This window comes from Herbidospora sakaeratensis (genome assembly GCF_001570525.1).
GTDB lineage: Bacteria > Actinomycetota > Actinomycetes > Streptosporangiales > Streptosporangiaceae > Herbidospora > Herbidospora sakaeratensis.
Genome location: NZ_BBXC01000011.1, coordinates 408454 through 463800, shown reverse-complemented (window position 1 = coordinate 463800; position 55347 = coordinate 408454). Strand labels below are relative to the sequence as shown.

57 protein-coding genes (2 of these 57 cut by a window edge) are annotated in these 55347 nt (G+C 71.8%); 31 read left to right on the top strand and 26 right to left on the bottom strand.

Annotation, left to right across the window (positions count from 1 at the left end):
• Together AW271_RS18225 and AW271_RS18220 are read left to right on the top strand one after the other, a co-directional pair.
• Positions 1-564: the 3' portion of a LacI family DNA-binding transcriptional regulator gene (locus AW271_RS18225; protein ID WP_245653086.1), read on the top strand. The gene continues 417 nt to the left of window position 1, outside the view; only the last 564 of its 981 coding nucleotides appear in the window; its start codon lies beyond the left edge, outside the window; it ends in the stop codon at positions 562-564.
• Between the two features lie 169 nt (positions 565-733).
• Entirely contained in the window at positions 734-1126 is a 393-nt protein-coding gene (locus tag AW271_RS18220) for a hypothetical protein (RefSeq protein ID WP_062338307.1), read from the top strand.
• Here AW271_RS18220 and AW271_RS18215 read toward each other — a convergent pair.
• Positions 1115-1528, bottom strand: a complete 414-nt coding sequence (locus AW271_RS18215) for a CoA-binding protein (RefSeq protein WP_062338306.1) — start codon at positions 1526-1528, stop codon at positions 1115-1117. The genes AW271_RS18220 and AW271_RS18215 overlap by 12 nt on opposite strands.
• Before the next feature lie 160 nt (positions 1529-1688).
• On the opposite strand from AW271_RS18215, the gene lanKC reads away from it, so the two are divergent.
• The 5 genes from lanKC (at position 1689) to AW271_RS18195 (ending at position 9690) form a co-directional block, all read left to right on the top strand.
• A complete protein-coding gene (gene lanKC / locus AW271_RS18210) occupies positions 1689-4199 on the top strand; it encodes a class III lanthionine synthetase LanKC (RefSeq protein WP_062338305.1) in 2511 nt (836 codons plus the stop codon).
• A gap of 64 nt (positions 4200-4263) precedes the next feature.
• Positions 4264-4413, top strand: a complete 150-nt coding sequence (locus AW271_RS39780) for a SapB/AmfS family lanthipeptide (RefSeq protein ID WP_137248581.1) — start codon at positions 4264-4266, stop codon at positions 4411-4413.
• Positions 4414-4500: 87 nt separating this feature from the next.
• On the top strand, positions 4501-6102 hold the full coding sequence (locus tag AW271_RS18205; RefSeq protein ID WP_062338304.1) for an ABC transporter transmembrane domain-containing protein: 1602 nt from the start codon (positions 4501-4503) through the stop codon (positions 6100-6102).
• Between the two features lie 55 nt (positions 6103-6157).
• Positions 6158-7801 carry an ATP-binding cassette domain-containing protein gene (locus AW271_RS18200; RefSeq protein ID WP_062338302.1) on the top strand — a complete coding sequence of 548 codons (1644 nt, stop codon included), beginning with the start codon at positions 6158-6160 and terminating at the stop codon, positions 7799-7801.
• On the top strand, positions 7798-9690 hold the full coding sequence (locus tag AW271_RS18195; RefSeq protein ID WP_062338301.1) for a prolyl oligopeptidase family serine peptidase: 1893 nt from the start codon (positions 7798-7800) through the stop codon (positions 9688-9690). The genes AW271_RS18200 and AW271_RS18195 overlap by 4 nt, the downstream gene beginning before the upstream one ends.
• Positions 9691-9694: 4 nt before the next feature.
• Here the strand turns inward: AW271_RS18195 and AW271_RS18190 are convergent, their stop codons facing one another.
• On the bottom strand, positions 9695-10159 hold the full coding sequence (locus tag AW271_RS18190; RefSeq protein WP_062338299.1) for an ATP-binding protein: 465 nt from the start codon (positions 10157-10159) through the stop codon (positions 9695-9697).
• A 113-nt stretch (positions 10160-10272) separates the two neighbouring features.
• On the opposite strand from AW271_RS18190, the gene AW271_RS18185 reads away from it, so the two are divergent.
• Positions 10273-11076, top strand: a complete 804-nt coding sequence (locus AW271_RS18185) for a PIG-L family deacetylase (RefSeq protein WP_062338297.1) — start codon at positions 10273-10275, stop codon at positions 11074-11076.
• A complete protein-coding gene (locus AW271_RS18180; RefSeq protein ID WP_062338295.1) occupies positions 11073-12257 on the top strand; it encodes an epoxide hydrolase family protein in 1185 nt (394 codons plus the stop codon). The genes AW271_RS18185 and AW271_RS18180 overlap by 4 nt, the downstream gene beginning before the upstream one ends.
• On the opposite strand, the gene AW271_RS18175 is transcribed toward AW271_RS18180, so the two are convergent.
• Positions 12238-13434, bottom strand: a complete 1197-nt coding sequence (locus AW271_RS18175) for an RNA polymerase sigma factor (RefSeq protein ID WP_062338293.1) — start codon at positions 13432-13434, stop codon at positions 12238-12240. The two genes, AW271_RS18180 and AW271_RS18175, sit on opposite strands and share 20 nt — an antisense overlap.
• A 4-nt stretch (positions 13435-13438) precedes the next feature.
• A complete protein-coding gene (locus AW271_RS18170; protein ID WP_062338291.1) occupies positions 13439-13786 on the bottom strand; it encodes a YciI family protein in 348 nt (115 codons plus the stop codon).
• Between the two features lie 110 nt (positions 13787-13896).
• On the opposite strand from AW271_RS18170, the gene AW271_RS18165 reads away from it, so the two are divergent.
• Entirely contained in the window at positions 13897-17106 is a 3210-nt protein-coding gene (locus AW271_RS18165) for an nSTAND1 domain-containing NTPase (protein ID WP_062338289.1), read from the top strand.
• On the opposite strand, the gene AW271_RS18160 is transcribed toward AW271_RS18165, so the two are convergent.
• The 3 genes from AW271_RS18160 to AW271_RS18150 form a co-directional block, all read right to left on the bottom strand.
• Positions 17048-18157, bottom strand: coding sequence for an FUSC family protein (locus tag AW271_RS18160; RefSeq protein WP_062338287.1), 1110 nt, complete (start codon positions 18155-18157; stop codon positions 17048-17050). The two genes, AW271_RS18165 and AW271_RS18160, sit on opposite strands and share 59 nt — an antisense overlap.
• A gap of 123 nt (positions 18158-18280) precedes the next feature.
• The gene (locus tag AW271_RS18155) at positions 18281-20782 is read right to left on the bottom strand and encodes an ATP-dependent Clp protease ATP-binding subunit (RefSeq protein ID WP_062338285.1); all 2502 of its coding nucleotides are present in this window, start codon (positions 20780-20782) and stop codon (positions 18281-18283) included.
• Between the two features lie 91 nt (positions 20783-20873).
• On the bottom strand, positions 20874-22049 hold the full coding sequence (locus AW271_RS18150) for an alpha/beta hydrolase (RefSeq protein ID WP_157554329.1): 1176 nt from the start codon (positions 22047-22049) through the stop codon (positions 20874-20876).
• A gap of 24 nt (positions 22050-22073) precedes the next feature.
• On the opposite strand from AW271_RS18150, the gene AW271_RS18145 reads away from it, so the two are divergent.
• Positions 22074-22895, top strand: a complete 822-nt coding sequence (locus AW271_RS18145) for a class I SAM-dependent methyltransferase (RefSeq protein WP_062338281.1) — start codon at positions 22074-22076, stop codon at positions 22893-22895.
• Here the strand turns inward: AW271_RS18145 and AW271_RS18140 are convergent.
• Complete coding sequence (locus AW271_RS18140; protein ID WP_062338279.1) at positions 22880-23239, bottom strand: hypothetical protein; 360 nt, start codon at positions 23237-23239, stop codon at positions 22880-22882. The genes AW271_RS18145 and AW271_RS18140 overlap by 16 nt on opposite strands.
• 167 nt (positions 23240-23406) lie before the next feature.
• Here AW271_RS18140 and AW271_RS18135 point away from each other — a divergent pair, with 167 nt between their 5' ends.
• The 3 genes from AW271_RS18135 to AW271_RS18125 are packed head-to-tail and all read left to right on the top strand — an operon-like array spanning position 23407 to position 25724.
• Positions 23407-24351 (top strand): alpha/beta hydrolase, encoded by a 945-nt coding sequence (locus AW271_RS18135; RefSeq protein WP_062338277.1) that lies wholly within the window; start codon positions 23407-23409, stop codon positions 24349-24351.
• Between the two features lie 22 nt (positions 24352-24373).
• On the top strand, positions 24374-25327 hold the full coding sequence (locus AW271_RS18130; protein ID WP_062338275.1) for a helix-turn-helix domain-containing protein: 954 nt from the start codon (positions 24374-24376) through the stop codon (positions 25325-25327).
• 10 nt (positions 25328-25337) lie between these two features.
• Positions 25338-25724 (top strand): TOBE domain-containing protein, encoded by a 387-nt coding sequence (locus AW271_RS18125; protein WP_062338273.1) that lies wholly within the window; start codon positions 25338-25340, stop codon positions 25722-25724.
• Here the strand turns inward: AW271_RS18125 and AW271_RS18120 are convergent.
• Positions 25721-26092, bottom strand: a complete 372-nt coding sequence (locus tag AW271_RS18120; protein WP_062338271.1) for an STAS domain-containing protein — start codon at positions 26090-26092, stop codon at positions 25721-25723. The two genes, AW271_RS18125 and AW271_RS18120, sit on opposite strands and share 4 nt — an antisense overlap.
• Before the next feature lie 113 nt (positions 26093-26205).
• On the opposite strand from AW271_RS18120, the gene AW271_RS18115 reads away from it, so the two are divergent.
• Complete coding sequence (locus AW271_RS18115; protein WP_062338269.1) at positions 26206-26700, top strand: NUDIX hydrolase; 495 nt, start codon at positions 26206-26208, stop codon at positions 26698-26700.
• Here AW271_RS18115 and AW271_RS18110 read toward each other — a convergent pair.
• On the bottom strand, positions 26697-27548 hold the full coding sequence (locus tag AW271_RS18110; RefSeq protein ID WP_062338267.1) for an LLM class F420-dependent oxidoreductase: 852 nt from the start codon (positions 27546-27548) through the stop codon (positions 26697-26699). The genes AW271_RS18115 and AW271_RS18110 overlap by 4 nt on opposite strands.
• A gap of 287 nt (positions 27549-27835) precedes the next feature.
• On the opposite strand from AW271_RS18110, the gene AW271_RS18105 reads away from it, so the two are divergent.
• The 5 genes from AW271_RS18105 to AW271_RS18085 all read left to right on the top strand — a co-directional run bounded on the left by AW271_RS18105 (position 27836) and on the right by AW271_RS18085 (position 32471).
• Entirely contained in the window at positions 27836-28498 is a 663-nt protein-coding gene (locus AW271_RS18105; RefSeq protein ID WP_062338265.1) for a TetR/AcrR family transcriptional regulator, read from the top strand.
• Positions 28499-28535: 37 nt separating this feature from the next.
• Positions 28536-30839: a transketolase-like TK C-terminal-containing protein gene (locus AW271_RS18100; protein ID WP_245653085.1), complete on the top strand. Its 2304-nt coding sequence runs from the start codon at positions 28536-28538 to the stop codon at positions 30837-30839.
• A gap of 48 nt (positions 30840-30887) precedes the next feature.
• A complete protein-coding gene (locus tag AW271_RS18095) occupies positions 30888-31661 on the top strand; it encodes a neutral zinc metallopeptidase (RefSeq protein ID WP_157554327.1) in 774 nt (257 codons plus the stop codon).
• Positions 31662-31724: 63 nt separating this feature from the next.
• Positions 31725-32027, top strand: coding sequence for a hypothetical protein (locus AW271_RS18090; RefSeq protein ID WP_062338260.1), 303 nt, complete (start codon positions 31725-31727; stop codon positions 32025-32027).
• A 6-nt stretch (positions 32028-32033) separates the two neighbouring features.
• Positions 32034-32471: an alpha/beta hydrolase family protein gene (locus AW271_RS18085; RefSeq protein ID WP_304608194.1), complete on the top strand. Its 438-nt coding sequence runs from the start codon at positions 32034-32036 to the stop codon at positions 32469-32471.
• Here the strand turns inward: AW271_RS18085 and AW271_RS18080 are convergent, their stop codons facing one another.
• Complete coding sequence (locus AW271_RS18080) at positions 32472-33188, bottom strand: alpha/beta hydrolase family protein (protein WP_062338255.1); 717 nt, start codon at positions 33186-33188, stop codon at positions 32472-32474.
• Between the two features lie 72 nt (positions 33189-33260).
• Between AW271_RS18080 and AW271_RS18075 the strand changes: the two genes are divergently transcribed.
• Both AW271_RS18075 and katG read left to right on the top strand, forming a co-directional pair.
• Positions 33261-33695 carry a Fur family transcriptional regulator gene (locus AW271_RS18075; RefSeq protein ID WP_062338600.1) on the top strand — a complete coding sequence of 145 codons (435 nt, stop codon included), beginning with the start codon at positions 33261-33263 and terminating at the stop codon, positions 33693-33695.
• Positions 33696-33715: 20 nt separating this feature from the next.
• Positions 33716-35923 (top strand): catalase/peroxidase HPI, encoded by a 2208-nt coding sequence (gene katG, locus AW271_RS18070; protein ID WP_062338253.1) that lies wholly within the window; start codon positions 33716-33718, stop codon positions 35921-35923.
• Positions 35924-35981: 58 nt separating this feature from the next.
• On the opposite strand, the gene AW271_RS18065 is transcribed toward katG, so the two are convergent.
• Genes AW271_RS18065 through AW271_RS18055 form a run of 3 tightly spaced genes read right to left on the bottom strand, consistent with a single transcriptional unit; the run spans position 35982 to position 37016 of the window.
• Positions 35982-36236 carry a Txe/YoeB family addiction module toxin gene (locus AW271_RS18065; RefSeq protein ID WP_062338251.1) on the bottom strand — a complete coding sequence of 85 codons (255 nt, stop codon included), beginning with the start codon at positions 36234-36236 and terminating at the stop codon, positions 35982-35984.
• The gene (locus AW271_RS18060; protein WP_232320095.1) at positions 36233-36439 is read right to left on the bottom strand and encodes a type II toxin-antitoxin system Phd/YefM family antitoxin; all 207 of its coding nucleotides are present in this window, start codon (positions 36437-36439) and stop codon (positions 36233-36235) included. The genes AW271_RS18065 and AW271_RS18060 overlap by 4 nt, the downstream gene beginning before the upstream one ends.
• 34 nt (positions 36440-36473) lie before the next feature.
• Positions 36474-37016 (bottom strand): winged helix-turn-helix transcriptional regulator, encoded by a 543-nt coding sequence (locus AW271_RS18055; RefSeq protein WP_062338247.1) that lies wholly within the window; start codon positions 37014-37016, stop codon positions 36474-36476.
• 68 nt (positions 37017-37084) lie between these two features.
• On the opposite strand from AW271_RS18055, the gene AW271_RS18050 reads away from it, so the two are divergent.
• Complete coding sequence (locus AW271_RS18050; protein ID WP_062338245.1) at positions 37085-37858, top strand: oxidoreductase; 774 nt, start codon at positions 37085-37087, stop codon at positions 37856-37858.
• A gap of 12 nt (positions 37859-37870) precedes the next feature.
• On the top strand, positions 37871-38185 hold the full coding sequence (locus AW271_RS18045; protein WP_062338242.1) for a nuclear transport factor 2 family protein: 315 nt from the start codon (positions 37871-37873) through the stop codon (positions 38183-38185).
• Here the strand turns inward: AW271_RS18045 and AW271_RS18040 are convergent.
• The 3 genes from AW271_RS18040 to AW271_RS18030 form a co-directional block, all read right to left on the bottom strand.
• Positions 38182-38919, bottom strand: coding sequence for a FadR/GntR family transcriptional regulator (locus AW271_RS18040; RefSeq protein WP_062338240.1), 738 nt, complete (start codon positions 38917-38919; stop codon positions 38182-38184). The two genes, AW271_RS18045 and AW271_RS18040, sit on opposite strands and share 4 nt — an antisense overlap.
• A 122-nt stretch (positions 38920-39041) precedes the next feature.
• Entirely contained in the window at positions 39042-40409 is a 1368-nt protein-coding gene (wsfD, locus tag AW271_RS18035) for a glycan biosynthesis hexose transferase WsfD (RefSeq protein WP_062338238.1), read from the bottom strand.
• A gap of 260 nt (positions 40410-40669) precedes the next feature.
• Complete coding sequence (locus AW271_RS18030; RefSeq protein ID WP_062338235.1) at positions 40670-41386, bottom strand: septum formation family protein; 717 nt, start codon at positions 41384-41386, stop codon at positions 40670-40672.
• A 170-nt stretch (positions 41387-41556) separates the two neighbouring features.
• Here AW271_RS18030 and AW271_RS18025 point away from each other — a divergent pair, with 170 nt between their 5' ends.
• Complete coding sequence (locus tag AW271_RS18025; RefSeq protein WP_063818016.1) at positions 41557-42060, top strand: hypothetical protein; 504 nt, start codon at positions 41557-41559, stop codon at positions 42058-42060.
• The gene (locus AW271_RS18020; RefSeq protein WP_062338231.1) at positions 42060-43427 is read left to right on the top strand and encodes an XrtP-associated glycosyltransferase; all 1368 of its coding nucleotides are present in this window, start codon (positions 42060-42062) and stop codon (positions 43425-43427) included. The genes AW271_RS18025 and AW271_RS18020 overlap by 1 nt, the downstream gene beginning before the upstream one ends.
• Positions 43428-43448: 21 nt before the next feature.
• Here the strand turns inward: AW271_RS18020 and AW271_RS39775 are convergent, their stop codons facing one another.
• From AW271_RS39775 to AW271_RS18010, 3 genes are read right to left on the bottom strand one after another with little or no spacing between them, the layout of a single operon-like run.
• A complete protein-coding gene (locus AW271_RS39775; protein ID WP_157554325.1) occupies positions 43449-43604 on the bottom strand; it encodes a hypothetical protein in 156 nt (51 codons plus the stop codon).
• A gap of 9 nt (positions 43605-43613) precedes the next feature.
• The gene (wecB, locus tag AW271_RS18015) at positions 43614-44690 is read right to left on the bottom strand and encodes a non-hydrolyzing UDP-N-acetylglucosamine 2-epimerase (RefSeq protein WP_062338229.1); all 1077 of its coding nucleotides are present in this window, start codon (positions 44688-44690) and stop codon (positions 43614-43616) included.
• Positions 44687-45343, bottom strand: coding sequence for a LuxR C-terminal-related transcriptional regulator (locus AW271_RS18010; RefSeq protein ID WP_083976796.1), 657 nt, complete (start codon positions 45341-45343; stop codon positions 44687-44689). The genes wecB and AW271_RS18010 overlap by 4 nt, the downstream gene beginning before the upstream one ends.
• A gap of 169 nt (positions 45344-45512) precedes the next feature.
• Here AW271_RS18010 and AW271_RS18005 point away from each other — a divergent pair, with 169 nt between their 5' ends.
• Positions 45513-46229: a choice-of-anchor protein CoaP gene (locus AW271_RS18005; protein WP_157554321.1), complete on the top strand. Its 717-nt coding sequence runs from the start codon at positions 45513-45515 to the stop codon at positions 46227-46229.
• Between the two features lie 18 nt (positions 46230-46247).
• Here AW271_RS18005 and AW271_RS18000 read toward each other — a convergent pair whose 3' ends face one another.
• The gene (locus AW271_RS18000; protein WP_062338216.1) at positions 46248-47555 is read right to left on the bottom strand and encodes a glycosyltransferase family 39 protein; all 1308 of its coding nucleotides are present in this window, start codon (positions 47553-47555) and stop codon (positions 46248-46250) included.
• Between the two features lie 55 nt (positions 47556-47610).
• Between AW271_RS18000 and AW271_RS17995 the strand changes: the two genes are divergently transcribed.
• From AW271_RS17995 to AW271_RS17980, 4 genes are read left to right on the top strand one after another with little or no spacing between them, the layout of a single operon-like run.
• Positions 47611-48390 (top strand): class I SAM-dependent methyltransferase, encoded by a 780-nt coding sequence (locus AW271_RS17995; RefSeq protein ID WP_062338597.1) that lies wholly within the window; start codon positions 47611-47613, stop codon positions 48388-48390.
• Positions 48390-48983: a TetR/AcrR family transcriptional regulator gene (locus AW271_RS17990; RefSeq protein ID WP_062338215.1), complete on the top strand. Its 594-nt coding sequence runs from the start codon at positions 48390-48392 to the stop codon at positions 48981-48983. Before AW271_RS17995 ends, AW271_RS17990 begins: the two co-directional genes overlap by 1 nt.
• A 50-nt stretch (positions 48984-49033) precedes the next feature.
• Complete coding sequence (locus AW271_RS17985; RefSeq protein ID WP_062338213.1) at positions 49034-49807, top strand: anti-sigma factor antagonist; 774 nt, start codon at positions 49034-49036, stop codon at positions 49805-49807.
• Positions 49804-51069 carry a PP2C family protein-serine/threonine phosphatase gene (locus AW271_RS17980; protein WP_062338211.1) on the top strand — a complete coding sequence of 422 codons (1266 nt, stop codon included), beginning with the start codon at positions 49804-49806 and terminating at the stop codon, positions 51067-51069. Before AW271_RS17985 ends, AW271_RS17980 begins: the two co-directional genes overlap by 4 nt.
• On the opposite strand, the gene AW271_RS17975 is transcribed toward AW271_RS17980, so the two are convergent.
• From AW271_RS17975 to AW271_RS17955, 5 genes are all read right to left on the bottom strand, one after another.
• Entirely contained in the window at positions 51056-52171 is a 1116-nt protein-coding gene (locus tag AW271_RS17975; RefSeq protein WP_062338209.1) for a Gfo/Idh/MocA family protein, read from the bottom strand. The two genes, AW271_RS17980 and AW271_RS17975, sit on opposite strands and share 14 nt — an antisense overlap.
• Positions 52172-52187: 16 nt before the next feature.
• Positions 52188-53003, bottom strand: a complete 816-nt coding sequence (locus tag AW271_RS17970) for a carbohydrate ABC transporter permease (protein ID WP_062338207.1) — start codon at positions 53001-53003, stop codon at positions 52188-52190.
• Positions 53000-53932: a carbohydrate ABC transporter permease gene (locus AW271_RS17965; RefSeq protein WP_062338205.1), complete on the bottom strand. Its 933-nt coding sequence runs from the start codon at positions 53930-53932 to the stop codon at positions 53000-53002. The genes AW271_RS17970 and AW271_RS17965 overlap by 4 nt, the downstream gene beginning before the upstream one ends.
• On the bottom strand, positions 53929-55236 hold the full coding sequence (locus AW271_RS17960) for an extracellular solute-binding protein (protein ID WP_062338203.1): 1308 nt from the start codon (positions 55234-55236) through the stop codon (positions 53929-53931). Before AW271_RS17960 ends, AW271_RS17965 begins: the two co-directional genes overlap by 4 nt.
• A gap of 83 nt (positions 55237-55319) precedes the next feature.
• A protein-coding gene (locus AW271_RS17955; protein WP_157554315.1) for a xylulokinase crosses the window boundary here: on the bottom strand, positions 55320-55347 show its final stretch. The gene runs 1283 nt beyond the window's last position; only the last 28 of its 1311 coding nucleotides appear in the window; the start codon falls outside the window, past its right edge; its stop codon occupies positions 55320-55322.

The following is a 55347-nucleotide window of genomic DNA, read 5'->3' as shown; positions in this document are numbered from 1 at the left end:
GGCCTGCCGATGGCGTCGTTCGGCAAGCCCGTCTCGGCCCCATCGGTGCCCTACGTCGACAACGACAACCTCGGGGGAGCCCGCCAGGCGGTCGAGCACCTGCTGAGCCGGGGCCGGCGGCGGATCGCCACCATCTCGGGCCCGCTCGACATGATCGCCTCGCAGGACCGCCTGACCGGCTACCGGGAGACGCTGCGCGACACCGGCCGCCGGTCGATCATCGCGGTCGGCGACTTCACCCGGGTCTCCGGCGACCAGGCCATGTGCCAGCTCCTCGAAGACGACCCGGGCCTCGACGCCGTCTTCGCCGCCAACGACCTGATGGCGATCGGCGCCCTCCACGCCCTGCGCCGGGCCGGCCGCCGGGTCCCCGACGACGTGGCCGTGGTCGGGTTCGACGACATAGAGGCCGCCCTCTACACCGACCCGCCGCTCACGACGGTACGCAGCCCCATGGCCGACCAGGCCCTGGCGGTGGTCAGCCTGCTGCTGGGACTGTTCGAAGACGGGCGCACCGACCCGGTCATACTGCCGACGGAACTGGTGGTCCGGGAGTCGAGCTGAGCCGGGTCTCGCGTCGTGTCTCGAGGCGGGACCAGGATCGCGGTCGGTCCAGGCACCGCCTCTCGACGCGGGTCGTCATGTCCCGCCCAGGTCGGGACCGTCGCCTCACGACAGCCGCACGTCCCGGCGTGGATCCTCGGAGGGTCGCCACCCCGCACGAGGAAGCACCATGTCATCCAAGACCATCGTCGTCACCATCGGCACCCTGCTCGTCATGGATCTGGTCGGCGCCGTCATGTCAGTGTCCGCCGGGCTCAGCAACACGTTCTTCGAGGCGCTCGGCCCGACGGCCCGGTTGTCGGCCCCGCTCCCGATGATGGCCGCCCAGGCGGTGCTCGCCTTCGCGGTCACCAGGGAACGGCGGGCCGTCGCGGTCCCGGCCGCCGCGCTGCTGGCCGTCGCCGGGGTGCTGGCGTTCGTCTCCGGGTTCTTCGACGGCGGCTACGCGGCCGACCTGACCCCGGGCCAGCGGGCGTTCCAGATCGCCCTGATCACGGGGCATCTGATTCTGAGCGCGCTGGCCGGGCTCCGGCTCGTGCGGCTGCTGCGGTCAGCGGCGTAGCGCCCACTCGACCGCCGGGCAGCGGTTCATGACGACGTCGAGCCCGGCCGCCAGCGCCCGGTCGCCGGCCTCCTCGTCGTAGACGTCGAGGGGCAACCACACCGCGCCCGCGCCCACGGCGATCGCCTCGTCGATCACGCCGCCCGCGAAGGCGGTGCGCCGGTAGACCGCCACCACGTCGATCGGGACCGGCACCTCGGCGAGGGTCCGGTAGGTCGTCTCGCCCAGGACGGGGCCGCCGCCGGGGTGCACCGGGATGATGCGCTTGCCGCGCTGTTTCAGCAGTTTCGCCTGGTTGAAGACGGTCCGGCCGGGGTCGCCGGAAAGGCCGACGAAGGCCCAGGTCGTCGTGTCGTTCAGCAGGCGTCTGATGACCGTCAGGTCGGCGAAACGATCTCCCATGTCTTGGTGCAACAAGCCGATCACCGGGTCTCTTCCGGCACAGGTCAGGGCCGCTTTCACGACGGCACCCGTGACGTTTGCCCACAACGGATTGATTGAACTTGTAACTAGAAGCTCTTGGGGTTATCCGGAAGTCTTCCTGTTAGCAGAAAGCAGGGAGATGGCAGTGAATGACCAGTATGAGCTTTATTGCCTCGCGGACCGGCTTTTCTATGACACCGCCGACCGGCGCGGAACCGAGATTCCGGATTTCGCCATGGCCGGCCGTGAGGTCCCGCGTGGCTGGTCCCACCAGCCGTCCGACACCTGGTTCCACTACGCCCCGACCGGCCACGACGTTCCGCCGCAGGGTTGGAAGATCCACGTGTCGGCCGGGCTCGCCGACGCGGCGCGGGTGCTGGAAATCGTCTGGGACTATTGCGTCGAACGTGATATCCCATTCAAATTCCTGCGCAGCCGTTCGGTTGTCACGATGCTCAACTCGAAAGGGGCGCAGCGGGGCGCGAGCGGCAAACTGGTCACCATCTACCCCCGCCACGACTGCCTGGAGCTGACGCTCAAGGAGCTCGACGGTCTGCTGACGGGGGTGCGCGGCCCCTACATCCTGAGTGATCTCCGCTACGGCGACGGGCCCCTGTTCGTCCGTTACGGCGGGTTCACGGCCCGGCGCTGCGTCGCCGCCAACGGCGACCTCGTCCCGGCGATGGAGAACGACCGCGGCGAACTGGTGCCCGATGTCAGAGGGCCGTCGTTCACGGTGCCCGACTGGGTCGAGCTGCCCGACTTCCTGAGGCCCCACCTGGAGGCCAGGAACGCGGTCACCACGACCGAGCTGCCCTACACGGTCGACTCCGTCATGCACTTCTCCAACGGCGGCGGCGTCTACCTCGCCACCGACCGGCGGACCGGCGAGCGGGTCGTGCTGAAGGAGGCCCGGCCGATGGCGGGCCTCGACGCCGCCGAGCGCGACGCGGTGGCGCGGCTCCAGCACGAACGCGAGGTGCTGCGGCGGCTCGACGGGCTCGACTGCGCCCCCGGCTACCGCGACTACTTCGTGCTCGGCGACCACCACTTCCTGGTGATGGAGTTCGTCGACGCCACCCCGCTCCAGCGCACGCTGGTCCGCACCTTCCCGCTGACGAAGGCCGACGCGAGCGCCGAGTCGATCGCCGCCTACACCGTCTGGGCGCTCGACACGCTGCCCAAGGTGCGGGCCGCGATCGAGGCCCTGCACGAACGCGGGGTCGTCTTCTGCGACCTCCACCCCAACAACATCCTGATCACGCCAGAAGGACGGCTCGTCCTCATCGACTTCGAGGTCGCCACCTTCATCGAAGACCGCGGACGGTCGGCGCTGGCCCACCCGGCCTTCCAGGCGCCGGCCGACCGCCGGGGCGCCGACGTCGACCACTACGCCCTCGCCTGTCTCACGCTGGGCCTGTTCGCCCCGCAGCTCACGATCACCGTGCCGCTGGCGCGGGCCAAGGCGGGCCAGCTCGGGCGCCTGATCGTCGACACCTTCCCGGTGCCGCCCGAGCTGATCAAGCGGGCCGTCCACACGATCAGCGGGCCCATCGGGGGCGGCCCGACGGCGAGCGTGACCCTGGGCGATCCGATGGCGGCGATGGCGCGGGCGATCCTGGCCAGCGCCACGCCCGAGCGGGCCGACCGGCTGTTCCCCGGCGACATCGCCCAGTTCCGGCCCGGCGGCGGCGTCAACCTGGCCCACGGCGCGGCCGGGGTGCTGTTCGCGCTCGACGCGGCCGGGGCCGGGCGCTTCCCCGACCTCGAAGAATGGCTGCTCCGGCAGCGGCCCGACGCGCCGCCCGGTTTCTACGACGGGCTCCACGGCGTCGCCTACGTGCTCGACCGGTTCGGCCACGTCGACCGGGCGCTCGACCTCGTCGACCGGGCGATGGCGGGCCCGTGGCGCGATCTCGACCTCGGGTTGTGGTCGGGGCTGGCCGGCATCGGGCTCAACCTGCTCCACCTGGGGCTCGACGCCCGCCCGCTGGTCGAGCTGTGCGCCGATCGGCTGCCCGACGACGTGCCCGCGACCTCGGGCGGCGCGAACCCCAGAGCCGGTCTCCTCTACGGCCTGAGCGGCCCCGCCCTGCTGTTCCTGCGCGCCTACGACCACACCCGCGACCCGGCGCTGCTCGACCTGGCCGAGCGGGCGCTGCGCCTCGACCTGAAGCGCTGCGTCACCACGTCCGACGGATCGCTGCAGGTCGACCAGGGCTGGCGCACCCTGCCCTACCTCGACGAGGGCTCGGTCGGCATCGCGATCGTGCTGGCCGACCTGCTGCGCCAGCGGCCCGGTTCGCCGCTGGCCGCCGCCCTGCCCGACCTGCTCGAAGTGGGCCGCTGCCGGTTCTTCGTGCAGCCCGGCCTGTTCTCGGGGCGGGCCGGGATGGTGCTGGCCGACCGGACCCTGATCCCCGGCCTCGACTGGCACGTCCTGCCCTACCGCGACGGGATCGCCTTCCCCGGCGACCAGCTGCTCCGGCTGTCGATGGACTTCGCGACCGGCACCGCCGGCGTCCTCTACGCCCTCAGCGGCACCCCGTTGCCCTTCACACATCCACTTGGCGCGGAGCCCTACGCCGCGCCCGGTGGTGTCCCCCTTCGCCCGCCGGCCAAGGAGGTGATCGGGGCCCCGAACAGCTAGCTCCACCTTTCTAAAGATCTCGAATGTCCTCCCGATAGAGAAACTTTCACAAAGGAGCATGACCATGGTTCTTCTCGACCTTCAGGCGATGGAGCTTCCCGGCGGCGGCAGCGGTCACGGCGGCGGCGGCCACGGTGGCGGCGGCAGCACGCTGACCCTGCTCGGCTGCGCGTCCCAGACGCCCAGCAACCTGAGCCTGCTGCTCTGCCACTAGGCACCCGATCGGGGCCCTGGGCTCGCGGGAGCCCAGGGCCCTCCCGGTTTTCGAAGTCTCCGCCCACGTGAAGAGAGGGACTCGGCGTTGCGGACGGCCGACCGGCTGACAACCGAGGCGATCAGGCGTAGCGGGCCCGCGGCGGGCGTGCTCGCCGCTGTCGCGCTGGTCGGCGCCGGCCTTGAGCTGGCACTGCCGTTCGTGCTCGGCCGCGCCGTCGACACCTTCTCGCTGACGTGGGTGGTCTGCGCCGGGGCCGTCGTGGTGCTCCTCGTCGCCTGCGACGGTCTCGGTGTCCTCATGAGCGCCACAGGCGGCGCGCGGGCGGCGGCCTGGTTGCGCCACCGGGCGCTCTCCCATCTGCTCGGCGCCGGTCCCGGAGTGACCCGGCGCATTCCCGAGGGCGACCTGGTGACCCGGCTCGGCCTCAACGCCGAAGAGGCCGGGCGCGCGGCCGACGCCGTCGTCGCGTCGGTGGCGCTGGTGGTGCCGTCGGCCGGGGCGCTGGTGCTGCTCGTGCTCATCGATCCGTGGCTGGCGCTGACCCTGGCGGGCGGGCTGGTCGCCATCGCCTTCGTGCTGAAGCGGTTCCTGAAGGTCTCCACGGTGATCGCGGGGGGCTACCAGGAGGCGCAGGCCGACATCGCCGCGCGCCTGGTCGAGGCGGTCGGCGGCGCCCGCACCATCGCGGCGGCCGGCACCGCCGAACAGGAGACCCGGCGGGTGCTGACCGCCCTCCCGGTGGTGCGCGGCCACGCGATGGCGCTCTGGAAGGCCAACGCCGACGCCGGGGTGCGGGCCGCGATCGTGGTGCCGCTGCTGGAGGTGCTGGTGCTGGCCGTGGGCGGCTGGCGGCTGGCCGCCGGTGAGTTGTCGGTCGGCGAGCTCTACGCCGCCGCCCGCTACGTGGTCATCGGCGCGGGTCTGGGGCCCGCGATCGGATCACTGGGCCGGCTGGCCCGCGCCCGCTCGGCCGGCGCCCGGCTGGCCGACGTCCTCGACGAGTGCCCGAGGGTCCACGGGGTGCGCGTGCTGCCGCCCGGCCCCGGAACCCTCAGCTTCCGCGACGTGCCGGGCCTCGCGCTGGAGATCCAGGGCGGCGCCTCGGTGGCCGTGGTCGGCGCCGGGGCCTCCCGGTTCGCGCGTCTCGCGGCGCGTCTCGACGACCCCGAGACCGGTGAGGTGCTGCTCGACGGCGTGCCGCTGCGGTCGCTGACCCGGGAGTCGCTCAGAACCGCCATCGGCTACGCCGTCGCGCGGCCCCACCTGGTCGGCGACACCGTCGCCGACGCGACCGGCGGCTCCTGCCCCGCGGCCGTGGCCGCCGGGGCCGACGACTTCATCCGCCGCCTGCCCCACGGTTACCAGACCCCGCTCGCCGAGGCCCCCATGTCGGGCGGCGAACGCCAGCGGCTCGGCCTGGCCAGGGCCTTCGCGAAGGGAAACCGCCTGCTGGTGCTCGACGACGCCACCTCCAGCCTCGACACCATCACCGAACGCCAGGTCTCCACGGCCCTGTCCGCCGACCCGCGCACCCGCGTCATGGTGACCCACCGGGCCGCCGTCGCCGCCCGGGCCGACCGGGTGGTCTGGCTGCACGACGGGCGGCTGCGCGGCTACGACCGCCACCTCGCCCTCTGGCACGACCCCGCCTACCGGGCGGTCTTCCAGGGCGGGGAGGCGCGATGACACGCGCTTCGATCTCCGGCTTTCCCGCGCGGCCGAGCCTGGGCGGAGGAACGTCGTGATCTCCTTCGGGCACCGGACCCGCGTCGGGGTGTTCCTCTGGCGCGCCTTCCAGGCACAGCCCGGCCAGGTGCGGCGGTTCGTGCTCTGGTCGCTGGTCGAGGCGGCGCCGGCGTTCGTCATCGGGCTGGCCGTCGCACGGGCGGTCGACGCGTTCGCCGCCCGCCAGGCCGTCGCGGGGCTCTCATGGACGTTCCTGCTCGGGGTCTCCTGGGTCTTCGCCGCCGTGGGGGCGCGGCAGGTGGTCGTCACGCTGGCGGGCATCGTCGAGCCCGTCCGCGAGGAGCTGCTGACCGCGACGGTCCGGGGCGCGCTGGAGGCCGGAGAAGACGACCCCGCCGCCGTCACCCGGGCCAACCTGCAGGTCGAGGTGGCGCGCGACGCGTTCACCGGGGTGATCGGGTCGGTGAAGGCGTTCGTGTTCGCCTTCCTCGGGGTCGTCGCGGGGGTGGCCGCGCTGATGCCCGAACTGCTCCTGCTGGTGCTGCCGCCGCTGCTGCTCGGCCTGGGGGCCTTCCTCTTCTCGCTGCCCGCGCTCGCCAGGCGGCAGCACGCCTACCTGCTCGCCGACGAGGCCACCGCCGAGAGCCTGGTCACGGTCACCGCCGCGCTGGGCGACATCGCCGCGTCCGGCGACGAAGACCACGCCGCCCGATACGCCGGGGCCCGCTTCGACGGCCAGCGCCACGCGGCCCGAAGGCTGGCGACGGTCACCACGCTCCGCACCGTCGTGCTGGGAGCGGGGGCGTGGGCGCCGATCCTGCTGGTGCTCGCCTACGCGCCCCGGCTGGGGGCCACCCCGGGGGTGGTGCTCGGCACCCTCGCCTACGTGATGCAGTCGCTCACGCCCGCGCTGTTCAACCTGGCCAGTGGGCTGGGGGAGAGCGGGGTGCGGCTCTGGGTCACGCTGTCGCGCCTGCGGGCCGCGCTGCCGCCGGCCCGGCCGGAGACCCGCCGGGCCGAGGGGGTGCACACCGAGCTGCAGGGCGTCACCTTCGCCTACGGGCCCCGGGCGCTGCCGGTCGTCGACCGCCTCGACCTGGTCATCCCCGAAGGGGAGCACCTCGCCGTCGTCGGGCCGAGCGGGATCGGGAAGTCCACCCTCGCCGCGCTGATCGCCGGGCTGATCGTGCCCGGTCAGGGGCGGGTGACCGTCGGCGGGGTGCCGGCCGCCCGGCTCGACCGGGGGCAGCGGGCGCTGATCCCGCAGGAGGCGTACGTCTTCCGGGGCACCGTCGCCGAGAACCTGGGCGACCACGACCCCCGGCGCATGCGGCAGGCGCTCGACGCCATCGGGGCCGGCCACGTGCAGCTCCAGGCCACCGAGCTCGGCCCGGCCGACCGGCAGCTCGTCGCGCTGGCCAGGGCATATCTCGCCGACGCCCCGCTGGTCATCCTCGACGAGGCGACCTCCCGTCTCGACCCGGCGGCCGAGGCCCGTGTCGAGCAGGCCTTCGCCGGGCGCGGCGGCACCCTCATCGTGGTCGCCCACCGCATCAGTTCGGCCCTGCGAGCCCGGAAGGTGCTGGTCATGGACGGCACCCGGGTCGTCGCCGGCACCCACCAGGAACTCCTCGCCGCCTCCCCCCTGTACGCGGATCTGGCCGGGCATTGGGACCCCCGACTCAGGCAGGTGTCATGATCGAGATCATCCACGGGCACGTCGTCTCCGACCCCTACCGCTGGCTGGAAGACCCCGGCTCAGACGAGACGCGGGCCTGGCAGGCGCAGCAGGAGGTCGTCTGGCGCAGCCAGCTCCTCCCCGGCCGCGACCGGTTCTGGGCCCGGATCGAGGAGCTGAGCGACACCGGCGTCGTGGGCGCCCCGGTCTGGCGGGCGGGCACCGCCTTCCGCGTCCGCCGCGATCCGGGCCGCCGCCTGCCGGTCCTCTACGCCGGCGACCGGGTCGTGCTCGACCCCGAGGCGATCGACCCCGGCGCGACCACGCTGCTCGACGCCTGGCACCCCTCGCCCGACGGGCGGCTCGTCGCCTGCCAGTTGTCGCGGGGCGGCGACGAACGGTCGGAGCTCTACGTCCTCGACGCCGAGACCGGCGGGCTCGTCGACGGGCCGATCGGGGGCCTGCGCCACTCGCCGGTGGCCTGGTTGCCCGACGGCGACGGCTTCTACTACGTCCGCGACCGCCGGGCCCGCATCCACCGCCTCGGCGGCGACGACCTCGACGTGGCCGCCGCCGACGGCATCGCCCTCAGCGCCGACGGCCGCTGGCTGACCCTCTCGGTCAACCGGGGGCCGGGCAACGACGTGTGGTTGTGCGACCTGGTGAGCCCGGCCCGGCGGGTGGTCCAGCACGACGTCGCGGCCCGGTCGGCGATGGCGGTGGGGGGCGACGGGAGAGCGTACATGATCACGACCCTCGACGCCCCCCGGGGGCGGCTGCTCGTCGCCGACCCGGCCACGCCCGACGACCTGCGCGAGCTGGTGGCCGAGGACCCCGAGGCCGTGATCGCCGACTTCGCCCTGCTCGACGGGGTTCTCCTGGTGGCGTGGGTGCGCCACGCGATCGGGGAGATCTCCGTCCACGATCCCGAGACCGGGGAGCGTCAAGGAGCGGTCCCGCTCCCCGGTCTCGGCTCCATCGGGCGCATGTCGGCCCGCGACCACGAGGTCTGGTTCACCTACTCCGACTACGTGACCCCCGAGAGCGTCTACCGCTACGACGCCCGCACCGGCGAGACCTCCCTCTGGGAGGCGGCCCCGGGCCGGGCCGAACTGCCCGAGATCGAGTCGCACCAGGTCGTCTACCAGTCGGCCGACGGCACGCCGGTCCGGATGGTCGTGCTCGGCAGGGGGCTGCCGGGCCCCCGGCCGTGCGTCCTCTACGGCTACGGCGGGTTCGGGGTGCCGCTCACGCCCTCCTACTCCTCCTACGTGCTGCCGTGGCTGGAGGCGGGCGGCGTCTTCGCGTTCGCCCAGGTCAGAGGGGGTGGCGAAGAAGGGGAGGGGTGGCATCGGGCGGGCATGCGGGGGCGCAAGCAGAACTCGTTCGACGACTTCGCCGCCGCCGCGGAAACCCTGATCGCGGCGGGCTGGACCACCCCCGACCTGCTGGGGGTCACCGGCGAGTCGGGCGGCGGGCTGCTCGTCGGGGCGCTGGTCACCCAGCGGCCCGAGCTGGTGTCGGCCGCCGTGTGCTCGGCGCCGGTGCTCGACATGATCAGGTTCGGGAAGTCGGGGCTCGGGAGCTCGTGGGTGCCGGAATACGGGTCGGTCGACGACCCCGAGCAGTTCGCCTGGCTGCTGGCCTATTCGCCCTACCACCACGTCAAGGAGGGCGTCGACTACCCCGCGACCCTCTTCACGGTCTTCGACGGCGACAGCCGCGTCGACCCCCTCCACGCCCGCAAGATGTGCGCGGCCCTGCAGGGGGCGACCTCGGGGGTGCGCCCGATCCTGTTCCGGCACGAGACCGGGGTCGGCCACGCGGGCCGTTCGGCCGACCGGGCGGCCGGCCTGGCCGCCGACATGCTCGCCTTCCTGGCCCGGGAGCTCGGCGGCCTCGACGACTAGGGGCTCAGGCCGATCGGGGCAGCGGGAGGGCGAGGGCCGTCGGCGGGGTGGTGGTCAGCGAGATCTCGAACCAGACCTTGTTGCGGCCGCCCTCCCTGACGATCCCCCAGCGGTCGGCCAGGGCGTCGAGCAGCGGGAGGCCGCGGCCGTTCGTCGCGGTGGCGGTCGCGTGGCGGGCGCAGGGGGGGTCGGGCGAACCCTCGTCCTGGACGCACACCCGCACCTCGTCGGCCGAGAACCAGACCGTCACGGTGAACACGCCGCCGTCGCCCGATCTGGAGTGCACGACCGCGTTCGTGGCGATCTCGCTGGTGAGCAGCACGGAGTCGTCGTGCAGCGGGTGGTCGCGGCCGATCGTGGCCGAGACCAGCCGGCGGGCCAAGACGACCTGGTCGCGGCCGCCCGCGAGCCGGGCGACCCTAGTCGTGTCGATGGAGTCGAGTGTGGTGACGTTCCCCGAACCGTTCATGCGTCCTCCTCGATGACTGCGCAAAGAAGACGCGCCGGTACGTGATCCGAGATGTCACGCGAAGGTGCGACTGTGCTTCCCTGGGGGAACCGGCCCTGCCGTAGCGTTGAGCCATGCTGACGCTGATGGCGGTGCACGCCCACCCTGACGACGAGGTCATGGGCACCGGGGGGAGCTTCGCGAAATACGCCGCCGAAGGGGTGCGCACGGTCCTGGTGACCTGCACGAACGGGGAGCAGGGCGACGGGCCCGGCGGGGTGAAGCCGGGGGAGCCGGGGCACTCCGAAGACGAGGTGGCCAAGCAGCGGCTCGCCGAGCTGGCCGAGTCGGTGGGCCACCTGACCATCACCCACCTCGAACTGCTCGGATACCACGATTCGGGCATGGACGGCTGGGCCGGAAACCACCGCCCCGAGGCGTTCGCCAACGCCGACTTCGACCAGGCCGTGGCCAAGGTGGCGGCGCTGATGGAGCACTACCGGCCACAGGTCGTGGTGACCTACGACGCGAACGGCAACTACGGCCACCCCGACCACATCCAGGCCCACCGGGTCGCGGTGGCGGCGGCCGAGGCGACCGGGATCCCGGCGAAGTTCTACTACACGGCCGTGCCGCGGCGGATCATCCAGGCGTCGTACGCCGCCATGAAAGAGCAGGGCATGGACCCGGGCTGGGACCTGCCCGACGACTTCGGCACCCCCGACGAGCTGATCACCACGGTGGTCGACACCCACGAGCAGGCCGACGTGAAGCTGGCCGCGCTGCGGGCGCACGGCAGCCAGGGCGACAGCATCTCGCTGCTCTCGATGCCGCCCGAGACCCAGCGGCTGGCCATGTCGGCCGAACACTTCATCCGGGTGTTCAGCAAGGTGGCGGCCCCCGACCACGAGGACGACCTGTTCGCGGGGCTGCGATGAAGATCCACGTGCCCGACGAGGTGCTCGGCGACCTGCGGCGGCGGCTCGAACTGACCCGGCTGCCCGCCGACGAGGGCAACGACGACGGGTTCTACGGGGTGCCCGTCGCCCGGGTGCGGGAGCTGGTCGGCTACTGGCTCGACGGCTACGACTGGCGTAAGGCCGAGGCGGCCATCAACGCCTACGACCACGAGCAGGTCGAGGTCGACGGCGTGCCCGTCCACTACATGCGCCGCCCCGGCGTCGGGCCCGACCCGACGCCGCTGATCCTCACCCACGGCTGGCCGTGGACGTTCTGGCACTGGTCGAAGGTGGTCGACGCGCTCGCCGACCCGGCCGCGCACGGCGGCGACCCGGCCGACGCGTTCGACGTCATCGTGCCGTCGCTGCCCGGCTTCGGCTTCCCCGGGCCGCTGCACGACCGGCCCGACCTGAACTTCTGGATGGTCGCCGACCTCTGGCACACCCTGATGACCGAGGTGCTCGGCCACGAGCGCTACGCCGCGGCCGGTTGCGACATCGGCGCGTTGATCAGCGGGCAACTCGGCCACAAGTACGCCGGCAGCCTCTACGGCATCCACATCGGCTCGGGCCAGAAGCTCACCCTGTTCAACGGCGACCGGGGGTGGGACCTGGCCCAGGGCCAGGTGCTGCCCGACGACCTGCCGCCGGAGATCAGAGACCGGATCGTCGCGCTCGACCGGCGGTTCGCCTCCCACCTGGCCGTGCACGTGCTCGACTCCTCGACGCTGGCCCACGCCCTGTCGGACTCCCCGGCGGGCCTGCTGGCCTGGCTGCTCAAACGGTGGGACGGCTGGAGCGACGGCGACGCCTTCACCCCCGACGACCTGCTCACCCACACGATGATCTACTGGGTGAACAATTCGATCGGCACGTCGATGCGCTACTACGCCAACGCCAACCGCCACCCCTGGACCCCCTCCCACGACCGCGTGCCGCAGGTCGAGGCCCCGACGGGCATCACGTTCGTCGGCTACGAGAACCCGCCCGGCGTCACCACCGGCCGGCGGGTGGCCGCCTTCGCGGCCGGTGACCGGGGCGGCTGGTACAACCACGTGAACCTGACCGCCCACGACCGGGGCGGCCACTTCATCCCGTGGGAGATCCCCGACGAATGGGTCGACGACCTGCGGCGGACGTTCAGGAAGATCCGGGGTTAGCGCGGCGCTCGTAGAGGGCCTTCTCGCGGGCGTTGCGGGTGAGCCCGGCCGCCTCGCGGAAGGCCGCCCTGGCCTCCTCCGCCCGGCCGGCGCGTTCGAGCAGGTCGCCGCGTACGGCCGCGAGGTGCGGGTTGCCGGTGAGGGGCAGGCCGTCGAGGATCGCCAGCCCGGCCTCGGGCCCTTCGGCCATGCCGACGGCCACGGCGCGGTTGAGTTCGACGATCGGCGAGGGGGCCACGTGGGCGAGCAGCCGGTAGAGGTCGGCCATCCGGGCCCAGTCGGTGTCGGCGAAGGTCAGGGCCCGGGCGTGGACGGCGGCGATGGCGGCCTGGAGGCCGTACGGGCCGAGGACCCCGGTCGACTCGGCGCGGGCCAGCGCCTCGAGACCCCGGCGGATCAGCAGCCGGTCCCATCTTGAGCGGTCCTGGTCGGCGAGCAGGACCGGTTCCCCGCCGGGGCCGACGCGGGCCGCCAGGCGGGACGACTGGATCTCCAGCAGCGCCTGCAGCCCCGCCGCCTCGGAGGACGCGGGCATCAGCGCGGCCAGCACCCGGGCCAGCCGCAGCGCCTCGAAGCACAGGTCGGTGCGGGTCCACGACTCGCCCGAGGTCGCCGCGTAACCCTCGTTGAAGATCAGATAGATCACTTCGAGGACGGAGGCAAGGCGGGCCGGCAGCTCCTCGGCGGGTGGCAGCTCGATCGGGACCTTCCGGAGCGCCGTCTTGGCCCGGTAGACGCGCTGCCCGACCGTCGGTTCGGGCACCAGGAACGCGCGGGCGATCTCGGCCGTGGTGAGCCCGCCGAGCAGCCGCAGCGTCAGGGCCAGCCGCCCTTCGACGGCCACCTCGGGATGGCAGGCCGTGAAGATCAGCGTCAGCAGTTCGGGCTCGGGGCCGGGCGGCGGCCGCAGGGCGAGTTCGCGGAGTTTCTCCTCGTAGACGCCCTGCCGCCGCAGCTGGTCGATCGCCTTCCGCTTGGCCGTCGTGGTCAGCCAGCCGCCCGGGTTCGCCGGCACGCCCTCGGCCGGCCACGACTCCAGGGCCAGCACGAAGGCGTCCTGAGCCGACTCCTCGGCCAGGCCGAGGTCGCCGGTCATCCGGGCCACGGTCGCGATGACCTTGGCCGACTCGATGCGCCAGACGGCCTCTACGGTGCGGATCGGATCGACGCTGCCCACGCCCTCAGAATGTCATCAGCGGATAGACGCGGGACACGCCCTCCCAGCCGGGCCACATCTCCCGGTGCAGCTTCATGAACCGGTTGGCCCACTCGACCGCCTCGGCCTCGTCGCGGACCTCGTAGACCGCGTAGCTGATCAGCTCCTTGGCCTCGGCGAACGGGCCGTCGGAGACGGTCAGCTTGCCGCCGACGACCTCGACCTCGGCGGCCAGCCCGCGCAGGCCGCTCTGGTCGACGAGGGCGCCGGCCTCGGTGGCCTCCTGGCCCAGCCGCATGATCGCCGACATGAGCTCGGCGGGCGGCGGGGTCTCGGGCTGGGCGGTGCGGGTCAGTGTGATCAGGTAGCGCATGGGTGTTCTCCGTTCGTTCTCGTGCGAACCTACGACCCCTCCACGAACGGCCGGCGGGTGTTTCGACAGCCGCCGGTTACTTTTTTCGGATTTCCGGCCATGCTTGTCAGGTGACCAGCAGGCCTCCCTATCCGGGGCTGGCGGCGTTCGACGCTGCGGACGCCGCCGTGTTCTTCGGCCGCGACGACCTCCTTGCCGACCTGCGGCGGCGTACCGGGAGCGAGAAGCTGGTCGTCGTCACGGGGGCCTCGGGGGCCGGGAAGACCTCCCTGGTCGACGTCGGGCTCGGCGGGCTGCGCCTGCGGCCGGGTGGTGATCCGGTCGGCGCGCTGCTGGCCGCCTTCGGGGCCACGATGGACCACGACCGGCTGGCCGCCGCGCCCCACCACCTCGACGAGCTCGGCGACCCGGGGCTGATCGTGGTCGACCGGTTTGAGGAGGTCTTCGCGGCCTGCCGCGACCTCGATGCGCGGCAGACCTTCATCGGGGCGCTGGCCGCCACGCGGGCCCGGGTGGTGCTGGTGCTGCGGGCCGACTTCACCGGCGACGCCGCCGCCTTCCCCGAGCTGGTCGCGGCCCTCTCCCGGCCGCTGCTGGTCTCTCCTCTTTCTCCGGACGACCTCCGCACGGCCGTCGAAAGGCCCGCCCTGACCCGCGGGGTGACCTTCGAGGAGGGCCTGGTCGACGAGATGCTCGCCGACCACAACGGCGACCTGCCGCTGCTGGCCCACACGCTGCGGGTGATGTGGGACCGGCGCGCGGGCGGCCCGATGACGTTCGAGGGCTACCGGGCCACCGGCCGGGTGACCGGCGCGATCCCGCGCAGCGCCGAGCGGGCGCTGGTGGGCAACGACGCCAGGGCGGCGCTGTCGGCGCTGGCCGGCCCCCACGGCACGCTGCGGCCGGGCCCGATGACGCCCGAGCTCGAACCGTTCGCGGTGGCCGGGCTGGTCCGGGCCGACGGCGAGACGGCCGAGCTGGCCCACGAGGCGGTGATCCGGGCCTGGCCCCGGTTCACGGCGTGGACGGAGGCCGATCGGGCGGCCGGTCAGGTGCGGCGGGAGTTCGCCGCCGACGCCGACCGGTGGGTGCTCAGCGGGTTCGCCGCGCCCCACCTCTACACCGGCGCCCGGCTCGCGGCGGCGCGGGCGGCGGTGCGGCGCATCCGGCGCGAGCTGACCCCGGCCGAGGTGGCGTTCCTGGAGGCGAGCGCGGCCCAGGAGTTCGCGGGGCGGCGGGCCGACGACAAACGCACCTTCGTGCGGGGCCTGGTCTCGATCGCGGCCGTGGCGCTGCTCGTGCTCAGCTTCGGGGCCACCGGCGCGCTGGCGCTGCTGGTCAGCGGGGCCACCCGCGACCGCGACGAGGCGGTCGACCGCGGCACGGTCGCCGTGGCCCGCCATCTGCTCGCCCAGGGTGACGCGCTGGCCGCCGACCAGCCGGTGCTGGCCCGGCTGCTGCGGCTGGCCGGGGCCGAGATCGCGCCCGGGTTGCCCGAGTCGGCGGCGGGGCTGCGGGCGTCGGCGGCGCATCCCGCGCTCGACGTGCTGCGCCCGCCGGGCGTGGAGACCATGGTCGTCAGCGCCACCGGCATGCCGGCCACCACCTCGGGCGGTGACGTCACGCTCTGGCAGGGCGGCGTCCGGCTCGCGGTCGTGCACGCCCACGACGACCCGATCAGCGCGCTGGCCTTCACCCGCGACGGCCGCCGGTTCGCCACCGCGGCCTCCGACGGCTCGGTGCGGATCTGGGACACCGCCGCCCGCGACCTGCTGGCGGCCGTCGACGACGGCGGCCTCGGGCGCAAGGCCGTCGCGTTCGGCCCCGGCGGGCGGACCATCGCCGTCGCCGCGGCCGGACGGCCCGTCACCATCTGGAACACCACCACGGCCCAGCCGGTGGCGCGGTTCCCGGCGGCGGGTGCGCGTCCGCTGGTGCTGTTCAGCAACGACGGCGACACCTTCTACACCACGACCGCCCGCGGCCTGGAGGTCTTCGACCTGCCGAGCGGGAAACGGCTGCGCCTGCTGCCCTCCGAGGGGGTCACCTCGGCCGCGCTCACCCCCAACACGCGCACCCTCGCCGTCGGCAGGGCCGACGGCGTCGTCGAGATCTGGGGCGTGGGGGAGCGCGAGTTCGTGCTGCGGGGCCACGTGGCCGCCCACGACCGCGCGGTCGAGGCCGTCGCGTTCAGCCCCGACGGCGGCACCTTCGCCACCGGGGGCGGCGACGAGGCGGTGCGGATCTGGGAGACCGCGGGCCGCCGCCGCGTCGGCGACACGATCACCGGCCACACCGGCACGGTCGTCGCGGTCGCCTTCACGCCCGACGGGCACACCCTGCTCACCGCGGCCACCGACCGGACCGTCCGGGTCTGGAACATGGCGGCGTACGACTCCGTGCTCGACCTGACCATCCGGGTCGCCGACCCGAAGAACGGCCGGTTCGCCACGGTCGACGCCATCGCCTTCAGCCAGGACGGCTCGATCTTCGCCACCGGCGACGCCGCCGGCACGGTGCGCCTCTGGCGGACCGCCTCACGGACCCCGCTCGGGGTGCCGATCAAGACGGGCGCCTCCGGGGTGCACTCGATGGTGTTCGACCCCACGACCGGCGGCCTGGTCGTGCTGGGCGCCGACAACGTGATCAGCCTGCTCGACGTCGACAGCCGCACCAGCCAGCCCCTGTGGGCCAACCCGCCGCAGGAGGTCACCAACCACGGCGTGCTCGGCCCCGACGGCCGCACGCTCGCGCTGGCCTACGGGCCGGGCGTGGAGTTGTGGGACAACCAGACCCGGCGGCTGACCGGGCGGCTCGGCGGCCACGACGGCGACGTGCGCGCGGTGGCGTTCAGCCCCGACGGGCGGCTGCTGGCCACCGGGGGCGCCGACCGGGTGATCCGGTTGTGGGACCCGGTCAAGGCCGTCGCCGCCGGTCCGGCCCTGCTGGGGCACACCGGCGACGTGCTCTCGGTCGCGTTCAGCCCCGACGGCAGCGTGCTGGCCAGCGGCGACGTCAGCGGGGTGGTCCGCTTCTGGGACATCGCGACCGGCCGGCCCCTCGGCGCCTACCACGGCCGCACCCCGGCCGACGGCGCCCCGGCGTTCGCGGCGAGCGCGCTGGCGTTCAGCCCCGACGGGGGCACCCTCGTGGGCGGCGGCCGGTTCACCGCGCCGGGCCAGCCGGCCCTGGAGATCTGGGACTCGACGCTCTACGGCGTGGACGCCCGCGACCTCGTCTGCGACCAGGCCGGTCGCACCCTCACACCCGAAGAGTGGCGCGCGCACGTACCCGGTCAGCCCTACCGGCGGCTCTGCTGACCATCGGGCGGGTGCGGCGGTAGGCCACCGGGCCCTGGCCGTCGCGCAGGCCGTCGAGCAGGCGGTCGAGGTGGACGAGCAGCTCGCCGTGCAGGTGCCAGTGGCCGGGGTCGTTCCGGAGCACCGCGCCGAGTTCGCCGCGCAGGCGGCGGCCCTCGGCCAGTGAGCGGTCGAGCTCGCCGGTGAGGCGCTCGGCCTCCTCGGGGCAGCAGGTGGTGGCCGCCTCGGCGTAGTCGCGGGTGGTCTGGGCCAGGTCGTGCAGCACCCCGGCCAGGCGCTCCCGGACCTCGGGCTCCCACATCCGCAGGCCGGTGCGGTCGCTGATGCTCCGGGCCAGGCCGCGTACGGTCGGGATCGCGCGTTCCAGGGTGTCGAGGGCCTCCCGCAGGGCGCGGCTGTGGCCGGAGCCGGCGCCTCCGCGCAGCCGGGCGGTCTCGTCGGCGGTGTCGACGGCCGCCTCGACCCGGTGGATCTCCGCGGTGAGCCTCCTGGCCTGGTCGGTCCAGCGGGCGACGGCCTCCGGGCCGGGTTCGGCGGCCAGCCCGGCGGCCATGTCGTCGAGGAGCCCGGCCACCCGGCCGCCGAAGTCGGCGATGGCCCGCTCGGCCGGGCGCAGCCGCGCCGGGGTGGCCACGAAGACGGTGACCAGCCCGACGGCCGCGCCGATCAGGGTCTCCACGATCCGGTCGGCGGCGGCCGGGCCGGTGCCGAACTGGAGGATCAGCATCGCGCTGATCGGCACCTCCAGCAGGTGCTCCCGCAGTTTCAGCAGGTGGCCGAGGCTCAGGGCGACGGCGACGGACAACCCGAGGCTCCACCAGCTGAGCCCGAACAGCCCGCTCATCACCACCGACACCAGGACTCCGGCCGCGACGCTGACGATCCGCCCTCCGGCGTGCTTCAGCGTCCGGAAGAACGAGACCTGGACGACGAGCATCGCGGTCAGCGGGGCCAGCGTGGGCGCCCTGGTGTCGAGCAGCACGAGCGCGATCACGTACGCGGCCATGGCCGTGACGACCAGGCGGGCGATCGACGTCAGACGTTCCGGCATGCGGGTATCCACCTCCCCCGAATAAGACATTTCTTGACAAACGGCATGCCTGGGGGTGGATATTTCCTGGGTCCGGCAAAACCGAAGGGCCGGGTGGATCACCCGGCCCTTGGTCTTCCGCTGTTACGGCTTCGCGGTGAACGCCGACGGCACGTACATCTCGGTCTCCGGCTTGGCCTCGCCGACGAAGGTGAACCTGGCGGCTTCGCCCTCACCCTCGACGTCGACCTTGACGACCTGGCCGGGACGCAGCTCCCCGTAGAGGATCTTCTCCGACAACGAGTCCTCCAGCTCACGCTGGATGGTCCGGCGCAGCGGCCGGGCGCCCAGGACGGGGTCGTAGCCTCGGTCGGCCAGCACCTGCTTGGCGGCCGGGGTCACCTCCAGAGCCATGTCGCGGTCCTTCAGGCGGGCGTCCACCTGGGCGAGCATGAGGTCGACGATCTGGATGATCTCGGTCATGCGCAGCTGGTGGAAGACGACGGTGTCGTCGACACGGTTGAGGAACTCGGGCCGGAAGTGCTGCTTGAGCTCCTCCTGGACCTTGGCCTTCATCCGGTCGTAGTTGCCCTCGACGTCGTTGTTCTTGGCGAACCCGACCCCGATGCCCTTGCTGATGTCACGGGTGCCGAGGTTGGTGGTCATGATGATGACCGTGTTCTTGAAGTCGACCACCCGGCCCTGGGCGTCGGTCAGGCGACCGTCCTCCAGGATCTGCAGCAGGCTGTTGAAGATGTCGGGGTGGGCCTTCTCGATCTCGTCGAACAGCACCACCGAGAACGGCTTGCGCCGCACCTTCTCGGTCAGCTGACCGCCCTCTTCGTAACCGACGTAACCGGGAGGCGAGCCGAACAGCCGGGAGACGGTGTGCTTCTCCATGAACTCCGACATGTCCAGCATGATCAGCGCGTCCTCGTCCCCGAACAGGAACTCGGCGAGCGCCTTGGACAGCTCGGTCTTACCGACACCCGAGGGGCCGGCGAAGATGAACGAGCCGCCGGGCCTTCTGGGGTCCTTCAGGCCCGCCCGGGTACGCCGGATCGAGCGGCTCAGGCCCTTGATCGCGTCGTCCTGGCCGATGATGCGCTTGTGCAGCTCGTCTTCCATCCGGAGGAGACGCTGCGACTCCTCTTCGGTGAGCTTGAAGACGGGGATGCCGGTGGCGGTGGCCAGCACCTCGGCGATGAGCTCCTCGGTGACCTCGGCCACGACGTCCATGTCGCCGGCCTTCCACTCGCGCTCGCGGCGTTCCCGCTTGAGCGAGAGCTGCTTCTCGTTGTCGCGGAGGGCGGCGGCCTTCTCGAAGTCCTGCGCGTCGATCGCCGATTCCTTGTCGCGGCGCACGTTGGCGATCTTCTCGTCGAAGTCGCGCAGGTCGGGCGGGGCGGTCATGCGGCGGATGCGCATGCGCGAGCCGGCCTCGTCGATCAGGTCGATCGCCTTGTCGGGCAGGAACCGGTCGGAGATGTAGCGGTCGGCGAGGGTCGCGGCGGCCACCAGAGCGCCGTCGGTGATCGACACGCGGTGGTGGGCCTCGTAGCGGTCGCGCAGACCCTTGAGGATCTCGATCGTGTGCGACAACGAGGGCTCGGCGACCTGGATCGGCTGGAAACGACGCTCCAGAGCGGCGTCCTTCTCCAGGTGCTTGCGGTACTCGTCGAGCGTGGTCGCGCCGATCGTCTGGAGTTCGCCACGGGCCAGCATCGGCTTGAGGATGCTGGCGGCGTCGATCGCGCCCTCGGCCGCGCCCGCACCCACCAGGGTGTGCAGCTCGTCGATGAACAGGATGATGTCGCCGCGGGTGCGGATCTCCTTGAGCACCTTCTTCAGGCGCTCCTCGAAGTCGCCGCGGTAGCGGCTGCCGGCGACGAGCGCGCCCAGGTCGAGGGTGTAGAGGTGCTTGTCCTTCAGCGTCTCGGGCACCTCGCCCTTGACGATCTTCTGGGACAGGCCCTCGACGACGGCGGTCTTGCCGACGCCGGGCTCGCCGACGAGCACCGGGTTGTTCTTGGTGCGGCGGGACAGCACCTGCATGACCCGCTCGATCTCCTTCTCGCGCCCGATCACCGGGTCGAGCTTGCCCTCGCGGGCGGCCTGGGTCAGGTTGCGGCCGAACTGGTCGAGCACCAGCGAGGTCGAGGGGGCGCTCTCCTGCGGCCCGCCGGAGGCCGCGGCCTCCTTGCCGCCCTGGTAGCCGTGCAGCAGCTGGATGACCTGCTGGCGGACCCGGTTGAGGTCGGCGCCCAGCTTCACGAGGACCTGGGCGGCCACGCCCTCGCCCTCGCGGATGAGCCCGAGCAGGATGTGCTCGGTGCCGATGTAGTTGTGGCCGAGCTGCAGCGCCTCGCGTAGCGACAGCTCGAGAACCTTCTTGGCACGCGGGGTGAAGGGGATGTGGCCGGAGGGGGCCGACTGGCCCTGGCCGATGATCTCCTCGACCTGCTGGCGGACGCCTTCGAGGCTGATGCCGAGGCTCTCGAGGGCCTTGGCGGCGACGCCTTCGCCTTCGTGGATGAGGCCAAGCAGGATGTGCTCGGTGCCGATGTAGTTGTGGTTGAGCATCCGGGCCTCTTCTTGGGCCAGGACGACCACCCGCCGCGCTCGGTCGGTGAACCTTTCGAACATCTCTCGCCGCTCCATGGAGTCCGGGGGGCCCTGTTACTCCATAGAACGCGGTAATTGGAGTGATGGGTACCGAATACGCGATAGGCGAACTTCACTCAGGGCGTACGGTCAGCCAGGTTAGAGCGGGCGGGAAGTGCTGCGACCACCAGTAGATGTCGTGGCCGCCGGCCCACTCGACGTGGCGGACCTTCGCGCCGGCGGCGGTCAGCTTCACGGCCCAGTCGTCGGCCGCCCACCGGAAACCCGATTCGAGGGTGCCGCCGCCGACGTAGTTCCGGGTCAGGGCGTGCAGCTCGGTCTCCGGGGGGATGCCGGGGCTGAGCCCGAGCGCGCCGGAGAAGACGTCGGGCCGCCGCTGGGCCGCGTTCAGCGCCCAGACCGCGCCGCTCGACGCCCCGGCGGTCAGCCAGACGCCCGAGGCGGGGAACCGCTCGTCGGCCCACGGGATCACCTCGTCGGTGACGAAGGCGAGGTGGGCGGCGAAGCGCTCGGGGTCGTGGGCGGGGAGGTACTCGTGCGACCTCGGGTCGCCGTCGCCCGACTCGGCGCAGAAGACGCCCGCCACGGCCACCGGCGGGCAGGTGCCGGCCAGCATCGCCGCCTCGATCACCGGGGCGAACGCGGCCAGCATCTGGCCGTCGGCCAGGCAGACCGCCGGCACCAGGCCCTGAATTCCGGGCGGTACGTAAAGGGCGATCGTGCGGGGTTCGCCGAGGAAGTCGAGCCGGTGCTCCTCCAGGGTGCCGCGGAGCTCGGCGACCTCGGGCAGCGCCGGAGGCGCCAGCTTCCCGCGCCACTCGCGCTCGGCCACCATCGTGGGGGCGTCGGGGCAGACGTACACGCTGATCACCGACTCGTCGAGGCGGCGGATGCGCAGCGACGCCTCCCAGAGGTCGTCGGCGCCGTCGACCGGCCACATGAGGAACTGGACGCCGCCGGAGATCCGGGGATGGTCGCACGACCCGCGCCAGACGATGTGCAGCACGTCGTCCTCCGACCAGACGGCCAGGTCGTCGTCGTCGAGGCGGGCACGCAGGGCGGCGGGGTCACGCGGGGTCCAGACCCGCCTGATCTCGGCGTCGGGCGGCAACTTCTCGGTCCAGTTCTCGGCCGCTCTGAGCTTGTTGGCGGTGACGAGCGACCGCAGATGCTGGGCGACGGTCTCACGACCTGCGGCGGCGCGCTCATCGTCAGTGACGGCATGGTCGTAGGCGGCCTCTAATTCGCCATCTATTTCATATGTCCATACATCCAGACGATCTGCCACGTTGCGAACGTACACAATGGAGTAATGGACCGCGAGAAAATCTCACTCGCCGGCGCCCAGGAGACGATGCTCGCCACCCTGTGGAGCCGAGCTCTCGACAGTCGCTCCCCCCGCTCGATCCTGAAGGACGAGACCGCGCAGCAGGCCGTCGAGCGGATCGACTACGACTTCGCGAAGACCGGCATCACCCCCATGACCGCGGCCGGGGTCGCCCTGCGGGCCCTGCGCATCGACGAGTGGACCCGGGACTTCCTCCGGCGGCACCCTGCCGCGACCGTGTTACACCTCGCCTGCGGGCTCGACACCCGGGCCCAGCGCATCGACCCCGGTCCGCTCGTGCGCTGGATCGACCTCGACTATCCCGAGGTGCTGGAGCTGCGTGACCGGGTGATCGACCGGCCCGACGGCGACTATCACAACATCGCCTCGTCGGTCACGAGCGAGAAGTGGCTGACCGCGGTGCCCGACGACCGGCCGACGGCGGTCGTGTTCGAGGGCCTGTCGATGTACCTGCGCGAGGACGACGGCCGCCGCCTGATCGAGCGGCTGACCGCCAGGTTCGCGACGGGCGAGCTCATCTTCGACTGCCAGAACTCGACCGGGATCCGGCTCCAGAAGTTCAACCGGCCGGTCCGGCAGGCCGGCGCGACCCTCTACTGGGCGATCGACGATCCGCGCGTGCTGGAGTCGTGGCATCCCGGGCTGACGCTGCGGGAGGCCCAGCGGGTGGTCGACATGCCGGGCGTCGAGGACTATCCGCCGGCCGGCCGCGCGGCGATGTGGATCATGGCGCACCTGCCCGGGTTCCGGAACATCGGCCAGATCCTGCGCTACTCCTGGGGCTGACGCCGGAACCGTCCGGAGAGCCACGCCGCGAAGGCGAAGCAGAGGGCGGCGGCCACGACGTAGACCACGAAACTGCTCTGTGGGGTGACGCCCGTGATCGTGAGGAAGAGCACGGCCGTCGCCGCCGAGCCGCCGAGGGCCACCCTCCCGGCGGGCCGGACCCCCAGCAGCGCGAGGGCGACCCAGGCGAGCGCCGTCGCGACCGCGTAGGCGGTGCCGACCAACGGGAGGATGCACTCCAGGCCGCCTGAGCAGATGGCGTCGCCGATCCCGGTCTCGGACATGAAGCGGCCGAGGAGGGCGGCGACGGGAAGGAGAGCGGCGCCGACGGCGACGGCTTTCACGAGCTCAGAGGTTTTCGGCAATTCGACACCCATGTCGCCAATATCCCGATATTCGAAGTCGGAGGAATGAGTACGCCTACTCAATATGGGCCGTTCCCGCCACTCGTCGGGAATCGCCCACCGCTTGGCGCTTGGGACTCACGTAAGCCCTGATCAGGATGTGAGACATGACAGCCGTACCGTTCGACCCCGAGCTCGCCGCCGCGCTCACGGTCATCTCGCAGAACATGCCGTCGTCGCTCACTCCCGAAATGATCCCACTGCTCCGCCAGGGGATGTCCGGCCTCGCGCCCGCCGAGGACCTCACCCTCGGCGGCATCGTCGACCTCACCGACGTCGACCTCGGCGACGGGGTGTCGGTGGTCGTCTGCCGTCCGGTCGCCGCGCCGACGCCCGCGCCGGTCGTGTACTGGATCCACGGCGGCGGCATGATCATGGGCGACCACCGGGTCGGCCTGGCCGACCCGCTGGCGTGGGCGGTGGAACTCGGGCTGGTCGTCGTCAGCGTCGACTACCGCCTCGCCCCCGAGCACCCCGACCCGGCGCCCGTCGAAGACTGCTACCGGGGCCTGGTCTGGCTCGCCGAGAACGCCGCCGAGCTGGGCGTCGACCCGGCCAGGATCGTCGTCGCGGGCGGCAGCGCCGGCGGCGGCCTGGCGGCGGGCACCGCCCTGCTGGCCCGCGACCGGGGCGGCCCCGGCCTGCTCGGCCAGCTGCTCATCTACCCGATGCTCGATGAGCGCAACGACACCGTCTCCAGCCACCAGATGTCCGGGCTCGGCATCTGGGACCACACCTCCAACGAGACCGGCTGGTCGGCCCTCCTCGGCGACCGCCGCGGCGGCCCCGACGTGTCGATCTACGCCTCGCCCTCACGGGCCGCCGACCTGTCGGGCCTGCCGCCCGCGTTCGTGGACGTCGGCTCGGCCGAGACGTTCCGCGACGAGGACGTCGCCTACGCGACCGCGATCTGGCAGGCGGGCGGGCAGGCCGAACTCCACGTGTGGCCGGGCGGCTTCCACGGCTTCGACGTGATGGTCCCGCAGGCGGCGTTGTCGCAGCGGGCCAAGCAGGCCCGGCTCGACTGGCTGCGCCGCCTGTTGGGCCACTGATCCTCTGAGGGAGACTGGGGAGATGCGGGAGCTCGTCGGACGATTGGCCGCGCTCGACCCTGACGCCAGCGCCGCCGTGCAGGTCATCGCCTACTTCGACCGGCTCGCCGAAGGGCGGGCGGGGCTGGAGGCGACCGTGCGCGGGGCCGCGGTGCTGGCCGGGTGCGCCGCCCGGCTGGTCGACGAGGAACGCGCCGTCTTCCTGCGGGTGCTGGCCGACGGCCACCGCGACGACCACCCCTCCGACGACGACCCCGGCTGGCCGAGGGTGCGGTCGGGGGAGGTCGAACTGGTCCTGGAGAAGCCCGGCCCGCCCTCTCCCGTCGATCTGATGGTGCTCGAACGCGGCGTGGCGCTGGCCCGCGACGTGCTCGACCGGACCCGGGGCCGGGCCCCCGACCCCGCGCTGGTGGAGCTGGTCGTCGACGCCTCGGCGGGCGAGACCGCCCGGCTCCACGCCGCCAAGCGGCTGCGCCTGGGAGAACGGGCCCGCGCCATCGCCCTGCCCGACGGGGTCGTGCTGGTCGAGCCCGACGGGCCGGCCCGCCACCCGCTGGGCGGGGTCCGCGCCGGGGTGGGGCCGGTCGTGCCGGTGGGACGGCTGCCGAAGTCGTACGCCGACGCGAGGGTCGCGCTCAGGTTCGCCGACGACGTGCTCGGGCCAACGGTGGTGCGGTTCGACGACCTGGGCGGCCTGGCCGCCGTCGCGGCGGCGATCGGCCCGGCGACCGCCCCCGCGCCCGACGTGGTCACGCTCGGCGGGCTGCCCGCGTGGGCGCTGGAGACGCTGCACGCGGTCGTCACGTCGACCAGCCTGCGGACCGCCGCGACCCACCTCACCCTCCACCATTCCACGCTCGTCGACCGCCTCGGGCGGGCCGAACAGCTGCTCGGATGGGAGGTGCGCGGGCCCGAGGGGCGGTTCCGGCTCCAGTTGGCGTTCGCGCTGCGGCGGCTGCACGCCCACCCGCAATAGGCTGTCGCGCGTGGCCACGTTCAGGATCAGTGAGGCAGCGGCGATCCTCGGCGTGAGCGCCGACACCGTACGCCGCTGGGTCGACTCGGGGCGGCTCGCCGCCAGCCGTGACGAGCACGGCAGACGGCTGATCGACGGGCCCGACCTGGCCGCCTTCGCCCGCACCCAGATCGCCGGCGAGCCGGGCGGGGCCACCTCGTCGGCCCGCAACCGGTTCAGGGGGATCGTCACCGAGGTCGTGCGCGACACCGTGATGGCCCAGGTGGAGATCGCCGCCGGGCCGTTCAGGGTGGTGTCGCTGATGAGCCGTCAGGCCGCCGACGAACTCGGGCTGGAGCCGGGGGCGGTCGCGGTGGCGGTGGTGAAGTCGACCAACGTGGTGGTCGAGCTCTCCTAGGCGCGGTGGGTGCGATGGGGGCGGCGCGCGTGACGTACGCCGAGGGCCTCGGAGACCGAGCCGCAGACCCGCAGCCCCTCGGCGGCGAGCAGCCCGTTGATGCGCAGGACCTGCCGGGCCGGGGCGGCCAGGGTGAGGCTCCCGCCGCGGCCGCGTAACTCCTCGTCGGCGCGGCGGAGGGTGAGCATGCCGCCCAGATCGCTGAAGGTCAGGCCGGCCGCGGCGACGACGACGCGGGTGACCTTCCGTGCGTGCAGGCCGATCAGAGTGGCCTCGACGACCGGCTGGGTGAACATGTCGAGTTCGCCCACCAGTGACATGATCACGGTGCCGTGGCCGATGTCGGTGATGTCGACCGCCAGGTGCATGTGCGCCCCCTTCGCTCGGTAGTCACCGTCTCAGCCCATAGTCACCTTTGCGCGACACTCTGACCACTAAGGTGGGATCCCAGTCATCCGGGGTGCCGGATATGTTGACGACTGTGATCCTTCACGAGAATCCCTGGGTCTCGCTCATGGACGTCGGCGGCTACGTGTACTCACACGAGACCCGCTGCCAGGGACGCATCGTGGCGGTGCTGCCCTATCGGGAGACGCCCGGCGGACGGGAGTTCCTGGTCCGGTCGGAGATCACGCCCTGCTGGGGGCCCGATCCCGTCCTGTCGGCGGTGACGGGCGGCTACGAGGGCGGCGACATCGCCGACGACGCGGTCAGGGAACTGGAAGAGGAGACCGGTTATCTCGTCAGGACGGCCGACCTCGTTCCGCTGGGGGAGTCCTACGCGTCGAAGTCGGCCGACACCGTCTACACGCTCTACGCGGTCGACGTCAGCGGGCTGACGCCGGGTGAGGCGCTCGGCGACGGTTCGGCGCACGAGAGCTCGGCCACGACGCGCTGGCTGGGGCCGGCCGAACTGGCGCAGGTCCGCGATCCGCAGGTGGCGGTCATGTACCTGCGCCTATTGGCGGACGGTTAGAAGAGCACCGTCGCCAGTTCGCGCCACTGCGTCAGCGGCAGTTCGCCCGCCGGGGTGCCCAGCACCTGGAGGCACACGTGGTCGGCGCCCGCGTCGCGGTGCTGGTTGAGGCGCGCGGCGCACTGCTCGGGCGTGCCCCACGCGAACAGGGCGTCGATCAGCCGGTCGCTGCCCCGGCCGCTCACGTCGTCGTCGGTGAAGCCGCCGCGCCGCCAGTTGTTCACGTAGTTGGGCATGGCCAGATAGGGGTGCAGGGCCTCGCGGGCCAGCTGGCGGGCACGGGCCGGGTCGGTCTCCAGGACGACACCCTGCTCGCTGGCGACCAGGCGGCCGGGGCCGATCGCCGACCGGGTCGCGGCGGTCTGCTCGGGCGTCACCAGATAGGGGTGGGCGCCCGCCGCCCGGTTCTTGGCGACCTCGATCATCTTGGGGCCGAGGGCGGCCAGCACGCGGCGGTCGGCGGTCACCCCCTCCTTGTCGAGCTCGTCGAGGTAGGAGGTCATGGCCGCGAGCGGCTTCTGGTAGGCGCCGGGGCGGAACCGGTCGACCATGCTCTCGTGGCTGACCCCGAGGCCGAGCAGGAACCGGCCGCTGTGGGCCGAGCCGAGGGCGCGGGTGCGTTCGGCGGTCTCGCGGGCCGGGGTGGACCAGATGTTGGTGATGCCGGTGGCGACGGTGACGTCGGTCGTGGCGGCGAGGATCTTCTCGGCGGTGTCGAGACCGCTGTCGGTCCCGCCGGGGACCCAGAGCGCGCCGTAGCCGAGCTTCTCCAGTTCGGCCGCCGCCCGGCCGACCTCGGCCGGGTTGTCGGTCCGGAACTCCCGGGCCCAAACGCCGTAGGGTTTCATGTCGCCTCTTTCGTATGTTCCCGCCGGGGTGAACGGCGTTACCTGGTGACGTACCGTGATCAACAGCTGCCTAACCCCGCTTCGGCGTCCTCCGGTCGTGAATATCGGTGAATCCAACCCTGTCGCTTACCGAACGTGGCGAGCCTGCCCTTTTCGCAGGTAGGGGTGGATGAGAATTCGATTTCATCGCTGTTCTGCAATTTGATCCGGGCAAACGGATGGGCCATTGTCTAACGGCGTTGGGCGTTACCCTCTAAGGCAAAAGTTCACAGAGTAGAAGAGGTGCCATGGCCCGGCCCAAGGTTCCGCTGATCTCCCGGAGAAAGGTCCTGGAAACGGCGCTGGCGATCGTCGACGAGGAGGGGCTCGACGCTCTCAGCATCCGCCGGCTGGGCGAGGCCCTGAACGTCAACGGGGCATCCCTCTACCATCACTTCCGGAACAAGGACGAGATCCTCGACGGGGTCACCCAGCTCGCGCTGGACAGCGTCGAGTTCCCCGTCACCGACCATCCGAGCTGGCGGGTCTGGTTACCGCTGACGGCCTACCGCACCCGCGCCGCGCTGGTCGCGCACCCGGGGCTGATCCCGGTGATGTTGCGCCGCGCCTCGATGGGCGGCACCCCGGAGGCCGAGGCGCTCGTGGCGCGGTTGCAGCGCGAGGGCGTGCCGCTCGGCATCATCGCGCCGGTGACCGAGAGCCTCGAACTGCTCGCGGTGACCAGCGCCCTCCAGGAGGTCGGGGCCCGGGTCCTCGGCGACGCGGCGGCCCCCTCCCGGCTGGAGGCGGCGCGCGGCGCGCGCGGGGTCTCACCGGGGGAGTTGTTCGAGGTGATGGTGTCGTCGACGATCTCGTTGGTGGAGAGCGCGATCGCGCTCAAGGGGTCGCGTGAGGCGCTCGACCGGGTGCCGGTCGCGCCGGCGAAAGGCGGCCGCGGGAAGCGGTCCTAATTAGACGTTAGTGCTGGTTGATGCCATAGTTTCGCCCGTGCAGCGAGAATTGTGGTCGAACGACACTGATGTCCTGAAAGCCGTCGAACGCCGGGTTCTCTGGCTCTCGATGGCGATCGTCCACCACGCCAACCGGGTGCGGCCCAACCGCACCGGCCTCAAGGTGGGCGGCCACCAGGCGTCGTCGGCGTCGATGGTCTCCATCATGACCGAGCTCTGGTTCCGCCACCTGCGACCCGAAGACCGCGTGTCGGTCAAGCCGCACGCCTCGCCGGTCCTGCACGCCGTGAACTACCTGCTCGGCGACCTCGACAAGCGCTATCTCACCACCCTCCGCGAGTTCGGCGGCCTGCAGTCCTATCCCAGCCGCGCCAAGGACCCCGACCAGGTCGACTACTCGACCGGCTCGGTCGGCATCGGCGCCACCGCCCCGATCTGGGGCGCGCTGGCCCGCCGCTACGTCGACTCGATGACCTCGGGCGGCGGCGGGGGCCGCCAGTACTCCCTGGTCGGCGACGCCGAGCTCGACGAGGGCGCGGTCTGGGAGGCGATCGGCGACCCCATGGTGGCCGGCCTGGGGGAGATCGTCTGGATCGTCGACCTCAACCGCCAGTCGCTCGACCGGGTGGTCCCGGCGCTGGGCGCCCCGCGCCTCCAGGGCATGTTCGCCGCGGCGGGCTGGCAGGTCATCACGGTCAAGTACGGCGACCTGCTGGAGTCGCTGTTCCGCGAGAAGGGCGGCGAGGCGCTGCGCACCCGCATCGACGCCATGCCCAACCCCGAATACCAGCGGCTGCTGCGCTGCACCCCCGGCCAGCTCCGCGAGCGGCTGCCCGCCGGCGACCCGGAGATCGACGCGCTCCTCGCGACGCTGGACGACGACACGCTCACCCGCGCGATCAGGAACCTCGGCGGCCACGACTTCCCGGCCCTCAACCAGGCCTTCGCCGCGATCGACGACACCCGGCCGACGGTCATCTTCGCGTACACGATCAAGGGGCACGGGCTCGCGGTCGAGGGGCACCCGCAGAACCACAGCTCGCTGCTGACCGCCGAGCAGCTGGCCGAGCTCGCCGACCGGGTCGGCGCCGACCCCGGCGACCCCTGGGCGGCCTTCCCGGCCGACTCGCCCGAGGCCCGGTTCTGCGCCGACGTCAGCGCCGCGCTGAAGCGCCCGCCGGTCGCCACGATGGTGCCGCCCGACGTGCCGACCGACTTCGGCCGCATCCCGGCCGGCACCGCGACCACCCAGGCCGCGCTGGGCCGGACCCTGCTCGACCTCACCCGGTCGGCCCCCGAGGCGGCCCGCAGGGTCGTGACGCTCAGCCCCGATGTCAGTTCGTCGACCAACCTCGGCGGCTGGGTCAACAAGGTCGGCGTCTGGTCGGCCACCGAGCAGGTCGACTGGTTCGCCGACGACCCCGAGACGATCCTGCACTGGCGCGAGCGGCCCACCGGCCAGCACATCGAGCTCGGCATCGCCGAGACCAACCTCGTCGGGCTGCTGGGCGAGCTCGGCGCGACCTGGTCGCGGTGGGGGCAGCCGCTGCTGCCGATCGGGGTGCTCTACGACCCGTTCGTCCAGCGCGCCCACGAGCCCTGGTCGTTCGGCATCTACGCCGGCGGCCAGTCGATCCTGGTCGGCACCCCGTCGGGGGTCACGCTGGCCCCGGAGGGCGGCGCGCACCAGTCGATCACCACGCCGTCGCTCGGCCTGGAACAGCCGGGCTGCGTCACGTACGAGCCCGCGTTCGCCATCGACGTCGAGTGGACCCTGCTGGCCTCCCTGGCCAAGCTGGGCCGCCCCGACGGCAGGTCGGCCTACCTGCGCCTGTCGACCCGCCCGGTCGACCAGTCGCTCGCCGACGTGCCCGCCGACCCGGCGGTCCGCGAGCGGCGGCGACGGCAGGCGGTCGCGGGGGCCTACCTGCTGCGCAAGGCCCCCGACAACCCGGCGGTCACGATCGTGGCGATGGGCGCGACCGTGCCCGAGGCGCTCTCGGCCGCCGAGCGGCTCCAGCGGCTCGGCATCCGCGCGGACGTCGTCTGCGTCACCAGCCCGGGGTTGTTGTTCACCGCCACGCAGGCCAAAGCCGGCCGCGAGGACGGCGCGACCTGGGTGCTGGACGCCGCCTTCCCGGCGCACCGGGCCGCGCCGATGGTCACCGTCCTGGACGGGCACCCGCACACCCTGGCGTTCCTGGCCGGAATCAACAACGTCAAGGCGCGTCATCTCGGAGTGACCCGGTTCGGGCAGTCCGGCGATCTAGAGTCGGTCTACCGGTACCACGGGATCGACGCGGACGCCATCGTCGGGGCTGTCCTGGATGTGTCAGGTTGAGGTGTTCGCAGGTTGGATCTATGTCGTAAGCCCTACCATTTCGGACTCGTGACGAGAATTACTCGCTATTTCGTTGTCGCCGCCATGCTGATCACGGCGGGGGACGTGCTGGCGTCTCCGGCTCAGGCCGAGGCCAAAGCGTTCGTGCCCAAGTCCGTGGCGACGGCGAATCCGCTGTACAAGACGAAGTTCGGCACGGTCAGCTGCGGTGCGGGGTCGCCGCGGGCCGGTAGCCGTGCTTCATATCGCACCTACCTGATCAAGGTGAACAGCTGCCTGGCCACCGCCTGGCGCAAGTCGTTCGCCCAGGCGGGCAAGAAGTTCCGCGCGCCGAAGATGGTGGTCGTCAACACGCGCGGCAACACCTCGTGCGGCAAGTTCCCGGCCCGGTTCGTGGGCTACTACTGCTACAACACCGAGACGCTCTACATCTACCTGTGGAACACGCCGGTCAAGAACGGCTACGGGTTGTGGGGCGCGGAACTGCTCGCGCACGAGTACGGCCACCACATCCAGGGGCTGGCCGGGATCCGGGCCTACTCCCTGCAGGTGCCGGGGAACGAGACCTCGCGCCGCCTCGAACTCCAGGCGCAGTGCTTCTCGGGCGCGTTCCTGCGCAGCGTCGGCGGTTCGTTGCCGGGCATCGCCCAGAACATGGACTACGAGTTCGACTGGTACGTGAAGAACGGCGGCGACAAGGCGGGCGCGCCGCCCGACCACGGCAACGGGCCGAACAACGCCTACTGGCTGAAGCGGGGCTGGAGCACCGCGAGCCCCGGGTCGTGCAACACCTGGAGCGCCCCGCGCTCGCGGGTGGCCTGACGGGAACCGCGTGAAAGCGGGCCGCCCACCGGCGGCCCGCTTTCTGCGTCGAGAGGAGCCGACGTGATCGTCACCGGTGTCGCCGCCGGAGTGCCGTTCGCGGCGCTGAGCCCCGCCGAGCCCCGGCCGGACAGCCCGGTCGTGGTGGCCTGGCACCTGCTCGACGAGCCCCGCACCGAGACCGCGTTCGCGGCGGCCGTGCCGCTGCGCGACCTCGGCCACGCGTGGCGGTTCTACCTGGGCCTGCCGTTGTCGGGCTCGCGCTCCCCCGAGGGCGGGCTGGAGTCGCTCATGGGCGGCGACGTCGTGCTCGACGTGCACTGGCCGGTCGTCTCGGGGGCGGCGGCGGAGTTCCCGGCGGCCTGAGCCGAGCTGCGGGAGCGCTTCGGGATCGGCCACGACCGCGTCGCGCTGATGGGCGGCTCGGCCGGTGCGGCCGTCGCCCAGCTGGTGCTGGCCGAGGGCGGCTTCGACGTGCCGGCGATCGCGCTGGTCAGCCCGGTGACCCGGCTGCGCGCGGTCATCGACGGGCTCTCCGTCCACTACGGCATGACGTACGACTGGAGCCCGCCCGCGAGCGAGGTCGCCAGCCGGCTCGACTTCCCGGCCCGGGCCGACGACCTCGGGCCGGCGCCGATGTTGATCGTGGTCGGCGAGGACGACCTGGTCACCGCCTTCCGCACCCCGGCCGAGGCGCTGGTGGCGATGCGGACCGCGCCGACCGAACTCGTCGTGGTCGAGGACATGGGGCACGCGCCGGTCCACGAGGTCGACGCCATCGTGGCGGCCTTCTTCGGCGAGCACCTGTAGTCAGCAGGTCCGCAGGGCGTCGTCGACGAAGGTCATCGCCTCGGGATGGCCGCGCAGCAGGCCGAGGCTGTGGTCGCCGACCGGGAGGATCTTGAGCTGCCCCGTCTTCACCTGGGGCACCTGCTCGAACAGGGCCGTCGCGTTGGCGCCGAAGGCGGTCTCGGCGACCGCCCACAGGCTCGCCACCGGCTTGTTCTCCGAGAGGGGCGCCACGCCGCCCTCGATGCCGGTCAGCGGGGAGACCGCGATGGCGACGCACATCGGCAGGGTGGTCGCCCGCTGGGCGGCCAGCACCGCGATCGGGCCGCCGAAGGAGCTGCCCAGGACGGCCAGCTTGGTCGCGCCCTGGTCGTGCAGCCAGGTCAGCGCCCGGTGCAGGTCGGGGGCCAGCTCGCCGATCTCGCCGTCGCCCTCGCTGGAGCCGACGCCGCGCCGGTCCGGGACGATCACCCGTACTTCGAGCCGCTCGGCGAGCGCCGACATCTCGGGCAACCAGTCGCAGAGCGTGTGGCTCGCGCCGTGGGCGACGGCCATCCCGACCGCGGCGTCGGGCGGCCCGACCACCGCCGCGCCCAGCCGGACGCCGGACGCGGCCGTCAGGACCACCCGTTCGGCGCCGGGCGGCACGGTGTCGCACTGGTCGGCGAGCGGGCTGTCAGGGGCGGCGCCACACCCGGTGAGCAGGGCGAGCACGAGCAGGACGGCGAGTCGGGGCATGAGCCGGGATCTTAACAGTTGGATGATTCATAAACTTGTATCGTTCGTGTTTAGGGCGGTAAGTTGGTCGTCATGACGGCACCCAAGAGCCAGACCATCGCGGAGGAGTTGCGCGGGGCGGGACTGCGGGTGACGGCAGCCCGGGTCGCGCTGCTGGAGACCGTGCGGGGTGGCAACCACCTCGGCGTCGAAGACATCGCCTCGGGCGTCCGTGACCGAGTCGGTCACGTCTCCCTCCAAGCCGTTTACGAGGCCCTGCACGCGTTGACCGCGGCGGGGCTGGTCCGCCGGATCGAGCCGGCCGGTAGCCCGGCCCGGTTCGAAGGACGCGTCGGAGACAACCATCACCATGTCGTCTGCAGGTCGTGCGGCGCCGTCGCCGACGTCGACTGCGCCGTGGGTGAGGTGCCCTGTCTGACCGCGTCCGAGACCCACGGTTTCACGATCGACGAGGCCGAGGTCATCTATTGGGGCCGCTGCCCCAGCTGTTCCGCCACTGCGAGCTGAGATAGTCCGGAAGGATTTCGATGTCCGAGAACCACGACGCCATCGTCACCGACGCGAAGGACGAGGGCGTCTGCCCGGTCGCGCACGTGCGCGCCGCCCACCCGACCCAGGGCGGCGGCAACCGCCAGTGGTGGCCGGAGCGGCTCAACCTGAAGATCCTCGCCAAGAACCCGGCCGTCGCGAACCCCCTCGGCGACGACTTCGACTACGCCGCCGCCTTTGACGGCCTCGACCTCGCGGCCGTCAAGCGCGACATCGCCGAGGTGCTGACCAGCTCCCAGGACTGGTGGCCCGCCGACTTCGGCAACTACGGCCCCTTCATGATCCGCATGGCCTGGCACAGCGCGGGCACCTACCGCATCCAGGACGGCCGCGGCGGCGCCGGCGCCGGCCAGCAGCGCTTCGCGCCGCTGAACTCCTGGCCCGACAACGGCAACCTCGACAAGGCCCGCCGTCTGCTGTGGCCGGTCAAGAAGAAGTACGGCCAGAGCATCTCCTGGGCCGACCTGCTGATCCTCACCGGCAACGTCGCCCTCGAGACCATGGGCTTCCAGACCTTCGGCTTCGCCGGCGGCCGCGCCGACGTGTGGGAGGCCGAGGAGGACGTCTACTGGGGCCCCGAGTCGGTCTGGCTCGACGACCAGCGCTACACCGGCGACCGCAACCTGGAGAGCCCGCTGGGCGCCGTCCAGATGGGCCTCATCTACGTCAACCCCGAGGGCCCCAACGGCAACCCCGACCCGCTGGCCGCCGCCCGCGACATCCGTGAGACCTTCCGTCGCATGGCCATGAACGACGAGGAGACCGTCGCCCTCATCGCCGGCGGCCACACCTTCGGCAAGACCCACGGCGCCGGCCCGGCCGACCACGTCGGGGCCGACCCCGAGGCCGCCTCGATCGAGGAGCAGGGCCTCGGCTGGCGCAACACCTTCGGCACCGGCAAGGGCGCCGACACGATCACCTCCGGTCTTGAGGGCATCTGGACGACCAGGCCCACCCAGTGGACCAACGACTTCTTCGAGATCCTCTTCGGCTACGAGTGGGAGCTCTTCAAGAGCCCGGCGGGGGCCAACCAGTGGCGTCCGAAGGACGGCGCCGGCCAGGGCACCGTGCCCGACGCCCACGACCCGGCCAAGAAGCACGCCCCGACGATGCTGACCACCGACCTGGCCCTGCGCGTCGACCCGATCTACGAGCAGATCTCCCGCCGCTTCCTGGAGAACCCCGCCGAGTTCGCCGACGCCTTCGCCCGCGCCTGGTACAAGCTGACCCACCGTGACATGGGCCCGGTCGTGCGCTACCTCGGCCCGGAGGTCCCCTCCGAGGTCCTCCTCTGGCAGGACCCGCTGCCCGCCGCCTCGGGCGAGACGCTCTCCGCCGACGACGTCGCGACGCTGAAGGCGCGCATCCTCGACTCGGGCCTGTCGGTCCCGCAGCTGGTCTCGGCGGCGTGGGCGTCGGCCTCGTCGTTCCGCGGCAGCGACAAGCGCGGCGGCGCCAACGGCGCCCGGGTCCGTCTCCAGCCGCAGATCGGCTGGGAGGTCAACGACCCCGACCAGCTCGCCAGCGTGCTCTCCACCCTTGAGGGCGTCCAGGCGTCGTTCGGCAAGGCGGTCTCCCTGGCCGACCTGATCGTGCTGGCCGGTTCGGCCGCCGTCGAGCAGGCCGCCCGCGACGCCGGTTACACCGTCGAGGTCCCGTTCACCCCGGGCCGCGTCGACGCCTCGGCCGAGCAGACCGACGTCGAGTCGTTCGCCGCACTGGAGCCGTCGGCCGACGGCTTCCGCAACTACTACGGCAAGGGCAACCGCTACCCGGCGGAGTTCCTGCTGCTCGACCGGGCCAACCTGCTGACCCTGAGCGCGCCCGAGATGACCGTCCTCGTCGGCGGCCTGCGTGTGCTCGGCGCCAACACCGGCCAGTCGGCGCAGGGCGTGCTGACCACCCGCCCCGGCACCCTGACCAACGACTTCTTCGTCAACCTGCTCGACCTGGGCACGACGTGGAAGGCGACCTCGGAGGACCAGACGGCCTTCGAGGGCCGCGACGCCGCGACCGGCGAGGTCAAGTGGACGGGCACCCGCGCCGACCTGGTGTTCGGCTCCAACTCCGAGCTCCGCGCGCTGGCCGAGGTCTACGCCAGCGACGACGCGGGCGAGAAATTCGTGGCCGACTTCGTGAAGGCCTGGGTCAAGGTCATGAACCTCGACCGGTTCGACCTGGTCTGACCTGAATTCTGAAAGGGCCGGCCCGCGCTCCACGCGGGCCGGCCCTTTTCGGTTTCGATCAGTAGTGGTAGCGGGCTTGGAGGATCACCAGTTCGTCGTCGAGCGGAAGGTAGACGAGCCGGTGCTCGTCGGTGATACGCCGTGACCAGGCCCCTTGCAGGGCGTGCTTGAGCGGTTCGGGCTTGCCGATGCCGGCGTAGGGATCACGCAGGGTGTCTTCGATCAGCTTGTTGATCCGTTTGAGGACGTGCCGGTCGGTCGACAACCAGGAGGTGTAGTCCTCCCAGCCCTCGGGGGTGAACGAGAGCTTCATTCGTGGTCGTCTGCGTCGATCAGCTCGTGGATCTCGTGACGGCCCTCGAGGGCCTTCTGGTAGGAGGAGATGAGCCGGCGCATGTTGGCGGGGGAGCGCAGCAGGTAGGCCGTCTCCCGCAGCGCTTCGTATTCGGCCGCCGGAACCAGGTAGGCGCGGTTGCTCTTGGAGACGATCTCCACGGCCGCGCTGTCTTCGTTCACCTCATCGATCAGGGGAAACAGACGGCGCCGCGCCTCACTTGCGGTAATCGACATCGGGAACCTCCACCTTGGTACCAGATATGGTACCACTCGGGCTCCTGGCTTCGTAGCGGCGGCGCATGGTCGGGCCCGCCGCCGGGCCGGCCGTGAAGACGTGGTCGGCGCCGTCGGCGCGGGCGCCCGTGGTGGCGTCGACCACGACCGGGTCGGCCTCCTGGCCGGTGCGGCGGTCGACGAGGATCATGGCGCGGTCGCCGGGGGCGAGCTGGGAGTTGCGCCAGGCGGCCATGGCGACCAGGACCGGCCGTAGCGAGCGGCCGAGGTCGGTCAGGACGTATTCGTGGCGGACCGGGCGGTCCTGGTAGGGGCGCCGCTCCAGGACGCCTCTGTCGACCAAGGTCTTCAGGCGGCTGGTCAGCATGCTCGACGACAGGCCGATGTTGGCCTGGAAGTCGTCGAAGCGGGTGTAGCCGTCGAAGCAGTCGTGCAGGATCAGCACCGTCCACCACTCGCCGACGATGCTCATCGTGGCCGACAGCGGGCACTCGCGGTCTTCCAGCCGGATCTTGCTGACCATGGGGGACTCCTCGCACAAATCACTGCTATGTTAGCACTCACCTAGTAACTGCTAAGTTAGAAGTAACCGTGACATACCTGCCCAGCTTCTCCCTCGACGGACGCCTGGCCCTGGTCGCCGGGGGCACCAAGGGCGCCGGGGCCGCCGTCGTCGACCGGCTCAAGGCGGCCGGCGCCGAAGTGGTCGCGGTCGCCCGCTCCGCCGCTCCCGGCAGCACGGCCGACCGGGTCGTCACCGCCGACCTGGCCTCGCCCGGCGCGGCGGCCGAGATCGCGGCCCAGGTGCCGGCGCCCGACATCCTGGTGCACGTCGCCGGGGGGTCGAGCGCGCCCGCCGGCGGGTTCGCGGTGCTCGACGACGACACCTGGCAGCGGGAGCTCGACCTCAACCTGCTGTCGGCGGTCCGGCTCGACCGCGCCCTCGTGCCGGGCATGGTCGCGAAGGGGCGAGGCGCGATCGTGCACGTCTCGTCGATCCAGGCGCGCCTGCCGCTCTGGAACGGCACCCTCGGCTACGCCGCCGCCAAGGCCGCCCTGCGCGCCTACAGCCGGGGCCTGGCCAACGAGCTGGCCCCGAAGGGCGTGCGGGTCAACACCGTCTCGCCCGGCGGGATCCACACCCAGGCGGCCGACCGCCTGGCCGAGCGGCTGTCGGCCCAGTTCGGCGGGGATCTCGACGCGGCCTGGGCGTCGCTGTACGACTCCCTCGGCGGCGTCCCCCTGGGCAGGTTCGCCGAGCCGCACGAAGTGGCCGAGGTCGTCGGCTTCCTCGTCTCCGACGCCGCCGCCAGTGTGATCGGGGCCGACTACCTGGTCGACGGCGGCACCGTCCCCACCTTCTGAAAGGAAACGACCATGCGTCCCGACGCCGTCCGCGCCTATCTGATCCTCTCCACGAGCGACGACCCGACCTCGGCGGCGGTGACCTTCGCCGCCGACGCCCACGTGACCGACGACGGGCACGACCACCACGGCCGGGCGGCGATCAGGGAGTGGCTCGGCCGCACCTCGGCCGCGTTCGACTACACCTCGACCCCGATCGGCGGCGACGGCACCACGGTCACCTGCCGGGTCGAGGGCGACTTCCCCGGGAGCCCGGTCGACCTCGACCACCGCTTCGGGCTCGACGCCTCGGGGCTGATCTCACGGTTGGAGATCGGCGTGCACTAGACCGTGCCCCACACGATCGGGGCGGCCAGCACCTCGGGGAATTTGCGTTCGGCGTATTTGACGTACTCGTCGATGTGGGCGGCCATGGCCGCCGCCGACTTCTCGGGGCAGCGGTCGCGCAGGGCCTCGTAAATCTTCACATGGGCGCGGCAGACGGCCGAACGGCGCACTTCCGGATAGTCGAATCCCATGGCGGAAGCGTCGAGGATTCCCAGTAGCGCGTCGATCAGGTAGCCGAACATGGTGTTGCCCGAGCCGCGCGCGATGATGTCGTGGAATCGTTTGTTCTCGGCCAGGAACACGCTCTGGTCGGAGAGGCCGGCGCGCATGTCGTCGACGCTCGACTTCAGGGCGGCGAGTTGTTCGTCGTCCATTCTCTCGGCCGCCAGCCGGGCCATCATCGGCTCCAGCGCGGCGCGGGCCTCGGCGACCGTGCGGAAGGGCGCGTTCTCGAACTGCAGCAGCAGGGTCAGCGCCGTGACGAGGCTGGTCGCGTCGGGGCGCTGGACGACCGGGCCGCCCCCGGGGCCGGGCTTCAGCGAAAGCACACCCTGGAGTTCGAGGAAACGCAGCGATTCCCGGAGGGTGCCGCGGCCGACTTCATACGTGTCGAGCATGGCGCGTTCGGGCGGCAGCCGGTCGCCGACGGTGTTGCCCCGGCGGTTGATGTCGGCCACGATGCGCTGGGCGACCAGCATGGCCGTCTTCTGCGGACGCAGTGATACCTGAGCCATTTCTCATGACCTCCGAGAGCGAATCGCGAAGACGCCCTTCGGGCCCCGTTAGTTTCTCACATACGGGATGAGGCGGAGTATCAACCTTTTATCTCGCGCATTTGAGAATGAATCGATGCGCATCATTGGTCGCGGTGCTGCCAGCGCGGAACGGGACGCAGCCGGGTCAGCACCAGCGCCACGGCAACGGCCAGGACCGGGACGCACATCGCGGTGAGCCAGTTCGTCATCGCCATGTGCCTGACCGTCTCGACCCGGCCGTGCACCAGCACGACCACGGCGAACTGGGCCAGCGCGGCCAGCGGCAGCACCACCGCCAGGCGTCCCAGCGTCTTCTCCGACGGGGTCAGGGAGCGGCGGCGCACCACCAGAAAACCGGCGCCGGCCGTCGCGACCCAGAGCACCAGCACCAGCAGCGGGCCCCTGCGGAAGACCTCCCAGATCGCCGAGTAGACGGCGACCCGGTGCTCCTGCGTGCCCGCCGGCTTCCCGGCGCCCTCCGGGTAGGAGCCCAGGTAGTGGGGGCGCAGCCCGGCCACGCCCTGGAAACCCCATCCGAGGGTACGGATGGCGTGCCACGGATGCGTCGCGTAGAACCCGGCGACCTGGAGCGGGGAGGGGTGGGCGGTGCGGTGGTACCGGTCGGCGAACGCCACCCACGACGGGTCGTCGCGCGACAGGCCGGCGGCGGGGGCGAGTTCCGGGTCGAGGCCCAGCGAGGCGAGGTCGGCGGCGGCGGTCGGGTCGTCGTACAGGATGGTCTGGAAGACGGCCCTGTGGTCGTCGAACCGCGCCTCGGTGACGGCGTGGAAGACGCCGAGCCCGGCGATCCAGGTGGCCACCATCAGCGCCACGACGCGGCGGCCGCGCACCCACAGCAGCGCGAAGCCGATCACGGGCACCAGCGTCACGTACTCCGGCCGCGCGCCGACCACCAGCAGCGCCGGGACCGCCGTCGCCAGCACCCTCGGCGCCGTCGGCCGCTCCCACAACAGCAGCAGCGCCACCACGAGGAACCCGGCCGCCACGAGCGCGGTCGGCTCGGCGTAGGGGGAGACGAGATAGCCCGCGAACCCGGCGTCGGCGTAGACGAGCCCGGCCGCCGAGGCGAACCCCACCCGGAACAGCGGCCGCCCCGGCGTGACCGCCACCAGCAGCCCGCAGACCACGCCGACGAGCACCCCGAACAGCACCCCGAGCGCCCGCAGGTCGAGCGCGCCCGGGTAGCCGAGCAGCGGCGTCAGCCACTTCCCGGCGGCCTGCGCGAACAGGGCGGTGGAGAACTCGGGCGGGCAGTTCTCACCCGTCCACGCGTGCGCGGTCCAGATCGGCTGTACGTGCTCCCATCCGGCCAGCGCGGGATCGCGGAAGTTGGCCACCCCGAGCCGGCACGGCAGGTTCTCCCCGAACCCGGCGAGCCCGACATGTCCCCCGAGGAACAGCCGAGCCTGCATGACGGCCGCCCACCCGACCCCGACCAGCAGAGCCACCAGCGGAAACCGCCGAACCCCGCCCTGCCGGGAACCGCGGGCCACCCGGGGCCGCGACGGCGACCCCGGCTCAGCGCGCGAACCGGGCCGCTCGTGGAGGCCGGAAAGAAGGCCGGAGCCGGGCCGCGGTTCGTGGCGGGATGACTTCGCGCGGAGCCTCAGCGGGCCCGTTCCCGCAGGCCACCGCCACCAGCGTCGCTTCGTCGCCGGCTTCTCGGGGAACCGGTCGCCCCACGCCACGGGGTCCTTCTGGCCGAGGGTCATGCCGCCCTTCCCTCGCGCAGGGTGCCGACCGTGATGCGGTGGCGTTCCCGGCCGACCCAGCACGACCGGTCCGGGCCCAGCCGGATGCGCAGGCCGTGCAGGCGGCCCGCGAACATGGCCGCGTTGGCGCGGCAGCCGTTCCGCGTCAGGCCCTGGGGTTCGACCCACTCCCACTCGTGGGGGAGGGCGCACTGGACGTCGCGGCCCTCCAGGTTGCAGCGGCGGATGGCGGCCGACTCCGGGCGGTTCATGATGCCGCGCAGCGGGGCCGTCAGGACCGGGCCGCCGTTCGGGTGGGTCGTGGGCACGAGCAGGTCGCAGCGCAGGGTGCGGTCGCCGGCGGCCCACTCGTCGGGGGTCGGGACCTTGCCCCAGACCGAGACGCCCCACTGGGCGTCGTGCGGGCCGGCCGCCAGGTAGGGGCGGATCGGGCGGTAGTCGCAGCCGGCCGTGACCATCGGGACCAGCAGTTCGTGCGGCGGGCGGACCGGGGTGTCGGTCAGCGGGCCCGTCAACTGGGTGACCAGGTAGGTCTCCGTCTGGTGCGGCTGGGTGCACGGGACGGGCGGCCGGACGTCGCTCAGGGCGTACAACTCCTCCGGCTGGGACATCACGTGGCAGCTGCCGACGGGCATCGCCGCGCTCGGGTGCGTGGTCGCCGGGGCGGCGCACGCCGTCGCGGTAAGGAGCAGTAGCGCCAGGGCCTTGCCCACGGGACCTCCTCGGGGGCGTCAGGGAAAACTCGCGGCACCGTAACAAGCCGACCAGTACGGGGGCGCGGAGGGCGCGCGGTGACTGACCCTGCCGAGTGAGCCGCCACGCGCGGCTGAGCCGGTCGACGGAGAGCGGCCGCTAGGTTGCAGGTCGTTCTGAAGGGGGGAACATGGCCGTTCGGGTGGCCCTTTCGGGGGTGCTGGGGGCGCTGCTCCTGGCGGTGCTGCTGGTGGACGACCGGGTGCGCGGCTTCGAGGCGGTGCTGGCCTCCCACGTGGTCGCGCTGGTGGCGCGGACCGAGACGGCGGTCAACTCGGTGATGGCGATCATGTCGTTCAACGAGGAGACCGGGGACGCGGTCGGGTTGCGGATCTCGCCCGAGTGCACGTCCGGGTTCCTGATCGTGCCGCTGCTCGGGATCACGATCCTGATCCTCTGGTTGTCGCGGCGGGCGAGCGTCTGGCCGCTGGTCGCGCTGGCCGTCGCCGTCGCGGTGTTGTTCGCGAGCAACCAGGTGCGCATCCTCGCCGTCGTGGTGCTGATCAAGGGGCTGGGCTTCGAGCCCGGCTACTACTGGGGGCACACCATGGTCGGCTCGGTGATCAGCGTGTTCGGCATCGGGGTGGCGCTGGTGGCGTACACGCTGCTGACGATGCGGGGGGTGCGGCGCTGATGGGCTACCTGCTGGGGCTGACCCAGGCGTTCGCGCTGTTCCTCAGCGTCACCTTCCTCACCTACGTGCTGACGATCGTGCGGCCGTATCTGCGGCAGCGGCCCGACCCGGCCGGGAACCCGGCCGCGTTCGAGTGGCACCTGTTCATCCCGTGCCGCGACGAGGCCGCCGTCATCGGGCCGACCCTGCGCTACCTGCGCGAACGGTTCTCGCACGTCAACGTGTGGGTGGTCGACGACGCCTCCGACGACGACACGGCCCGCATCGTGGCGGAGCTGGCGCGCGACGACGCCCGGATCCACCTGGTGACGCGCCGCCGCCCGGAGGCGCGGACCGGCAAGGGCGACGCGCTGAACGCCGCCTACCGCGCGCTCGACGACTTCCTCCCGCCGGACGCCGACCGGACCCGGCACGTGGTCTGCGTCCTGGACGCCGACGGGCGGCCCGCCCCGAACATGCTGAGCGTGTGCGCGGGCGAGAAGTTGTTCGCCGACCCGGCGATCGGGGCGGTCCAGATCGACGTGTGGATGATCAACCGCGACGACCGCGACCCGTGCCCGGAGCGCGGCCGGTTCCGCAACGCGTTCGGGCGGCTGCTGGTCCGCATGCAGGACCTGGAGTTCCGCGGCCCGATCTCGGCGATCCAGCTGGGCCGCCGGCGCAGCGGCACGGTCGCGATGGGCGGCAACGGCCAGCTCACCCGGCTGAGCGCGCTCGACAAGATCGCGGGCGCGGAGAGGCGGCCCTGGGGCGGTTCGCTGCTGGAGGACTTCGAGCTCGGCGTGCAGCTGCTGCTGGCGGGGGAGCGCAACGAGTACACCCCCGACACGTGGGTCGAGCAGGAGGGCCTCTGGTCGTTCCGGCGGCTTATCACCCAGCGCACCCGCTGGGGGCAGGGCACCATGCAGTGCGCCAAGTACCTGCCGGAGATCTGGCGCTCGGCCCGGTTCAGCAGCCTCGGCGCGCTGGAGGTGCTCTACTACCTGTCGCAGCCGTGGATGCAGCTCCTCGGCACGCTCATCTACCCGATCCCGATGATCTATCTGGCCGGCCGGGTGGTCGCCGACCCGGCCGGGATGGCGTGGTGGCTGGTCGAGGGCGGCTGGATCCTCTTCGCCATCTACGCCACCTTCGGCCTGCTGCCGTTCCTCATCTGGGGGCCGCTCTACTGGTGGCGCTGCGAACCCCGGGTGGGGCTCGGTAAAAGCCTGCTCTACGGGTTCGCCTACGCCTTCTACATTTACAATTTCTATCTCACGTCGTGGCGCGCCTGCTGGCGCATCATTCGCGGCCGGGGCGGTTGGGCGAAAACCCGGAGAAACGCCGAGACCCATGTCGCGGGCACGCCCGTGGCCCGGGAGATGTGAATTCCCGGGCCATTTCTGCGGCTATCGCACCTGGTGCATTCTGAACAGCAGCGCGCCGCCCACGATGAGCACGGCGGCCAGCAAGATGATCACGGCCAGGGGAATTCCGGTGAACGGCAGAACGGCCAGCGGGACACCGGTCTGCCAGCGGGGGCCGTGCCCCCAGGATCCGTACACAATGACACCTCAGTTCTCGGAATGGATGAGTTCGGCGCACGCCCTGGCCACGCGGGCGGCGGCGTGGCCGTCGCCGTAGTGGCAGGGCGCGACGTGTCTGACCCGGCCGGCCACGGCCGACTGGAGGAACAGGCCGGCGGTCTTGGCGACCAGCTCCTCGTCGGTGCCGACCAGGTGGGCCCCGCCGTCGTCGAGGGCCTCGACCCGTTCGGTCGAGTCGCGCATGACCAGCACCGGCAGGCCGAGCGCGGCGGCCTCCTCCTGGATGCCGCCCGAGTCGGTGATCGCCAGCGCGCTGACGGCCAGCAGGCGGGCGAACTCCCGGTAGGGCAGCGGCGGCACGCACCCGATGTTGGGCCGAGGCCGCACGACCTGGTCGAACACGTGGCGTACCGCCGGGTTGAGATGGGTGGCGACGACGAAGTCGACGCCCGGATGGTCGGCGGCGAGCCGGTCGGCGACGCGGGCGACGCGCCGCATCGGCTCGCCCCACGACTCGCGCCGGTGCGCGGTGATCACCACCACCGGCCGGTCGCGGGGTTCCGGCCGGTCGGTCAGCACGGCGGCCAGGGCGTCGACCACCGTGTTCCCGGTGACCAGCACCCGGTCGGCCGGGATGCGCTCGGCCAGCAGGTTGGCGCGGGCCGAGGCGGTCGGCGCGAGGTGCAGGTCGGCCAGCGGCGCGATCAGCCGCCGGTTGGCCTCCTCGGGGAACGGCGTGGCCCGGTGGCTGCGCAGCCCCGCCTCGACGTGGGCGACCGGAACCTGCCGCAGGTAGGCCGCCAGCGCGCCGCCGAACGCCGACGTCGTGTCGCCCTGGACCACCACGAGGTCTGGCCTGAGCCGCTCGAACACCTCGTCGAGCCCGAGCACGACCTCGGCGGTCAGCGCGGGCAGCGTGGCCGCCTCGCGGCGCAGCCCCCGGGAGACCCGGGCCCCGAACAGCGCGAGCACCTCGCCCACCACCGCGCCGTGCTGCCCGGTGTGCACGACGTCGACCTCGGCGAAGGCCCGCAGCGCCGGGATGACCGGCCCGAGCTTGATCGCCTCGGGGCGGGTGCCGACGACCACGCAGACCCGCTTCACCAGCCGCTCCCGGTCCGCGCGTCGCCGAGCACGACCGCGATGGCGTGTGCCCGGTCGCGTGCGCCGATCTTGCGCAGGATCGACTTGACGTGGGTCTTCACGGTCTCGTGGGCGATGCACAACCGCCCCGCGATGGCCCGGTTGTCGAGGCCCAGGATGATCTCCTCCAGCACTTCGTGCTCGCGCGGGCTGAGGTCGAACCGGGTGCGATGGCCGCGCCCGGCGGCCGACCGGCCGAGCCGGTCGTCGGCGATGACCTGGCCCTCGGCCACCCGCTCCAGGTGGAACAGCAGGTCCTCCAGCGGCGAGGACTTCAGCAGGTACGCGTGCGCGCCCGCGTCGAGCGCCGCCCGCGCCAGGTTGACGTCGTCGACCGAGGTGAGCACCACCGGCATCACGCCGGGGTGCTCCAGGCCGATCCAGCGGCACAGTTCCAGGCCGCAGTCGTCGCCGATCCGGGTCTCGCAAATCACGATTTCCGGCATAAGCCGAGAAATCATCCGGCGGCCTTCCGCTCCCGTCGTGGCGGAGGCGGCGACCGTGAATGCGGGGGCCTGCCGGAAAAAGGCGCGCAATGCGAGATGCGCGAGCGGGCCCTCGTCGACTATGACGATCTGGCACGTTTCCCGGCGGACGGCTCCGCGTGTCACCATTTCGGCTCCTGTTCTTCGACGCTCAATGTAACGAGCGAATCGAGCCGTTTAGGAGCCGCAACACTCACTCTCTGGAGTGAACTGACAGGTCCCTTACCGTTTCCCACTCGGCCTGCGCATAACTTGGATCGTCATCGACTGATATAGGAAGCCCGCGGAGGGCCTGCATATGTTTCTCGGACGTACTTTCGCCGTTTCCATCGCGGCGGCGACGACGCTGCTGATGGGGATGACGAGCACCGCCCACGCGCGCAGCGACACGGTCAACGCCTACGGCGCGTCGATCAGCCTGCCGCTGGGCGTCAACTTCGGCCCCGCGCCGGTGGCCAACCTCGGCAACCCGACCGCGACGGTCGCGTCGATCAACGTCGGGACCGTGTCGACCGGCGTGGTGGCCGTGGAGGTGGAGCAGAACACCACCGTCGGCACCGAGGCGGCGCGCGCGTCGGTCGACGGCCTGAGCGCGACCCTGCTGGGCATCGGCATCAGCGCGGGCTCGATCCAGTCGGAGTGCACCGCGACCACGGGCCTGCCCACGACCGGCTCGACGCTGCTGGCCAACGCCCAGGTCCTCGGCACCACGCTGACGAGCAACCCGGCCCCGAACACCTCGCTCCAGTTCCCGCCGCTGCTGCCGCTCATCGAGGTCCGCCTCAACGAGCAGATCCCCAACGGGGACGGCACCCTGACCGTGCACGGCATGCGGGTGCGGGCGCTGGCGGGCGACGGCGACATCATCCTGAGCTCGGCGACCTGCGGCCCGGCCACCCTCGACCCGCCGAACCCGGTGCCGCTGGCCTCGGGCGCCGGCCTCTACCTGGCCCTCGGCCTCGTCGCCGCCGGCGGCGGCACGATGCTGCTGCGCCGCCGCCGTCAGCTGGTCTGACGCCTTCGGGTTCGCCCTCTATCGCCTCTGGTAGAGGGCGAACCACGAATACCCGAAGTCCTTGTAGTAGCGGGCCCGGTAGTGCTTCTGCAGGTCGAGATAGCCCGGGTCGGTCTCGACGAAGGCGCTGTTCTGGTGGTGCCGCCCGCCGGACACCACCCAGACCCGCTCGTCCTCCCCGCTCGGCGCAGTCAGTTTCCGGTACGGCTCCGCGTACACCCCCACGAACCACTCGTAGGCGGGATCGACGTACAGCACCCGGTCGCCCGGCCGCACCCGTTCGAGCAGGGCGGCGGCCATCGACCGCAGGTCGTCGGGCCGGTGGTCGGGCGCGCGGAGCCACAAATGCTTGGGCACCGTCAGGGCCACCAGCAGCGCCAGCGCGATCCAGGTCAGCGGCCTCGGCCGCAGCCGGTCGAGCCCCGCCCCCGCCAGCAGCGCCAGCCCGGGGAGGGCGAACAACACGTAGCGAGGGCTGTAGATCGGATAGACCAGCGAGATCAGCATCGACAGCGGGATCAGCAGCGCCCACGCCCCGGCGACCCGGCCCAGCGCGCCCCGCGCGCCGAACGCGGCCAGCCCCAGCAGCGGCACGATCGCCCACCTGCTGCCCATGACCTCCTGGGCGAAGGCCGGCAGGGCCGCCCACGTGGGCGGGTTCAGCCACCCGAGCTGCACGCCCCGCTGCCCGGCCGCCAGCACCGCCAGCGGCGCCAGCCCCGCGGCCGCGATCAGCATGGCCTGCACGAAACGCCGCCGGTCGGGCGCGACGAACAGGTGCGCCACCACCAGCAGCAGCCCGTAGACGTGCGACCACCCCAGCAGCACGATGACGACCGCGTAGAGCACGTGGTGCCGCCGGGTCACCAGCAACCAGGTCGCCAGCACCGCCAGCACGGTCACGATCGCGTACGACCGGGCCTCCTGGGCGTAGCGGCTCACCATCGGCAGCGCCGCGAAGACCAGCCCGGCCAGCAGGCCGACCCGGGCCGAGGCGAGGTGGCGTCCGATGGCGGCGATGCCGTAGGCCGCGGCGGCCATGGCCAGCACCGAGGGCAGCCGGAGCGCGAACTCCGACGTGGAGATCCACGCCACCGGCCGCAGCAGCAGGTAGTAGAGGGCGTGCACCCGGTCCATGTGGCCGAGCAGGTCCCACACCTCGCCGATCGGGCGGGAGGCGGCCAGCGCGGAGACCGACTCGTCGCGCCAGAACGACGGCACCCAGACGTTCCACAACCCGGCGAGCAGCGCGACGACGGCGGCCGTCGCTTCGGCGTGCCGCCTGGTCAGCGGTGTGGCCGGGGCTTCGGTCAGGGCCGTCGTCATGGCGCTCATTCATACCACTTGACCGGAAAGTGAAGATGAACATACGTTCATGAACATGCGTTCATCGATTGTGAACACCCATCAGGCCGCAGCCTGGAACGGCTACGAGGGCGCCCACTGGGCCGCCCACGCCGACCGCTACAACGCCGTCAACGACGCCTTCAACCCGTTCCTCCTCGACGCCGTCCGGCCCGGCGACCGGGTCCTGGACATCGGGTGCGGCACCGGGCGGACCACCCGGCTGGCCGCGCGCACGGCGGCCTCCGCCCTGGGCGTCGACCTGTCGGGGCCGATGCTGGCCACCGCCCGCGAGCTCACCGGCGAGGGAGACGTGTCGTACGTGCGGGGTGACGCGCAGGTGCACCCGTTCCCCGATTCGTCGTTCGACCTGGCCCTCAGTAGATTCGGGATCATGTTCTTCGGCGATCCCGTCGCCGCCTTCGCCAACATCGGCCGGGCGCTCGCGCCGGGCGGGCGGCTCACCTTTTTGTCGATGCGCGGTTACGGCGACCTGGCCCACGTCGTCGCGGCCCTCGGCCTCCCCGCCGGGCCGCCGGACGCCGGACCCCTCTCCCTGGGCGACCCCGAGACGGTCGAACGGGTGCTCACCGAGGCCGGGTTCGCCGGCGTCGTCACCCGTCCGGTCCACGCGCCGCAGAACTGGGGCGCCGACGCCGCCGACGCGGCGGCGTTCCTGGGGGCCTGGGGGCCGATCCGGCACCAGGCCGGAGAGGGCGCGGCCGAGCGGCTGCTCCCGGTGCTGCGCGCCTTCGAGACCCCCGACGGCGTGCTGCTCGACGGCGCGGCGCTGCTGGTCGGCGCGGTGCGGCCGTGATGGCGCCGCGCCGGGCGCGGGCCGTGGAGGCCGGGGTCGATCTGCGCGACCACCTGGTCGACGCCGCCGCCCGGCTGATCGCCCGGCGCGGCGCCGGCGGGCTGACCGTGCGCGAGATCGCCCGGGAGGCCGAGGTGGCCACCGGGGTGCTCTACAACCACTTCGCCGACAAGGAGGAGCTGCTCGCCCTCGGTCTGCACGGCCACGTCAAAGCCGCGGAGCGCGGTCTGCCGCCGCTGCCCGGCGACGGCGAGGAGGTGGGGCGGGCGCTGCTCGCGTACACGAAAAGGGCTCTTGACCTGCACCTGGTCATCGTGCCGGCGTTCGCGAACGTGGCGCCCGAGGTGCTCGAACGGTTCGCCGGGCTCGGCAACCCCACGGCGGGTGGGCTGGGGCTGCGCGACCAGCTCGCCGCCTATCTGTGGCGGCGGCAGGAGGCGGGGGAACTCGCGGCGGACGCGCCGGTCGCGGCCGCCGCGACGATGATCATCGGGGCCTGTCACGAGGTCACCCTGCGCGATCCGGTCGTGGTGCCCGAGGGGTTCGCGGAGGACCTGGTCACCATCGTCCTCGGTGGGATCCGGGTGCGGTGACGAAGCCCGCGATACAGTCGTGTAATGGTGCGAAGCTCGTTGAGGTGCCCGTGAACCTGCCCGGGGCCTGGCCGATCACCGACGACGTCGGGTCGATGCGTGACCGCATCGACGCGTTCGCCTCGGGCGCCGGGCTCGCCGGAGCCCGGCTCCATGACCTCGTGTTCGCCGCCAACGAGGCGGTGGTCAACGTGCTGGAGCACGGCGACGGGCACGGCACCGTCCGGATCTGGCTGGAAGACGGCCAGGTCGTCGTGGAGGTGACCGACCTGGCGGGCCGGCTCACCCCCGCCCACCTCAGTCCTGCCCGGCCCTCGCTCGACGGCCGCCGCGGCTTCGGCCTGTGGCTCATGAGCGAGGTCTGCGACCAGCTGACGATCGAGCAGGGCGACGGCGGCTCCCGGGTGGAGATGCGCATGAACGTCAACGACGACGACTCGATCAAACCCCGGGGCGGCGCGCAGCAGCGCCTCGGCGTGGCCGTGACCCACCGGTCGGCCGGGCCGCTGGTGACCGTCTCCGGCGACCTCGACGTGATCACCTCGCCGCAGCTGCACGCGGTGGTCAACGACCTGCTCACCTCCGGCCGCACCCACATCGCGGCCGACCTGTCCGGGGTCGGGTTCTGCGACTCCAGCGGGCTGCGGGTGCTCCTCGTCTCCACCGTCGCGGCCCGCGAACTGGGCGGGCTGATGGTGCTGGCCGGCGTGACCGGCCCACTCGAGCGGCTGCTCAAACTGACCGGGAGCCTCACCGTGCTGGCCGTCCGCGACAACGCTGAGGAGGCGTTGAACCTCCTCTCCGAGCACCGGGCCGGCTCATGACCCACGAACTCGACGACCTGATCGAGCGGCTCCAGGAGGAGACCCGGCTCGTCGAGACCCTCCACGAGGTCGGCCGCGCGCTCGCCGCCGACCTCGACCTCCCTCGGATCGTGCGCACCGCCTGCGACGCCGCGACTTCGCTGACCGGGGCCGCCTTCGGCTCGTTCTTCTACAACGTCTACGACATGAACGGCGAGAGCTACTTCCTGTACGTGCTCTCCGGCGTCCCCCGCAGCGCGTTCGAGGGTTTCCCGATGCCGCGCAACACCAAGGTGTTCGACCCCACGTTCCAGGGCGAGGGCGTCATCCGCATGCACGACGTGCGCGCCGACCCCCGCTACGGCCAGAACCCGCCCTACCACGGCATGCCCAAGGGCCACCTCGACGTGCGCAGCTACCTCGCGGTGCCGGTGATCTCACCGTCGGGTGAGGTGCTCGGCGGGTTCTTCTTCGGCCACCCCGAGGTGGGCATGTTCACCGCCCGCCACGAGCAGCTCGCCTCCGGCGTGGCCGCGCAGGCCGCCGTCGCCATGGACAACGCGCGCCTCTACCAGCGGCACCGCGACGCCGCCGTGGAGTTGCAGCGCAGCCTGCTCTCGCCGTTGCCGCACGTCCACGGGGTGCGGCACGCCTGGCGTTACTATCCGGCGCGCGGCATCGACGTCGGCGGCGACTGGGTCGACCTGATCCCGATCGACGAGGGCCGGGTCGCGCTCGTGGTCGGCGACGTCATGGGCAAGGGCATCCAGGCCGCCGCCGTGATGGGGCAGATGCGCACGGCCGTGCGCGCCCTGGCGGTCAGCCACATGTCGCCCGGCGAGATCCTGCGCCAGTCGGCCGTGGTGTTGCGGGCCGCCGACCGGGCCCGCCTGGTGACCTGCTGCCTGGCCGTCTACGACGCCCATGCCGAGACCCTGACCTGGGCGAACGCGGGCCAGCTGCCGATGCTGCTCGACGTGCCCGGCGGGCCCTACCGGTTCCTCGACGACGGCGCGGGGCCGCCGCTGGGCGTCGTCGACTACAACTACGTCGAGCACAAGGTGCCCTTCCCGGCCGGCACCAGGCTGCTCCTCTACACCGACGGCCTGGTCGAGCGGCGCGACCGGGCGATCGACGCCGGCATGGGCGTGCTGAAGGCGCTGTGGCAGGGCACCCGCGACCTCGCCGACCTCGACGCGGTCGCCGACCGGCTCGTCGAGGAGCTGGTCGACGTCCGCGCCCACGAAGACGACATCGCCCTGCTGGTCGTCACGACCAGTTGAAGGTGGTCGTGAGCTCCAGGGCCTGACCGGTCCGGGCCGACTCGTGCGCCTTCAGCATGATCTCCAGCGCGTGGCGGGCGACGTCGCCGCCCATGACCTCCTCGGCGGTGCCGTTCACCACGTCGGCGAGATGGTCGACGAGCAGCGCCCGGCGCAGCTTGTCGACCCGCTGCTGGGCCGGTTCCAGGTGGGCGAGGTCGAGGTCGACCCAGCCGCTCAGCCCGGCGGCGGCCTCCAGCAGGAACAGGTCGATGCCCCGGCCGCCGTTGACCGGCAGGTTGTTGGGCAGGTTCAGGGTGCCCGCACGCCCGAAGACCTCCAGCCGGGGGCCCTTGGCGGCGTTCACGTTGAAGGTGCCGTCGACGACCGCGAAGGTGCCGCCGCCGAAGTCGAGCATGATCAGGGTGTTGTCGTCGGTGGTGACGGTGATCTCCTTGCCGGCGTACGGGCCGGAGCGCACCACCCGGGTCGGCTCGGTGACGCCCGAGAACGCCGACACCCGCCTGGCCGGGCCGAGCAGGCCGAGCATCTCGTGGATGCCGTAGACGCCGACGTCGAACAGCGGGCCGGAGCCCTCCTGGTAGAACCACGTCGGGTCGGTCGGCCAGTTCATCATCGAGGCCGGGCCGCCGTGGCTGGCCCTGACCTTGGCGAACGCGACCTTGCCGATGACGCCCTCGCGGATCAGCCGGGCCGCCTCGATGCGGCTCGGGTAGAGCATGTTGGGCGGCGAGCAGACGATCTTCAGGCCGCTCGCGGCGGCCAGCTCGATCAGGGCGTCGGCCTCCTCCATCGTGGTGGCCAGCGGCTTCTCGGTCGCCAGGTGCTTGCCCGCCTCCAGGATCTTGAGCGAGGTCGCGCCGTGGGCCGGGATGGGGGTCAGGTTGAGCACCAGGTCGACGTCCGACGCGTCGAGCATCTCGTCGAGCGTGGCGTAGGTCTCCCGCGCGCCGAACCTCTTCGCGGCGGCGGCGGTGCGCTCCTCCACCGGGTCGCACAGCGCGACCAGCTCCACCTTGTCGGCGATGTGGTGCAGGTTGGGCAGCACCCCGTAGTCGACCGTGGCGATCGCCCCGACCCCGAGGACCCCGAGCTTCAACATCAGACACAACCCTTTCTCAACCCTTGACCGCGCCCGCGACCATGCCCTGCATGAGGCGCTTCTGGACCAGCAGGAAGAACACGACGACCGGGATCGTGAAGATCACGCTGGCCGCCATGACGCCGCCCCAGTCGGAGTAGTAGCTGGAGAAGAACTGCTGCAGCGCGACCGGGAGCGTCTCCCGCGACGACTGCTGCATGTACGTCGCCGAGAACATCAGCTCGTTCCACGACGTGATGAACCCGTAGATCGAACTGGCCGCCAGCCCCGGCCAGACGAGCGGGAACACGACGAGCCGCACGGCCTTCATCCGCGAGGCGCCGTCGACCATCGCCGACTCCTCCAGGGAGACCGGGATGTCCATGAAGAAACTGCGCAGCATGTACGTCGCCAGCCCCACCGTCAGCGCCAGGTGCGACAACACGAGCCCCTGGTAGGTGCCGAGCAGGTCGGTGTTGCGCAGCACCACGAACAGCGGGATGACCAGCACCGTCTGCGGCAGCATCTGGATCGACAGGATCACGATCAGCAGGTAGCGCTTCATCGGCACGTTGAACCGCGCCAGCGCGTAGCCCGCCAGCAGCGCGATCAGCCCGGTGACGACCGTGGTGACCCCGGCGACCAGCAGCGAGTTGAGGAACTGGCGCGGGATCGCCCCGGAGAACAACTCGGTGTAGCGCGACAGGATCGGCTCGTGCGGGATGAACTGCGGAGACACCGTGAAGATCTCGGTGTCCGGCTTGAGCGAGGTGACGATCATCCAGAAGAACGGGAACAGGCTCGCCACGCAGATGAGCACCATCGCCGGATAGACGATCAATCTCCGGGTCATGCGCCCTCCTTCGACAACCTCACGTAGACGGCGGTGATCCCGGCCAGCAGCACGAACGTGACGACGGCCATCGCCGCCGCGACCCCCTGGTCGAGCACGGTGAACGCCTGCAGCCAGGTCAGCAGCGACAGCACCTCGGTGCTGTGGCTGGGCCCGCCGGGCGGGGTGGTCATCACCAGGAAGTGGTCGAACGACTGGTACGCGAAGATCGTCGACATCACGCCGAGGATCGTCAGCAGCGGCTTCATCATCGGCAGCCGCACCCTGATCAGCTGCTGGTAGAAGCCCGCGCCGTCGACCCGGGCCGCCTCCAGCACCTCACCCCGCGTCGCGCGCAGCCCGGCCAGCATCGAGATCGCGATGAACGGCACCGAGTGCCAGACCACGGCGATCGTGATGGCGACCAGCGAGGCGAAGCCGTCGTTGAACCAGGCGTAGCCCCTGAACGAGTCGAACCCGAGGGAGACCAGCAACCAGTTGGCGATGCCGTACTGGTCGTTGAACATCCACTTCCAGATGATGCCGCTGGCCACCCGGGGCATCGCCCAGGGCAGCAGCACGACCACCGTGACGATCCTGGCCGCCCACGACCCGGCGTCCAGGACCAGCGCGATGGCCAGGCTGATCAGCAGCGTGGTGACCACGCAGACGACCGCGAAGACCGTCGTGCGCAGGAGCGCGGCGAGGAAGTAGGGGTCGCCGAAGATCTCCGTGTAGTTGTCGACGCCGTTGAAGGCCCCGGTCATCAGGTATTCGCCCTCGTGGAACGAGAGCCAGACGGTCCGGACGATGGGGTAGCCGACCACTCCCAGGATCACGGCCAGGAGAGGGGCGAGCAGCAGGCTGGGCAGTGCGAAGCGGTCCCATCTCAGCCCTGCCCGGGCGGGCGCGACCGAGTGGCCCGCCCGCCCGGTGGTGGTAGAGGTCATTGTTGTCCGATCGCGGCGTCAATCTGCGAGGCCAGTTCCTGCATGGCCGCGTCGGGCGTCTTCTGCCCGTTCATGATCGCCTGCATCGCGTTGACGATGGCCCCGGTGCCCTCGACCTTGCCCCACGTGGCCACCGGCGGGATCGACCGCGTGTTCGGCGCCTGCTCGGCGTAGGCCCGCAGCAGCGGGGTGGAGAACGAACCGCTGGTGCGCTCCTTCTCCAGGGCGTCGACGGTCGCCGGGAGGAGACCGATCTTGGTGGTGACCGGGACGAGGTTGTCGGTCTTCATCAGGAAGTCGACGAAGCTCTTGGCGGTCGCCTTGTTGTCACACCCCTTGAAGATGGCCAGGTTGCTGCCGCCCGCGAAGGTGTCGTTGTTGCCGCCGGGACCGGCGGGCAGCGGCGCGGTGCCGAGCTGCTGCTCCATCCCGGGGTTCTGCGCGAGGATCGTCTTCAGGTCCCACGAGCCGCCGACCATCATGCCGATCTGGCCGAGCGCGAACGCCTTCGACGCGTCGGCGCCCTGCCAGGTGGCCGCCCCTTCGGGGGCCAGCTTGTGCTTGGTCAGCAGGTCGGCGTAGAAGGTGAAGGCCGCGACCGCCTCGGGCGAGTCGACCTTGGCCTTCCAGGCGCCGCCCTCCTGGGTGGCGATCTCGCCGCCCCAGTTCCAGATCATCGGCAGCCAGTACCACTGGTTGCCGCCGACGATGCCGAAGCCGTTGACGCCGGGGTTGTCCTGCTGCACCCTGGTCGCCGAGCTCAGCACGTCGTCCCAGGTCTTGGGGGCCGCCAGGCCGGCCTTGTCGAACAGGTCCTTGCGGTAGATGAGCGCCCGCACCCCGGTGTCGTAGGGCACCGCGTAGGAGACGCCGTCGAGCACGGTCGAGTCGATCATGCTCTGGGTGTAGACGCCCTTCATCGACGCCGGGTCCTGCGCGATCGGCTCCAGGGCCTGGAGGCCGGCGAACTCCGGGCTCCACGTGTTGCCGATGAGCGCGACGCAGGGCACGGTGCCGCCGGCGATGCTGGTCAGGTAGGTCTTGTGCGCGTCGGCGCCGAGGAACCGGAGGTTCACCTTGGTGCCGGGGTGGGCGGTCTCGTAGTCCTTGGCGAGCTGGACGATCGTCGGCTGCTGGGCGGCGCCGATCGGGTCGCCCATCCACACGTCGATGGCGCCGGTGACCTCACCGGTGGCGTTGCCCTCCGCGGCGTCGTCCGCGCCGCAGGCCGAGGCGAGCATGAGTGCGGCCGCCGCCGACGTGGCGGTGATGACCTTGAGTGCGCTGTTCCACGGTCGTTGCATTTCTTCTCCTGGCAATGGCGGTCGCGAAAGCGGTGTATGAGCGCCCCCCGTGCGCATCGGTTCTGGGTCGGGCAGCCCGAGGGCTACCGGTGGCGTTCCTCCAGGTGGAGG

What these genes read in the sequence shown, in the direction of transcription:
- AW271_RS18075 (WP_062338600.1), top strand. Translation starts at nt 33,261, where the DNA reads ATGACGGCACCCAAGAGCCAGACCATCGCGGAGGAGTTGCGCGGGGCG.
- AW271_RS18080 (WP_062338255.1), bottom strand. Translation starts at nt 33,188, where the DNA reads ATGCCCCGACTCGCCGTCCTGCTCGTGCTCGCCCTGCTCACCGGGTGT.
- AW271_RS17960 (WP_062338203.1), bottom strand. Translation starts at nt 55,236, where the DNA reads ATGCAACGACCGTGGAACAGCGCACTCAAGGTCATCACCGCCACGTCG.
- AW271_RS18040 (WP_062338240.1), bottom strand. Translation starts at nt 38,919, where the DNA reads ATGGCTCAGGTATCACTGCGTCCGCAGAAGACGGCCATGCTGGTCGCC.
- AW271_RS18120 (WP_062338271.1), bottom strand. Translation starts at nt 26,092, where the DNA reads ATGCACCTGGCGGTCGACATCACCGACATCGGCCACGGCACCGTGATC.
- AW271_RS18130 (WP_062338275.1), top strand. Translation starts at nt 24,374, where the DNA reads ATGCGGGAGCTCGTCGGACGATTGGCCGCGCTCGACCCTGACGCCAGC.
- AW271_RS18005 (WP_157554321.1), top strand. Translation starts at nt 45,513, where the DNA reads ATGTTTCTCGGACGTACTTTCGCCGTTTCCATCGCGGCGGCGACGACG.
- AW271_RS18145 (WP_062338281.1), top strand. Translation starts at nt 22,074, where the DNA reads ATGGACCGCGAGAAAATCTCACTCGCCGGCGCCCAGGAGACGATGCTC.
- AW271_RS18025 (WP_063818016.1), top strand. Translation starts at nt 41,557, where the DNA reads ATGGCCGTTCGGGTGGCCCTTTCGGGGGTGCTGGGGGCGCTGCTCCTG.
- AW271_RS18185 (WP_062338297.1), top strand. Translation starts at nt 10,273, where the DNA reads ATGCTGACGCTGATGGCGGTGCACGCCCACCCTGACGACGAGGTCATG.
- katG (WP_062338253.1), top strand. Translation starts at nt 33,716, where the DNA reads ATGTCCGAGAACCACGACGCCATCGTCACCGACGCGAAGGACGAGGGC.
- AW271_RS18190 (WP_062338299.1), bottom strand. Translation starts at nt 10,159, where the DNA reads ATGAACGGTTCGGGGAACGTCACCACACTCGACTCCATCGACACGACT.
- AW271_RS18180 (WP_062338295.1), top strand. Translation starts at nt 11,073, where the DNA reads ATGAAGATCCACGTGCCCGACGAGGTGCTCGGCGACCTGCGGCGGCGG.
- AW271_RS17990 (WP_062338215.1), top strand. Translation starts at nt 48,390, where the DNA reads ATGGCGCCGCGCCGGGCGCGGGCCGTGGAGGCCGGGGTCGATCTGCGC.
- AW271_RS18055 (WP_062338247.1), bottom strand. Translation starts at nt 37,016, where the DNA reads ATGGTCAGCAAGATCCGGCTGGAAGACCGCGAGTGCCCGCTGTCGGCC.
- AW271_RS17980 (WP_062338211.1), top strand. Translation starts at nt 49,804, where the DNA reads ATGACCCACGAACTCGACGACCTGATCGAGCGGCTCCAGGAGGAGACC.
- AW271_RS18020 (WP_062338231.1), top strand. Translation starts at nt 42,060, where the DNA reads ATGGGCTACCTGCTGGGGCTGACCCAGGCGTTCGCGCTGTTCCTCAGC.
- AW271_RS18010 (WP_083976796.1), bottom strand. Translation starts at nt 45,343, where the DNA reads ATGGTGACACGCGGAGCCGTCCGCCGGGAAACGTGCCAGATCGTCATA.
- AW271_RS39780 (WP_137248581.1), top strand. Translation starts at nt 4,264, where the DNA reads ATGGTTCTTCTCGACCTTCAGGCGATGGAGCTTCCCGGCGGCGGCAGC.
- AW271_RS17995 (WP_062338597.1), top strand. Translation starts at nt 47,611, where the DNA reads ATGCGTTCATCGATTGTGAACACCCATCAGGCCGCAGCCTGGAACGGC.
- AW271_RS18195 (WP_062338301.1), top strand. Translation starts at nt 7,798, where the DNA reads ATGATCGAGATCATCCACGGGCACGTCGTCTCCGACCCCTACCGCTGG.
- AW271_RS18155 (WP_062338285.1), bottom strand. Translation starts at nt 20,782, where the DNA reads ATGTTCGAAAGGTTCACCGACCGAGCGCGGCGGGTGGTCGTCCTGGCC.
- AW271_RS18220 (WP_062338307.1), top strand. Translation starts at nt 734, where the DNA reads ATGTCATCCAAGACCATCGTCGTCACCATCGGCACCCTGCTCGTCATG.
- AW271_RS18215 (WP_062338306.1), bottom strand. Translation starts at nt 1,528, where the DNA reads ATGGGAGATCGTTTCGCCGACCTGACGGTCATCAGACGCCTGCTGAAC.
- AW271_RS18045 (WP_062338242.1), top strand. Translation starts at nt 37,871, where the DNA reads ATGCGTCCCGACGCCGTCCGCGCCTATCTGATCCTCTCCACGAGCGAC.
- AW271_RS17975 (WP_062338209.1), bottom strand. Translation starts at nt 52,171, where the DNA reads ATGTTGAAGCTCGGGGTCCTCGGGGTCGGGGCGATCGCCACGGTCGAC.
- lanKC (WP_062338305.1), top strand. Translation starts at nt 1,689, where the DNA reads ATGGCAGTGAATGACCAGTATGAGCTTTATTGCCTCGCGGACCGGCTT.
- AW271_RS18160 (WP_062338287.1), bottom strand. Translation starts at nt 18,157, where the DNA reads ATGCCGGAACGTCTGACGTCGATCGCCCGCCTGGTCGTCACGGCCATG.
- AW271_RS18110 (WP_062338267.1), bottom strand. Translation starts at nt 27,548, where the DNA reads ATGAAACCCTACGGCGTTTGGGCCCGGGAGTTCCGGACCGACAACCCG.
- AW271_RS18105 (WP_062338265.1), top strand. Translation starts at nt 27,836, where the DNA reads ATGGCCCGGCCCAAGGTTCCGCTGATCTCCCGGAGAAAGGTCCTGGAA.
- AW271_RS18065 (WP_062338251.1), bottom strand. Translation starts at nt 36,236, where the DNA reads ATGAAGCTCTCGTTCACCCCCGAGGGCTGGGAGGACTACACCTCCTGG.
- AW271_RS17965 (WP_062338205.1), bottom strand. Translation starts at nt 53,932, where the DNA reads ATGACCTCTACCACCACCGGGCGGGCGGGCCACTCGGTCGCGCCCGCC.
- AW271_RS17970 (WP_062338207.1), bottom strand. Translation starts at nt 53,003, where the DNA reads ATGACCCGGAGATTGATCGTCTATCCGGCGATGGTGCTCATCTGCGTG.
- AW271_RS18135 (WP_062338277.1), top strand. Translation starts at nt 23,407, where the DNA reads ATGACAGCCGTACCGTTCGACCCCGAGCTCGCCGCCGCGCTCACGGTC.
- AW271_RS18000 (WP_062338216.1), bottom strand. Translation starts at nt 47,555, where the DNA reads ATGACGACGGCCCTGACCGAAGCCCCGGCCACACCGCTGACCAGGCGG.
- AW271_RS18170 (WP_062338291.1), bottom strand. Translation starts at nt 13,786, where the DNA reads ATGCGCTACCTGATCACACTGACCCGCACCGCCCAGCCCGAGACCCCG.